Annotated in this window: 50 protein-coding genes (1 of these 50 running past the window's edge); 19 read left to right on the plus strand and 31 right to left on the minus strand. The window is 63.8% G+C overall.

Annotated elements, in window-relative coordinates; genetic code table 11:
* Positions 1–284: 284 nt before the first annotated feature.
* Positions 285–2,078, minus strand: coding sequence for a chloride channel protein (locus FJ548_RS23670; protein ID WP_140779098.1), 1,794 nt, complete (start codon positions 2,076–2,078; stop codon positions 285–287).
* Between the two features lie 156 nt (positions 2,079–2,234).
* On the opposite strand from FJ548_RS23670, the gene FJ548_RS23675 reads away from it, so the two are divergent.
* On the plus strand, positions 2,235–2,672 hold the full coding sequence (locus FJ548_RS23675) for a MarR family winged helix-turn-helix transcriptional regulator (protein WP_140779099.1): 438 nt from the start codon (positions 2,235–2,237) through the stop codon (positions 2,670–2,672).
* Between the two features lie 162 nt (positions 2,673–2,834).
* On the opposite strand, the gene FJ548_RS23680 is transcribed toward FJ548_RS23675, so the two are convergent.
* A complete protein-coding gene (locus FJ548_RS23680; RefSeq protein ID WP_140607944.1) occupies positions 2,835–3,434 on the minus strand; it encodes an NADPH-dependent F420 reductase in 600 nt (199 codons plus the stop codon).
* A gap of 108 nt (positions 3,435–3,542) precedes the next feature.
* On the opposite strand from FJ548_RS23680, the gene FJ548_RS30560 reads away from it, so the two are divergent.
* From FJ548_RS30560 to FJ548_RS23700, 4 genes are all read left to right on the plus strand, one after another.
* Positions 3,543–3,686 (plus strand): LysR family transcriptional regulator, encoded by a 144-nt coding sequence (locus tag FJ548_RS30560; RefSeq protein WP_246671443.1) that lies wholly within the window; start codon positions 3,543–3,545, stop codon positions 3,684–3,686.
* 492 nt (positions 3,687–4,178) lie between these two features.
* Complete coding sequence (locus tag FJ548_RS23690; RefSeq protein ID WP_140607946.1) at positions 4,179–4,835, plus strand: hydrolase; 657 nt, start codon at positions 4,179–4,181, stop codon at positions 4,833–4,835.
* Between the two features lie 318 nt (positions 4,836–5,153).
* Entirely contained in the window at positions 5,154–5,978 is an 825-nt protein-coding gene (locus FJ548_RS23695; RefSeq protein WP_140779100.1) for a zinc-binding alcohol dehydrogenase family protein, read from the plus strand.
* 23 nt (positions 5,979–6,001) lie between these two features.
* Positions 6,002–6,451 (plus strand): ester cyclase, encoded by a 450-nt coding sequence (locus tag FJ548_RS23700; RefSeq protein ID WP_140779101.1) that lies wholly within the window; start codon positions 6,002–6,004, stop codon positions 6,449–6,451.
* A gap of 103 nt (positions 6,452–6,554) precedes the next feature.
* Here FJ548_RS23700 and FJ548_RS23705 read toward each other — a convergent pair whose 3' ends face one another.
* The 4 genes from FJ548_RS23705 to FJ548_RS23720 all read right to left on the minus strand — a co-directional run bounded on the left by FJ548_RS23705 (position 6,555) and on the right by FJ548_RS23720 (position 13,374).
* Positions 6,555–10,523, minus strand: coding sequence for an AsmA-like C-terminal region-containing protein (locus FJ548_RS23705; RefSeq protein ID WP_140779102.1), 3,969 nt, complete (start codon positions 10,521–10,523; stop codon positions 6,555–6,557).
* 261 nt (positions 10,524–10,784) lie between these two features.
* The gene (locus tag FJ548_RS23710) at positions 10,785–11,306 is read right to left on the minus strand and encodes a hypothetical protein (RefSeq protein ID WP_140695552.1); all 522 of its coding nucleotides are present in this window, start codon (positions 11,304–11,306) and stop codon (positions 10,785–10,787) included.
* A gap of 112 nt (positions 11,307–11,418) precedes the next feature.
* A complete protein-coding gene (locus FJ548_RS23715; RefSeq protein ID WP_140779103.1) occupies positions 11,419–11,955 on the minus strand; it encodes a hypothetical protein in 537 nt (178 codons plus the stop codon).
* Positions 11,956–13,374: an FAD-linked oxidase C-terminal domain-containing protein gene (locus FJ548_RS23720; protein WP_140779104.1), complete on the minus strand. Its 1,419-nt coding sequence runs from the start codon at positions 13,372–13,374 to the stop codon at positions 11,956–11,958.
* A 102-nt stretch (positions 13,375–13,476) separates the two neighbouring features.
* Between FJ548_RS23720 and FJ548_RS23725 the strand changes: the two genes are divergently transcribed.
* Positions 13,477–13,956 carry a thioesterase family protein gene (locus FJ548_RS23725; RefSeq protein ID WP_140765245.1) on the plus strand — a complete coding sequence of 160 codons (480 nt, stop codon included), beginning with the start codon at positions 13,477–13,479 and terminating at the stop codon, positions 13,954–13,956.
* Positions 13,957–14,219: 263 nt separating this feature from the next.
* On the plus strand, positions 14,220–14,417 hold the full coding sequence (locus FJ548_RS23730) for a hypothetical protein (protein WP_013894716.1): 198 nt from the start codon (positions 14,220–14,222) through the stop codon (positions 14,415–14,417).
* A 77-nt stretch (positions 14,418–14,494) separates the two neighbouring features.
* Here the strand turns inward: FJ548_RS23730 and FJ548_RS23735 are convergent, their stop codons facing one another.
* The gene (locus tag FJ548_RS23735) at positions 14,495–14,974 is read right to left on the minus strand and encodes an Lrp/AsnC family transcriptional regulator (protein ID WP_140765243.1); all 480 of its coding nucleotides are present in this window, start codon (positions 14,972–14,974) and stop codon (positions 14,495–14,497) included.
* Positions 14,975–15,063: 89 nt separating this feature from the next.
* Here FJ548_RS23735 and FJ548_RS23740 point away from each other — a divergent pair, with 89 nt between their 5' ends.
* On the plus strand, positions 15,064–15,975 hold the full coding sequence (locus FJ548_RS23740) for a DMT family transporter (RefSeq protein WP_140765241.1): 912 nt from the start codon (positions 15,064–15,066) through the stop codon (positions 15,973–15,975).
* A 25-nt stretch (positions 15,976–16,000) separates the two neighbouring features.
* Here the strand turns inward: FJ548_RS23740 and FJ548_RS23745 are convergent, their stop codons facing one another.
* Positions 16,001–16,897, minus strand: coding sequence for a dienelactone hydrolase family protein (locus FJ548_RS23745; protein ID WP_140779105.1), 897 nt, complete (start codon positions 16,895–16,897; stop codon positions 16,001–16,003).
* A gap of 253 nt (positions 16,898–17,150) precedes the next feature.
* On the opposite strand from FJ548_RS23745, the gene FJ548_RS30000 reads away from it, so the two are divergent.
* The gene (locus tag FJ548_RS30000; RefSeq protein WP_181168886.1) at positions 17,151–17,306 is read left to right on the plus strand and encodes a hypothetical protein; all 156 of its coding nucleotides are present in this window, start codon (positions 17,151–17,153) and stop codon (positions 17,304–17,306) included.
* Positions 17,307–17,315: 9 nt separating this feature from the next.
* Positions 17,316–17,750 carry a hypothetical protein gene (locus FJ548_RS23750; protein ID WP_140607970.1) on the plus strand — a complete coding sequence of 145 codons (435 nt, stop codon included), beginning with the start codon at positions 17,316–17,318 and terminating at the stop codon, positions 17,748–17,750.
* Between the two features lie 154 nt (positions 17,751–17,904).
* Here the strand turns inward: FJ548_RS23750 and FJ548_RS23755 are convergent, their stop codons facing one another.
* Positions 17,905–20,220: a glucose/quinate/shikimate family membrane-bound PQQ-dependent dehydrogenase gene (locus tag FJ548_RS23755; RefSeq protein ID WP_140779106.1), complete on the minus strand. Its 2,316-nt coding sequence runs from the start codon at positions 20,218–20,220 to the stop codon at positions 17,905–17,907.
* Here FJ548_RS23755 and FJ548_RS30565 point away from each other — a divergent pair.
* Positions 20,207–20,587: a hypothetical protein gene (locus FJ548_RS30565; RefSeq protein WP_246678749.1), complete on the plus strand. Its 381-nt coding sequence runs from the start codon at positions 20,207–20,209 to the stop codon at positions 20,585–20,587. The two genes, FJ548_RS23755 and FJ548_RS30565, sit on opposite strands and share 14 nt — an antisense overlap.
* Before the next feature lie 80 nt (positions 20,588–20,667).
* The gene (locus tag FJ548_RS23765) at positions 20,668–23,349 is read left to right on the plus strand and encodes a UvrD-helicase domain-containing protein (RefSeq protein WP_140779107.1); all 2,682 of its coding nucleotides are present in this window, start codon (positions 20,668–20,670) and stop codon (positions 23,347–23,349) included.
* 30 nt (positions 23,350–23,379) lie between these two features.
* Here the strand turns inward: FJ548_RS23765 and FJ548_RS23770 are convergent, their stop codons facing one another.
* The 4 genes from FJ548_RS23770 to FJ548_RS23785 form a co-directional block, all read right to left on the minus strand.
* A complete protein-coding gene (locus FJ548_RS23770; protein WP_140779108.1) occupies positions 23,380–23,694 on the minus strand; it encodes a hypothetical protein in 315 nt (104 codons plus the stop codon).
* 54 nt (positions 23,695–23,748) lie between these two features.
* On the minus strand, positions 23,749–24,504 hold the full coding sequence (locus FJ548_RS23775) for a DUF4239 domain-containing protein (RefSeq protein WP_140779109.1): 756 nt from the start codon (positions 24,502–24,504) through the stop codon (positions 23,749–23,751).
* A gap of 101 nt (positions 24,505–24,605) precedes the next feature.
* Positions 24,606–26,159, minus strand: a complete 1,554-nt coding sequence (locus FJ548_RS23780; RefSeq protein WP_140779110.1) for a trimethylamine methyltransferase family protein — start codon at positions 26,157–26,159, stop codon at positions 24,606–24,608.
* 12 nt (positions 26,160–26,171) lie between these two features.
* The gene (locus FJ548_RS23785) at positions 26,172–28,583 is read right to left on the minus strand and encodes an FAD-dependent oxidoreductase (protein ID WP_140779111.1); all 2,412 of its coding nucleotides are present in this window, start codon (positions 28,581–28,583) and stop codon (positions 26,172–26,174) included.
* A gap of 282 nt (positions 28,584–28,865) precedes the next feature.
* Here FJ548_RS23785 and FJ548_RS23790 point away from each other — a divergent pair, with 282 nt between their 5' ends.
* On the plus strand, positions 28,866–30,353 hold the full coding sequence (locus FJ548_RS23790) for an esterase-like activity of phytase family protein (RefSeq protein ID WP_140779112.1): 1,488 nt from the start codon (positions 28,866–28,868) through the stop codon (positions 30,351–30,353).
* A 360-nt stretch (positions 30,354–30,713) separates the two neighbouring features.
* Positions 30,714–32,174 carry an MATE family efflux transporter gene (locus tag FJ548_RS23800; RefSeq protein ID WP_246678748.1) on the plus strand — a complete coding sequence of 487 codons (1,461 nt, stop codon included), beginning with the start codon at positions 30,714–30,716 and terminating at the stop codon, positions 32,172–32,174.
* A 16-nt stretch (positions 32,175–32,190) separates the two neighbouring features.
* On the opposite strand, the gene FJ548_RS23805 is transcribed toward FJ548_RS23800, so the two are convergent.
* Positions 32,191–33,399, minus strand: coding sequence for an MFS transporter (locus FJ548_RS23805; RefSeq protein WP_140779114.1), 1,209 nt, complete (start codon positions 33,397–33,399; stop codon positions 32,191–32,193).
* 418 nt (positions 33,400–33,817) lie between these two features.
* Here FJ548_RS23805 and FJ548_RS23810 point away from each other — a divergent pair, with 418 nt between their 5' ends.
* Positions 33,818–34,393, plus strand: coding sequence for a TMEM175 family protein (locus FJ548_RS23810; protein WP_140607992.1), 576 nt, complete (start codon positions 33,818–33,820; stop codon positions 34,391–34,393).
* A gap of 136 nt (positions 34,394–34,529) precedes the next feature.
* On the opposite strand, the gene FJ548_RS23815 is transcribed toward FJ548_RS23810, so the two are convergent.
* Complete coding sequence (locus FJ548_RS23815; protein WP_140779115.1) at positions 34,530–34,811, minus strand: hypothetical protein; 282 nt, start codon at positions 34,809–34,811, stop codon at positions 34,530–34,532.
* Between the two features lie 226 nt (positions 34,812–35,037).
* Between FJ548_RS23815 and FJ548_RS23820 the strand changes: the two genes are divergently transcribed.
* A complete protein-coding gene (locus FJ548_RS23820; RefSeq protein ID WP_140779116.1) occupies positions 35,038–35,904 on the plus strand; it encodes an SDR family NAD(P)-dependent oxidoreductase in 867 nt (288 codons plus the stop codon).
* 10 nt (positions 35,905–35,914) lie between these two features.
* On the opposite strand, the gene FJ548_RS23825 is transcribed toward FJ548_RS23820, so the two are convergent.
* From FJ548_RS23825 to FJ548_RS23835, 3 genes are all read right to left on the minus strand, one after another.
* Positions 35,915–36,340 carry a low affinity iron permease family protein gene (locus tag FJ548_RS23825; protein ID WP_140607998.1) on the minus strand — a complete coding sequence of 142 codons (426 nt, stop codon included), beginning with the start codon at positions 36,338–36,340 and terminating at the stop codon, positions 35,915–35,917.
* Positions 36,341–36,650: 310 nt separating this feature from the next.
* Complete coding sequence (locus FJ548_RS23830) at positions 36,651–37,292, minus strand: DapH/DapD/GlmU-related protein (RefSeq protein ID WP_140608000.1); 642 nt, start codon at positions 37,290–37,292, stop codon at positions 36,651–36,653.
* An 86-nt stretch (positions 37,293–37,378) separates the two neighbouring features.
* Positions 37,379–37,882: a CreA family protein gene (locus FJ548_RS23835; RefSeq protein ID WP_140608002.1), complete on the minus strand. Its 504-nt coding sequence runs from the start codon at positions 37,880–37,882 to the stop codon at positions 37,379–37,381.
* Positions 37,883–38,068: 186 nt separating this feature from the next.
* Here FJ548_RS23835 and FJ548_RS23840 point away from each other — a divergent pair, with 186 nt between their 5' ends.
* The 3 genes from FJ548_RS23840 to FJ548_RS23850 all read left to right on the plus strand — a co-directional run bounded on the left by FJ548_RS23840 (position 38,069) and on the right by FJ548_RS23850 (position 41,693).
* On the plus strand, positions 38,069–38,647 hold the full coding sequence (locus FJ548_RS23840; RefSeq protein ID WP_140608004.1) for an SCO family protein: 579 nt from the start codon (positions 38,069–38,071) through the stop codon (positions 38,645–38,647).
* A gap of 87 nt (positions 38,648–38,734) precedes the next feature.
* Positions 38,735–39,607 carry a 50S ribosomal protein L11 methyltransferase gene (locus FJ548_RS23845; protein ID WP_140765216.1) on the plus strand — a complete coding sequence of 291 codons (873 nt, stop codon included), beginning with the start codon at positions 38,735–38,737 and terminating at the stop codon, positions 39,605–39,607.
* Between the two features lie 241 nt (positions 39,608–39,848).
* Positions 39,849–41,693, plus strand: a complete 1,845-nt coding sequence (locus tag FJ548_RS23850; RefSeq protein WP_140779117.1) for an aminopeptidase P family protein — start codon at positions 39,849–39,851, stop codon at positions 41,691–41,693.
* Between the two features lie 229 nt (positions 41,694–41,922).
* Here FJ548_RS23850 and FJ548_RS23855 read toward each other — a convergent pair whose 3' ends face one another.
* The 13 genes from FJ548_RS23855 to murC all read right to left on the minus strand — a co-directional run.
* Positions 41,923–42,219 (minus strand): AzlD family protein, encoded by a 297-nt coding sequence (locus FJ548_RS23855; RefSeq protein ID WP_140695589.1) that lies wholly within the window; start codon positions 42,217–42,219, stop codon positions 41,923–41,925.
* The gene (locus FJ548_RS23860) at positions 42,216–42,944 is read right to left on the minus strand and encodes an AzlC family ABC transporter permease (protein ID WP_140608012.1); all 729 of its coding nucleotides are present in this window, start codon (positions 42,942–42,944) and stop codon (positions 42,216–42,218) included. The genes FJ548_RS23855 and FJ548_RS23860 overlap by 4 nt, the downstream gene beginning before the upstream one ends.
* 166 nt (positions 42,945–43,110) lie before the next feature.
* On the minus strand, positions 43,111–43,803 hold the full coding sequence (locus FJ548_RS23865; protein ID WP_140779118.1) for a TIGR02453 family protein: 693 nt from the start codon (positions 43,801–43,803) through the stop codon (positions 43,111–43,113).
* Positions 43,803–46,007, minus strand: coding sequence for an NAD-dependent DNA ligase LigA (ligA, locus tag FJ548_RS23870; RefSeq protein WP_140779119.1), 2,205 nt, complete (start codon positions 46,005–46,007; stop codon positions 43,803–43,805). Before ligA ends, FJ548_RS23865 begins: the two co-directional genes overlap by 1 nt.
* A 112-nt stretch (positions 46,008–46,119) precedes the next feature.
* The gene (recN, locus tag FJ548_RS23875) at positions 46,120–47,793 is read right to left on the minus strand and encodes a DNA repair protein RecN (RefSeq protein WP_140695597.1); all 1,674 of its coding nucleotides are present in this window, start codon (positions 47,791–47,793) and stop codon (positions 46,120–46,122) included.
* A 227-nt stretch (positions 47,794–48,020) separates the two neighbouring features.
* Positions 48,021–48,890, minus strand: coding sequence for an outer membrane protein assembly factor BamD (locus FJ548_RS23885; RefSeq protein ID WP_140608020.1), 870 nt, complete (start codon positions 48,888–48,890; stop codon positions 48,021–48,023).
* A gap of 262 nt (positions 48,891–49,152) precedes the next feature.
* Positions 49,153–50,103: a UDP-3-O-acyl-N-acetylglucosamine deacetylase gene (lpxC, locus tag FJ548_RS23890; protein WP_140608022.1), complete on the minus strand. Its 951-nt coding sequence runs from the start codon at positions 50,101–50,103 to the stop codon at positions 49,153–49,155.
* A 279-nt stretch (positions 50,104–50,382) separates the two neighbouring features.
* Positions 50,383–52,071, minus strand: coding sequence for a cell division protein FtsZ (gene ftsZ, locus FJ548_RS23895; RefSeq protein ID WP_140608024.1), 1,689 nt, complete (start codon positions 52,069–52,071; stop codon positions 50,383–50,385).
* Between the two features lie 66 nt (positions 52,072–52,137).
* Positions 52,138–53,445: a cell division protein FtsA gene (ftsA, locus tag FJ548_RS23900; RefSeq protein ID WP_140608026.1), complete on the minus strand. Its 1,308-nt coding sequence runs from the start codon at positions 53,443–53,445 to the stop codon at positions 52,138–52,140.
* Entirely contained in the window at positions 53,442–54,383 is a 942-nt protein-coding gene (locus FJ548_RS23905; RefSeq protein ID WP_140608028.1) for a cell division protein FtsQ/DivIB, read from the minus strand. The genes ftsA and FJ548_RS23905 overlap by 4 nt, the downstream gene beginning before the upstream one ends.
* On the minus strand, positions 54,371–55,297 hold the full coding sequence (locus tag FJ548_RS23910) for a D-alanine--D-alanine ligase (protein WP_140608030.1): 927 nt from the start codon (positions 55,295–55,297) through the stop codon (positions 54,371–54,373). The genes FJ548_RS23905 and FJ548_RS23910 overlap by 13 nt, the downstream gene beginning before the upstream one ends.
* A gap of 325 nt (positions 55,298–55,622) precedes the next feature.
* Complete coding sequence (gene murB, locus FJ548_RS23915; protein ID WP_140608032.1) at positions 55,623–56,588, minus strand: UDP-N-acetylmuramate dehydrogenase; 966 nt, start codon at positions 56,586–56,588, stop codon at positions 55,623–55,625.
* Positions 56,585–56,798, minus strand: the final stretch of a protein-coding gene (murC, locus tag FJ548_RS23920; protein ID WP_140608034.1) for a UDP-N-acetylmuramate--L-alanine ligase. 1,187 nt of this gene lie beyond the right edge of the window; only the last 214 of its 1,401 coding nucleotides appear in the window; the start codon falls outside the window, past its right edge — the gene reads right to left on this strand; the stop codon is at positions 56,585–56,587. The genes murB and murC overlap by 4 nt, the downstream gene beginning before the upstream one ends.

Raw genomic sequence — 56,798 nt, forward strand, 5'->3', positions numbered from 1 at the left:
GTAGAGCTCGGGGGTATGCGGCAACTCAAGGAAATTGAGTTCCACCAGCCGTTCCCTGCTCAAACGCTCCAGCGACGAGCCGTGGCGCGGATGATGCATGAGGATGCGCCGCGGCGGCACGTTATATTCGGAAAAATCGTCACCGGTCGTATCCAAGGCAGCACCCCTTCGGGCACGCATGTTAAGTCCGATATCCTCACAAAACGTTAGACGTTCCAACCGCCATGGGCGGCCGTCAGCAGCCGACTGCTGGCGACCGGCATCGGATCGGCAATCGGGCTTCGTCAAGCAACGCCTTGTTGTTTCCCGCGGCGGGTGCCGAAGCCGAGCAAGGTCGAGCGGTCGCGTTCTTCGGCCTGTTTCCGAGACCGTACGCGCATCAGATCCTTCCAGCCGACATAGCCGACCAGCTGCAGGCTTTCGGGATTGACCACCGGCAGATGGGACACGTTGGCCATCAGCAGCTTGTCGGAGAGGCCTTCCAGATATTCGTCGGGATAGGCGAGCGTCACCTTGCTTCCGGCGAGCAAGTCGCCGAGCGTCGTCGTCCTGTGCTTGCCGGCACGGCGCCAGCGCAAAATTGCCGGCGGATCGATGAGGCCGAGCACCTGCCTGTTCTCGTCGACCACAGGAAAGCTCGGATGCCGCGTTTCCGGTGCGGTCAGGAAAGCCGCCGCGCCATGCAGCGTCATGGTCGCCGGCACGCTCTCGACCTGCGAGGTCATCACCTCGCGCACCCTGGTCAGCGCGAAGGGATCGACACGATATTCACGAACCAGATGATGTCCTCTTCTGGCGATCTTCTCGGTCAGGATCGAACGTTTCATCAGCAGCACCGTCACGGCGTGCGCCGCCGCACAGGCCGTGATCAGCGGCACCAGCACATGCGTGTTGCCGGTCAACTCGACGGCGAAGAAAGTCGCCGTCAGCGGCGCGCGCATCGTGCCGCCCATCGTGGCGGCCATGGCCAGCAGCGTCCAGAAACCCGGATCGGCCGGAGGCAGAATTCCGGCAAGTACCGCTCCCATCGCCCCGCCCATGATCAGAAGCGGCGCGAGCACGCCTCCGGATGTTCCCGAACCGAGCGCCACCGACCAGATGATGGCCTTGACCACGAGCAGGAGCAGTGCCGCGGTGGCGAGCGTGCGGCCATCGAGCATGTCGGCGATATTGTCGTAGCCGACACCAAGCGCCTGCGGTTCGATCAGCCCGCCGATGCCGACCACCAAGCCGCCGAGCATTGGCCACCACATCCAGTGGATGGGCAGCTTCTGGAAGCCGTCCTCGCAGGCATAAACCAACCGCGTCAAAAGCCCCGATAACAAGCCGGCGCAGATGCCGACCAGAACCCAGCCGCCAAGCCCAAGGAACGAGACCGCCATGCCGCCCTGGAACAGGAAAATCGGCCCAGGCAGATGCAGCAGAGTGCGCTCGACCTCGGCGATGATCACGGCAACCGCCACCGGAATGAAGCTGCGCGGCGTCCATTCGAACAGAAGCAGCTCCACCGCGAGCATGATCGCGGCGATCGGCGTGCCGAACACGGTGGTCATGCCCGCCGCCGCCCCCGCCACCAGCAATGTCTTGCGCTCATTGTCGCTGACCGGCAGCATCTGCGCGATCAATGAGCCGATGGCGCCGCCGGTCATGATGATCGGCCCCTCGGCGCCGAACGGCCCGCCGGAGCCAATCGAGATCGCCGACGACAGCGGCTTCAAGATCGCCACCTTGGCATCGAGCTTTGAACGTCCGAGCAGGATCGCCTCGATGGCCTCGGGAATGCCATGGCCTCGGATCTTCTCGCTGCCATAGCGCGCCATCAGGCTGATGATCAGCGCACCGATGACCGGGACGATGACGGCGGCAAGCCCAAGCGGCGTGTCCTGCAGCTTCAGCTCGGCGAGTGAGAACTGGCCGAAATAGGCGATATTGGTGGCGAGCCGGATCAGCTTCAGCAGCGCGATGCCGGCAAACAGCCCCGCCGTGGCGACCACAACGGCTATTGCCGCGATGAACAGCACTCGTGCATCGGTGGTGAAATCCCTGAGATGACCGGGGTTGGGTTGATGGGTCTTCATCGTGGTTTGCTTCCTGGCGGCGGGCCGTGTCTGGGATATGCGGCACCGTCGAAACGGCCAGCCGGATTGTCGGCTGGCTATGTATCGTAACACGACATAATTATTCAAGCCGGTTTCGCCTGAAATCCGTTTGAGCTTTCGCCGGAAAACGAACAAATGTCTGGCATGACGCAGCCCGCAAAACCTCGCCCCGCCATCAAACAGACCGACTACCAGCGGCTGTCCGAGTTTCGCTATCTGATCCGCCGCTTTCTCGAATTCAGCCAGCTGCAGGCGGAAGACGCCGGCCTGACACCGCGCCAGCATCAGGCGCTGCTGGCGATCAAGGGATATCCGGGCGGCGGACCGGTGACGGTCGGCGATCTGGCGGAGCGCCTGCGCATCCGCCACCACAGCGCCGTCGAACTGGTCAACCGCCTTAGCGAGGCGGGACTGGTCGTGCGGGATCAGGACACGGACGACAATCGCCGTGTGCTGCTGCGGCTGACGGAGCGCGCCGACGATTGCCTGGCCGAGCTGTCGGCGGCGCATCTCGACGAGCTCTCGCGCATCGAACCCGTGCTGAGGCGCCTGCTCGATCGGGACCGCGAGTGACGTCTCGGGTCTTGGGTGGAACGATACTGATTATTTCCCGGCGCCCGAATCCTGTGGCTTCGCCGCAGCGTCTTGGACGCAGGACAGCCAAAGCAGCGATGCCGTGAAATCAACGGCTGTCCCGTTGCTGCCCCAGCGGCGCTGTCTCGGTGCATGGCAAGATCAGGCCAGCTTGATCAGGTCCTGAGCCACCAGCGTGCCGCCAAACTGCTGCAGATGGCTGGCCTGCCGCAGCGTGCCGAGGTCAAGCGCCGCATAGCCGAGTCGCTCGATGAGAGCGGCAACCTGGGACCTCGCGCTGCCATCATCACCGGACAACACCACAACGCGCCGCCCGCCCGCCTGCGCTGGCGGCGCTTCCAGTTTTGCCGCCGGGACCGTATTGAAGGCCTTCACGACACGGGCGCCGGGAAAAGCCTCCGCGACGATTTCGGTTGAGAGGCGGCCGCCCAGATCGGCGGGCTTGAACGCTGGAAAATCGACCGCGTTGCTCGCGTCGATCACCAGACGGTTGTTCCAATCGGCACCCGCGCTCCCGGCGAACGCCTGAATGGCACCAAACGGAATCGCCAGGATCACCACATCGGCGTGGACCACGTCACCGGTGGTGGCAGGCTTGATGTTGGGACCGAGTGCGCGTGCCATGTCGGTGAGCGACGACGGTCCCCGGCTGTTGGCCACCATCACATCGATGCCTTGGCGCGCGAATTGCGTGGCGATGGCATGGCCGATGGCACCAGATCCGATTATCGCATAGGTCATTTGCCAGGTCCTCTGAAGTCGGTGGATTCGTCTGTCGCGAATGGTAGCGCCCCTGACCAAGGGTACGAAACTTGTAAAATTTCGAGTCTTCTATTCGAGAAAATCGTCATGTCTGATCCCGGCACGCCAACGTCTGATCAATTGCGAGTGTTTCTGACCGTGATCGACGTTGGAAGTTTCGCGCGCGCGGCGCGCCAGCTCAACCGAGCCACTTCGGTTATCAGCTACACGATCACCAATCTGGAAGCGTAGCTTGGCGTCACGCTTTCGAACGAGATTCCACCAGCCGGCCCGGCTCACTGACGACGGGAAAGCGCTGCTTTCGGAAGCGCGCAATGTCGCCCGAGCAGCAGACGTCGAATTGAGCAAATGGGAATAGCGAGCGAATGCATGTCACCCAAAAGTGACTTCGGTTTTGGCAACACGACAGGCATAAGACAAAGACCAGAGACGGGTCGCCTGAATCCGTTGAGACGCGACGCGCTTGGAGCGCCGGTGACTCCAGTCGGCGCGTAGCGCCGGCCTCGCCACAAGACAGTCAATTTGGTTCGATGATCCACACGCCTCGTAACGGCTTGTCGATGGCGTCGAACGTCACGCTCGACCGTATCTGACTGTTCGCCTGATGCAACTGCGGTCAAATCTGATCCCGTAGGAACCAGCTATTCGATCACTTGAATTGAAGATTGAACCACCATGCGGATGGGCGCAGACCCGTCTGCGAAAATGACAAAAGGAAATTACATGGCCGCTGCAGTATTCCCCAAGGTTGGTCTCGAGGCGATGTTGACGCCCGAGAATTGCGTCCTTGTGCTTATCGACCATCAGGCCTTCCAGGTTGCGGGTGTTCGAAACATCGACCCGCAAATCATGATCAACAACACGGTTGCTCTCGCAAAGGTGGCCAAAGCGTTCAATGTGCCGACACTTCTGACGACGGTGATCAAGGATCGCGGTGGAGAGCTTCTCAAGGCGATCCAGGACGTGTTTCCCGATCAGGTTCCGATCGACCGGACCACTATCAACACCTGGGAGGACAAGGCCTGCGTCGACTGGGTGAAGAAGACCGGTCGGAAGAAGGTCGTCATCGCTGGCCTCTGGACCGAAATATGCCTCGCTTTCCCGGTCATCCAGGCGCTTGGCGAAGGCTGGGAAGTCTATTTCGTAACCGACGCTTCCGGCGGCGTCAGCACGGAAGCCCATGATCGCGGCGTTCAACGGATGATCCAGGCCGGCGGCGTGCCGCTGACCTGGATAGTGTTCGCATCGGAACTCCAGCGCGATTGGGCGCGGGAATCCACCGTTCCGGCGCTGGCGCAGGTCCTCCTGGACCATGGTGGAGCGACCGGCACCAGTCTGGCGTGGGAATGGCAACTCCTCGGCTCGCACGGCGGAGCCTGACGGCACGGCGAAGCCCGCTGCCAGGCTGCCGCGGGTTTCGCCTTCCGGACCTCATGGTTACTGCCGCACGACCTCCCTTCGGCTTGTAGCGATCGGCGGGTTAGAAGTTCGGCTTTCGATCGCTCTTCAATCCGCGTCGGGGCGTAACCCGGTGAAGGTTCTCATGTCTGGAGACTGGCGATGACGACGATGCGCGCCGTTCGGCCTTTGGTCCGCCCTCGGTCCTGGACGTTCAGACCATCGCAAAGCCCGTCCCGCAAGCTGGTGAGGCGTTGGTGAAGATGGCTGCTTCGGCGATCAATCCCAGCGACGTGAAGTTTGTCTCCGGCGTGTTCAAATCCGACGCTGCCACGCACGCCTGGCCGCGACTATGCCGGGACGGTCGTCGCAGCTTCGAGCCGTTGGGCAGGCAAGTCCGTATGGGGCAACGGCGCCGGTTTCGGCATCAACCGCGACGGCTCCCATGCCCAATTCGTTGCCATACCGGAAGATTGGCTTTCGGAGATGCCGGCGAACCTGTCGATGGAACAGGCCGCCACCGTCGGCGTCCCCTTTGTCACGGCATGGTCCGCGCTTGTGGTGGCGGGAGATATCCGGGCCGGCGAAACGGTGCTCATCACCGGCGCGTCCGGCGCCGTCGGCCGCGCCGCGATCCAGATTGCGCACTGGAAGAAGGCTCGCGTGATCGGCGCCGACATCAACATGAACCGGGATTCTGAAGCGGATATCTTCATCAACACGAAAACCAAGGACCTGCCCACCATGGCGGCGGCGCTGACCGAGAACAAAGGCGTGAATCTTGTGCTGGACGCTGTCGGCGGGCCGGTCTTCGAGCCGGCGATGAAGTCGATGGGTCTGGACGGCCGCCAGGTGGCGATCACAAGCGTCGGTTCGCGCCGCGTCGAATTCGATCTGATGGATTTCTATCACAACCGTCAACGTTTGATCGGCGTTGATACCGCCAAGCTCACAGGCGTCGAAATCGCGGTGATCATGAACGCGCTTCGCCCGGGTTTCGAGAGCGGTGCGTTGCGACCGTCGCCGCTCAAGACCTGGCCGCTCGATGATGCCGTGAAGGCCTATGAGGCAGTCGCCGCCGGCGATGCCTCGGCAAAACATATCCTGCATCCGCAAGACGCCTAGACCGTTGCAAGAAGGATCCGCTGATGTCCAACTCCGAAGCCAACAAAGCCATCGTGCATCGCTATTTCGAGATGTTCAATTCCGGCGACCTCAGCCAGCTCGCCGACATTGTCTCGGAGGACTATGGCGACAAGCTCGAGGGGCAGACCTCGGGAATCGAAGTCGTCCGGAGCTACCTCAAGGGGCTGAAGGCCAGCTTCCCGGACTTCACCTGGACCATTGAGCAGATTATCGGCGAAGGCGATCGGGTGGCGGTGATCAACCGTGTCAGCGGCACCCAGGTGAATGATTTCGGGGACATCAAGGCGACCGGGAACCGCGTCGATTTCGCCGCCTTTCAGTTCTACCGGATCGCCGATGGCAAACTCGCGGAGCACTGGGAAGTCGCTGACTTCGCCAAGTTCCAGGAACAGCTCACCGCCAAGCCCGCGGCGACCGCCTTCAAGTCCTTCCAGAACACCCTGAAGGACTGATCGCCAACGGCGCCCAGACGCGTCGCATCGTTGAATCCCGGTTGTCGGCGGCGCTGATCTTTCGGCGGGAGCGGGAAGTCGGCAGCCCTACTGCCCTACTGCCCTACTGCAGCGACTTCAGCAGATTGTCGATCGTGAACGGATTGGCCTTTGGCTTGGCCGGAGGGTTGTCGTTGGCCTCGGGCAACGGCGCACGCTGGACTTTGGACGCCTGTTCCGCGGCCTTGCGCTCGGCTTCTTGCCTGGCCTTTTCCTGCGCTGCGATGCGCATCGCCTCTTCCGCGTTCTGGCGTTCCTGCTCAGCCTGCGCCTTGGCGGCCTCGTCCGCCGCTTGCTGTTCCGCGGCGGCTTGCGCTTCTGCGTCGGCCTTTGCCTTGGCGTCGGCATCAGCCTTGGCTTTCGCTTCCGCGTCGGCTTTCGCCTTCGCATCCGCTTCAGCCTGGGCCTGCGCGTCAGCCTCCGCTTTCGCCTTGGCGTCCGCCTCGGCTTTCAGGCGGGCCGCTTCCTCCTGCTGGCGCAGTTCCTCGGCGGCCTTGTCGCGCGCGTCCTGCAGCGCCGCGTAGTAACGCACCTCGCGCCGCAGGCGCTGCTTCTCCAGCAGCGCCGCCTGCATCGCTTCGACGCGCTGCTGCTCCTTTTCCAGAGCGCGCTGGGTCAGGAACTGTGCCAGCGGCTCGCTGTCGAACTGCCGCGTCACGGCGCCGAACGGACCCTCGGCGGTAAAATTCATGACCGGCTCGGAGCCGACCAGCGCCTCGTCGCCGGGCCGATAGGTGATCGCGCCCTTGGCGGAAACCGTGCTGGCGTTGAAATCGGCGGTGACGTCGGCCGACAGGGTCGCCGCCGGATTCTCGAGACTGATCGGCGGCGCCCTCAGCGTGCCGCCGGCAACCGTGAAGGCGATGTCGGCGTCCTTGGCGGCAAAGCTGCCATCGGCGGCAATGTCAGGCGCAAAGGCGGCGGTCTTGGCCGCGTCGATATCGCGCCCGATCGCATCCGCCTTGGCAAGGAACGCGCTGAACGCATCGGGATTGACGCCGGCGATCTGCAGCCTCCTCAGCGTCGCCGTGCCGGAACCCGACAGGGCGGCGACCATCGCATCCACCGACTTGCCGCTGGTCGACAGCGTCGCCGAGAAATCGCCATTGCCGCTGATGCCGGCGTCCGGCAACACGCTTGCCAGATCGGCGCCCGCCAGCTTCATCTGGCCGGTGAAAAGCCCGGTGCCGTCATTGTTCTTCAACTCGAACAGGCCGGTCAGCGCGCCGCCCAGGTATTTCGCCTTGAGGTCGGAGACACGGATGCCTTCCTTGTCGAGCTTGAGCGAAAAGGCGGCGCCATAGGCGGTGGCTAACGGGCCGGCTGCCAATGCCGCCGTCGTCAGGTCGAGGTCGGCGCTGAACGGCAGGCTGGATTTCTGGCTGAACGGCGCGGCCGGCCACACGGTGCCCTTGTCGCTCGCGGTTTTGTCGGCCCCATTCTTATGGGCAAGGAAAGCGGAATCGCCGAACAGCGCCACCGCCAACGGATCGAGGTCGAGTTCGTCGAGCACCAGCGCGCCGGCCAGATGCGGCGCGCCGTCCTTGATATCGATATTGACGTCGCCGGAGACCGCTGCTTCGTTGATGGCGCCATTGACATTGTCGAGCACCAACAGGCCGTTGCCATAATCGCCCTGCGCCGCAAGCGACGTCGACATGCCAGCCCCCATGCCCGGCAGACCGATGCCTGTGGTCATCAGCCAGGGTTCGATGTCGGCGGCATCAAGGCTGATCTTGCCCTTTGCCGTGGGTCCCTGCGGGGTCGCCGCGACAGTTCCTTCGAAGCCCGCCTTGAAGTCATTGCCGGCGAGGCTGAAACTCGTCGCCAGGCCGCCGCCAAATGTGCCCTTGGCCTGGATGTCCGTGCTTGCCTCGCCCAACATGCCGAGCGGCAGCGCCGGCAGGCCGTAGAGCGCCAGCAGCGTTGTGGCATCGGGATTTTTGGCGTTGAAGGTCAGCGTCACCGGCGCTTCGAGCAGTTTGTCGGGCGCCCCCTTCCCCGACAGCGAGGCGGAAAAAGCCGAACCACCGGCCTTGCCTTGCCCGCTTACCGCCAGCCCCGTTGTGCCGTCGCCATTGTCGGCGGCACTCGCCACAAGGTCGACGCGGGCGTCCTGGAAAAGTTCGGGATAGGCAGCGGCGCGGCTCGCCAGCCCCTTCAGCACCGCATTGCCCGGATAATGCTGCGCGGCAACGTCGATCAGCGGCTTCAGGTCGACGGCGACAATCGAGGCATCGAGCTTGCCGGTCGGGCTTGCCGCAAAATCCTTGATCCGGCCGGTGGCGCTGATCGAGGCGCCGGCCAGCCCGCCAACCGAGAGCCGGTCGACTTCAAGCAACCCGTCGCGCAGCCTGAGCGCCGTGTCGACCGTGTCGGCGGTCAACCCGCCGGCGCTGACCGGCCCGGCCTTGATCTGAAAATCGAGATCGCGATCGGCAAAGCGGTTGGCGCCCTTGTCGCTGACGAAGATCGAGGCGAAGGCCGCCAGCCCATCGACATCGAGCTCACCGCCTTCGAGCCGCATCAGCACCGAAGGCCTGGCATCGTCTGGCTGGCTGGAATCGATGCGTCCGGAAAACTTCGCCTTGCCCAGGATCAGCTCGAGATCGCTGAAGGCCTGGCGCTTCTCCGAGAGATCGACCTTGGCCTTGAAGCCGGCGGCCGGCAGACGGCGGATCGCCTCGTCGACGTCCCTCGACAGCCAGGCGGCAAAGCCGGAAGGTTGGGCGACGGCCAAGAGGAGTGAACCGGTGAAGCCGAAATGGTCCTCGACGCTGAGCATGCCGTCGGCTTCCAGCGTGGTGCGGCCGGGCAAGGTCGCGGCAAGCGATTTGACCGACCAGCCGCCTTCGACGGGTTCGGCGGAGAGATGGACGTCACGCACGGTCGTGTCGCCGGCCACCACCGCGGGCAGCCTGACCTCGACGGTGCCGGGTATGGTCGGCTTCGGCAGTTCGAGCAGCGCCTGCTCCAGCCCGGCAATGCGCTGGTCCAGCGTCAGGCCGGCGCCGGCCTGGGCGCCCACCGCCTCGTCGAACTGCACCTGCGCGCCGTTGGCCTCGATGGCGAAGCTCGGCCTCTGGCCGAGATCCACCGAAGCCTTGCCGTCGGCGGTGTAAGGGTTGTCGAGCGGACCCGTTTCGAAACGAAATTCGTCGACACCGAGCTTCTGGTGGTCGAGCGAGAATTTGCCGTTCAGCCGGAAGCCGGGATCCGGCTTGCCGGCGCTGACCTTCACCGTCTCGCCGTCGCTGCCGCGCGACTGGGCCGAATTCTTGTCGGCACCATTCTTGTCGGCACTCGAAATTTTGAACTGGCCGGAATAGGCGGCGGCACCATTGACGATGCCGGCATTGCCATCGGTTTCGATCACCAGCGGATAGGCGTCGGGATCGGCCTTCAGCCGGATCCGCATCTGCCCGGAAGGTTCGGCCTTGCCGGTCGATGCCGCGATCTTGGTGCGCAACCCGTCAAGCCGCAAGGTGCCATCCATGCGCCACGGCCCGGCCAGCGACTTGGCCGAAATGGTGGTGTTGATCTCGGAAAAAATATGGCTGCGTCCGCCGGCGGCATGGCGCAATTCGATCTGCCCCTCCGTCACCGTCAGCTTCTCGATCGAGATCTGGCCGGGATTGAAGGGCGTGGACGGGCGCATCGCCCAGTCGACCGTCCCGTCATTGGCAATACCGATTGTCGCTTTCGGGTGCACCAGCCGCATGTCGAAGATCAGCACCTCGCCGCGCAGGAAAGGCGCCAGTTCCGCATCCATCGAAAACGTCTCGATGGTCATGGCCGGCTGGCCATTGGGGCCGCCGGCGACCGCGACGTTGGAGAAGGTCACCGAAGGGAACGGCAACAGTCTTGCCGTGGCGTCGCCCTGCACCGTCACCTTGCGGCCAAGGATGGCGCTTGCCTCGCGCTCGAACTCGGCGCGGTAGCCGGTCCAGTCGACAAAGTACGGCACCACCAGTGCAGCGCACAGCACCAGTACGAAAAAGCCACCGAAGATCACGAACAGACGTGCGAGCATCAGCTCCGAACTGGTTGATTGAAATTCTGCCGCACTCTACCCGCATCCGCGTGTCGATAAAGAGGCAATTCACCCAGTGTTGCGTCGCGTCGGACGATCTGAAAACAAATCCGGGACAAAGCAGGGATTTTTGGACGTCTCCATCTCGCAGGGCAGCACGACATTTTTTGGCGCCTGATGCTGGGGTTTTGTCCAGAGCAAGCAGAGGCAAATCCCGCTGCACGCTAAGGTGGCGGGCCGACAGTCACAATTGAAAAAACCTCAGCGTGCGTCGCGCTTCGCCTGCGCCACCTTGCCCGCCTTGCGCTGGCGGCCAAGTTCCGCCGGCCGCACCAGCTTCGGCGTCCGCTCGTTGGCCACGACCCGCATGCCCTTGTGAGCCGTCCGCGAATTGTGAGCGGGACCGTCCGCCGACGCATCCTGCTTCATCGCCAGCGCGTTGCGTGCATTTCCGACCAGCGAAACGCGAGCCGCCAGTTGGCGCCGGCGTTCGGCCTCGCCATTCAGGCGCCGCATGGCCATCGCCAGCACCGCCAGCTTCACCTGGGAACCACCATCGGCCTTCGAGGCGGCCGCGCCTTTGGGCGCGCCCTTGCCGCGTATTTCCCGCCGACGGCGGTGAGCTTCGGTCTGCGCCTTGTCGCGCCGCTCCCGCAGCAGCTTGACCAGGCCGGAAAGGTCGGCGTCGGAAAGATCCTGCACCGCCGGATGGTGCGATTTCTCCACCAGTTCCTTTTCATCGGCGCTCAGCGCGCGGGCTTCTTCCTTGCGTGAAATGGCCATGACAGTCCTCCTCAGCCGGCAGACCCGTGTTTCAGGGTTGCCAAAGGAAGCCTCGACCTGAATGGCGGCGCCGTCAAGGCACGGCAAATCGGAACAATCGTGCCGCCAAAACCTATCGAGAAAGCGGACCGGCTTCGACATGATGTGGGATAGGATTTACGGCGGCCTCCATCAACGCGGCGAGGACCGCACCTTCATGAAGGCTGGTCGAGAAACTCGCGGCGACGAACTCAAATGTGGAATCGTGGAACGTTAGGATGAAATGCCGATAGCCGGAGAACAGCTCCGGCGCATGGGACGAGTGAACCCGATTTGCCCTTTCAAGAGATTCGATCCAGGACGAATTGACGACTTCGAACGCGGAATAGGGCTGCAAACCCAATACATGCAACCGATGCCCACTGATCGTTTCGTCGTTCGGCGGTCCAAATTGCAACGCCAGATAGGGATCTGCCGCCAGTATAACGACGGTCTGGTTGCCGGTTGCAGCAGAAACCGATCGCGGGTTTGTGCCATCGAATGACGGGCCCGGGATGTTGGCCAGGTAGGCTATGAGCAGCCTGCCTTCATCCGCAAATACATGAGGCAGCGGCGCGCCGGCGCTCGACGGCGGCATCGCGATCGGCCGCAAAGTCTCGGCTTTCGACATCTAATGATCGTCGCCAGGCAATATCTTGCCCGGATTCATGATGTTTTGCGGGTCGAGCGCTTGCTTGATCGTGCGCATGATGTCGACACCATGGCCGAGTTCGTGGCGCAGGAAGCCGATCTTGCCCTGGCCGATGCCGTGCTCGCCGGTGCAGGTGCCGTCCATGGCGATCGCCCGCATGTTGAGCCGCGCGACGAATTTTTCCGACAACGCGATCTCCTGGGGATCGTTGACATCCATCAGCACCAACACGTGAAAATTGCCGTCGCCGGCATGGCCGACGATCGGCGCGATCAATCCCATTTCGGCGATGTCGGCTTCGGTCTCGGTGACGCATTCGGCAAAACGCGAGATCGGCACGCAGACGTCGGTGGAAAGCCCCTTGGCGCCCGGGCGCAGCGTCAACGACGACCAGTAGGCGTCATGCCTTGCCTTCCACAGTTTGGAGCGTTCCTCGGCGACGCTGGTCCACAGGAACGGGCCGCCGCCATTCTCTTCGGCGATCATGCCGAAAGTCTCGGCCTGTTCGGCGACGCCGGCATCGCTGCCATGGAACTCGACGAACAGGCAAGGGCTCTCGGGATAATCGAGCTTGGAATAATTCTTCATCGCCCGCATCTGCAGCGCGTTGACCAGTTCGATACGTGCCACGGGAATGCCCATCTGGATGGTCGCGATGACCGCGTTGCAGGCTGCCTCGACGCTCGGAAACGGGCAGACACCGCCGGAGATCGCCTGCGGAATGCCTTGCAGCTTGAGCGTCAGCGAGGTGATGATGCCGAGCGTGCCTTCCGAGCCGACCAGCAGCCGCGTCAGATCGTAGCCGGCCGAGCTCTTCTTCGCCCGCTTGCCGGTCGTCACCGTCTCACCGTCTGCCATCACCGCCGTCAGCGACAGCACGTTTTCGCGCATCGTGCCGTAGCGCACCGCATTGGTGCCGGAGGCCCGCGTCGCCGCCATGCCGCCCAGCGAGGCATTGGCGCCCGGATCGATCGGGAAGAACAGCCCGGTGTCGCGCAGATGCCGGTTCAGATCCTCACGCGTCACGCCAGGCTCGACCGTGCAGTCGAGATCCGGCGGATTGACCGCAAGGATGCGGTTCATGCGTGACGTATCGACCGATATGCCGCCACCGGGCGCGTTGGTATGGCCTTCCAGCGACGAGCCGACGCCGAAGGCAATCACCGGCACGCGGTGCGCGGCGCAAGCGCGCACGATCTCCTGCACCTCGGCCGTGGTCTCCGGGAGAGCGACACCGTCCGGCGCTTGCGTCGGAATATAGGTGGTGGTGTGCGCATGCTGCGAGCGGATAGCCTGGCCGGTCTGGAAGCGCTCGCCCAGCCGTTGCTTGAGGATGCCAAGCACCGCCGCGATGCCTTCCTCGTTGCGCTCGACCGGATTGAGGTCGCTCAGAGCCATGAATTCCTCCGCTAATGGACCAGTGCCCACGCTTGTCATGCGATTATGGATGCGTAGTCTCACCAGCCCCGCTGTGTCCAGCGCCAGAACAAGGAAGTTTCGATGCCCATCCCCGCCCCCTTCGTCTCCAGGCCCATGGATATCGAGAAGGATTGGATCGACTACAACGGCCATCTCAACATGGCGTATTACAACGTGCTGTTCGACCGCTGTTCGGACGAGGCCTTCGAGGCGATGGGCATGGGCCTGGATTACGTGAAAGAGCGGCGACTCACTATCTACACGGCCGAAGTCCATGTCTGCTACGTGCAGGAACTGCATCTGGACCACAAGGTCAGAGTCTCCTTCCAGCTCATCGACCATGACGAGAAGCGGCTCAGGGCCTACCAGGAAATCCGCCATGTGGACGGCTGGCTCGCCGCCACGTCCGAGACCCTGTCGCTGCATGTCGACATGGCGGGGCCGAAGGTGGCACCCTTCCCCGCCGATGTGCTGGCCAGGATCGAAGCCATGCGCGCCGCCCATTCGGCCCTGCCCATGCCCGAGCGCGCGGGCCGCTCGATCGGCATCAAGCGCAAGTAGGGCGAGGGCGATATCCGTCCAACTCCCGAACGGCGAGGCGACCCGGGTCTGACTTCAAAGCCACACCCGAAACTCAAAATCGCCGAACCTCTGATGTCCGCTGGCACCGGTGCTTGAAGCGGCTCCGGACCCACGTTAACCTTACCGAGGTTTTAACGGGAACAAGCCAATTGAGACGTTGAACGACTCAGCAGAGCGGTCGAAAACGATCCGCATCGAGTTGCGATACGGGCGGCGGGGCAAAGCCGGTTCGAGGGACGTGCATGAAAACCGACATCAAGGTCGAGGTGGACAGGCTGGCCGCTGATCCGCGCATAACGGATTATGATTTCTGGCGTTCGCTCAAGAACGTCGACAACGAAATCTTCCACATCGCGAATAACAACGAGCCGATTCCGTTCGACATGATCCGCTGGCGCAGCATTTTAAAGCGCGCCCGCCTGAAGCGCGGCCACGCCTGACGCCGGCGAGCCGGCCCGAGGCTGATGCCGTTCGTCACAGCCGCCCCGCGGAAACATCCGATAACCGTCGCGCCATTTCACGGCGATCGCCGGATCGCCGCCAGAGGCGAACGCGCGGTCACCGGCGACGACTGGATGATGGCCGTGTTCGTCATCGCATAGGGGATGATGCGGTCGATCACCCGTTCGAGTTCGGCGACCGAGCCGACATGCGCCAGGGCGATGAAGCAGTCCTCGCCGGTCACCCGGTCGCATTGCGCGATTTCGGGCAGTTCGCGAATGATCTCGGCCACGACGGACAATTGTCCCGGCACCGGCCGGATGCGCAGCCACGCCGACAGCTTCAGCCCAAGGGCCGCGGGATTGATCCTCACCGAATAGCCTTCGATCACGCCGTTCTCCTGCAGCCGCTTGATGCGCTCGGCGACGCTGGGCGCCGACAGACCGACCGAGCGCGCAAGCTCCGCCGTGCTGGCGCGTGCGTCCTTTTCCAAGAGGCGCAGGATCTTCATGTCCGCCGCATCAAGGTCGATATTTTCAATCCGAAGGCGCTTCATTGAAATCTCCTTGCTTCCAGTGATGAAAACGGCCAGATAATCGACCATTCTCCATATAAACTGGGAAAACCGCCTGCGATACTGATCCGATGGACGATCAAGCGCAAGCTTCAGCCGCCAGCCCTGCCCTCGGTCGCCACCTGCCCGGCAGCCTGGCGGCAAAACTGCCGCCGCATGTCTGGTTCGGTGTCAGCGCCGTCTTCCACTATCTCGGACCGGCCTTCGCCGTGCTGCTTTTCCCGCATGTCGGCGTGCTCGGCATGGCATGGCTGCGCATCGCCAGCGCGGCGCTGATTTTTGCGCCGCTGACGCGCCCATGGCGGAGCTTCGCCCGCGCCGATCGCCCAACCCGCCTGCTGTTGCTGGCCTTCGGCACCTGCCTGGCGGTGATGAACTGTTCGTTCTACCTGGCGCTTGACCGACTGCCGATCTCGCTGGTGGCGGCGATCGAATTCGTCGGCACCATCGGCGTCGCGCTGGTCGGCCTCAGAAGCGCTCGCAACCTGGCCGCCCTGGCCGTGGCCGTCAGCGGCACCTTGCTGCTGATCGACGTCAAATGGTCCAGCGATCCTGTCGGGCTGTTCTGGGCCTTCTTCAACGGCGCGCTCTTTGTCGGCTACATCGTTCTTGGCCACCGCGTCGCCCGCGCCGGTGCGGGCGACGGCATAGCGGGCCTCGGCGCCGCCATGACGGTCGCCTTCGTCGTCGTGCTGCCGATCGGCCTCGGAGACGCGCTGCCCGCCTTCTTCTCACCGCTGCTTCTCATTGCAGCCATTGGTGTCGGCATCTGTTCTTCGGTCATTCCCTACATCTGCGATCAGCTTGCCATGTCACGGCTGCCGCGCTCGAGCTTTGCGCTGATGCTATCGCTGCTGCCGGTCACGGCAACGCTGATCGGCGTCATCGTGCTGCGCCAGGTTCCCGGCCTCAGGGATTGCCTCGGCATCGCGCTGGTGGTGGCCGGCGTTGCGTTCCACAAGCCGGCCCCATCAGCCAGGTGACCCGGCCGGCTGCGTGACACTCGCGCTATGCCAGTTTCTGCTTGAGGAAAGCGACAGTCCTGCCCCAGGCGAGATCGGCCGCCTTCTTGTCGTAGCGGGCCGCCGACGTGTCATTGTTGAAGGCATGGTTGGCGCCTTCATAGACATAGACCGTGTACTCGACATGGGCGGCGTCGAGCTCTTTCTTGAAGGCATCGATGCCGGCGTTGGTGCGTTTGTCGAGCCCGGCATAGTGCTGCAGCAACGCGGCCTTGATCTTCGAGACATCGGCGGCCTTTGGCTGCATGCCGTAGTAAGCGACGCTGGCGGCGAGATCGGGCGCGTTGACGGCCAGCATGTTCGCGATACCGCCACCCCAGCAGAATCCGATGACGCCAACCTTGCCATTGCCGTCCTTGTCGGCCTTGAGGAAGGCGACGGTCGCCACGCCGTCGGCCACGGTCTGCGCGGAGTCCAGTTGGGTGAACATGTCGCGCGCCTCGTCCTCGTCGGCGGGTGTGCCGCCGAGCGGTGACAGGAAATCCGGCGCAAGCGCCACGAACCCCTCCAACGCCACGCGCCGGGCGACGTCGCGTATATGCGCGTTGAGCCCCCTGTTTTCATGGATGATGATGACGGTGCCGAGCTTGCCGGTCTGGTTTGCCGGTTTGACCAGATAGCCCTTCATTTCGCCGCCGCTGCCGGGATAGGTGATGTCCTCGCCTTTCACGCGGGGGTCGTTGTCGGCAACGATTGCCGCCTGGGCGGAATTGGCAGCCAGAAGCGGCGCGATCGCGGCCGCCGCCGCGCCCGATCCGGCAAGCCTCGTCAGTTGTTCCATGAAGCGCCGGCGATCGAGCGTCAGATGCGTATATTCGTCATAGGCGTCGATCATCGCCTGGGTAATGACGGGTTTTCCGGTGTTTGCGGATGTCGTCGTCATGGACGCACTCCTCGATCTCGATGCCTCGACTGCCTTGCGGTTGGCAAGATAGGGGCGAGCCTCACATCGTCCAGTCACGGCTCGGTGACACTCCGGTTGCGCGGCCATGGGCGAGCGGCGGGACGATCATCACATTTTGGTCATCGGCGACAAATCTTGATGGCGCTGCCACAATAGTGGGGGAAACTGAGGAACCGGCCGCCCCATGGGGCGGCCACGGTCCTGAATGGTCCGATCTGAAAGGAACACGCCGATGACCATGACCTCGCCGATTCTGGCAACCGCCTTCATGGTTGCCGCAGCCGCCATCCTGGCGATGCGCGCGACCGTTGTCGCCACGAGCCGGAGCTCCATGGTCAAGGTTCGCAGCCGCCAGCGCCATCCGGCAAACACCAAAACCCAAGGATGAGGTGAGATCATGAACGTCCAGGATATCGTCAACACCGTTTCTCAAAAGGCAGGCCTCGATCAGGCGACGACAGAGAAAGTCGTCGGCACCATCCTCTCGGTGCTGGAGCACGAGGCCGATGGCACCAGCGCCTCCTCGTTTTTCGCCAAGATCCCCGGCGCCGATGATCTTGCCCACCAATATGACGTCATGGCCGCCGCCCCAGCCGGCGGTGGCGGCTTCCTGTCCTCACTGCAGGGCGCGCTTGGCGGCGTTCTCGGCGAAAAAGCGGGCGCGCTGGTCAACGGCCTCGCCGCGCTCAAGGCATCCGGCCTCGACATGGCGCAGATCCAGAAGGCGGGCGCCACGCTGGTCCAGCAGGCCGAAGCCGCCGCCGGCCCCGATTTGACCAACGAGGTGCTCGGCTCGGTGCCGAGCCTGAAGAGCCATCTGGGGCTTGGCTAAGGCGTTCGACTCGGAAGGCTTTGCGCCGCCCTCATCCGGCTGCCGCCACCTTCTCCCAGTGGAGTGACTGGGGAGAAGGTGCAATTTCAGCCCTGGCGCAATCCCTGCACAACAATTCCGGCAGAACTTGATCGATCACTCGTCCAGCATTGCCTTACTTCGGCAGCGCGTAAGCCATCACATAGTCCCCGGGCTTGGTGCCGACCGAGCCATGGCCGCCGGCGACGATGACCACGAACTGGCGTCCGTCGGCGACCGTATAAGTCATCGGCGTCGACTGCCCGCCGGCCGGCAACCGCGCCCGCCAGAGCTGCTTGCCGGACGTCAGGTCGTAGGCGCGCAGATAGTCGTCGACCGCGGCACCCAGGAAGGCGACGCCACCAGCGGTGATCATCGGCCCGCCGATACCGGGCACGCCGACCCTCAAGGGCAGCGGCAGCGGCGTCATGTCGTAGACCGTGCCGTTGCGGTGCTTATAGGCGATCGCGCCGGTCCTCAGATCGACGCCGGCGACATAGCCCCAGGGCGGCGCCTGGCAGGGAATGCCGAGCGGCGACAGGAACGGTCCCATAACCACCGCGTAGGGAGCGCCCTCATTGCGGTTCAGGCCCTGCTCGCTGCCCTTCGCGTCGCCCGGCGGCGGCACGTCGGCGCGAGGAATAAGTCTGGATGTGAACGCCAGGTAGGTCGGCATGCCGAATATCACCTGCCGCACCGGGTCCACGGCGACCCCGCCCCAGTTGAAGACACCGAAATTGCCGGGATAGATCAGCGATCCCTGTAGGGAGGGCGGCGTGTAGCGGCCTTCATAGCGCAATTTGTGGAAGGCAATCCGGCACGCCAGCTGATCGAACATGGTGATGCCCCACATATCGGCATCGGTCAGCGGCGGCGGGTTGAAGGAGAGGCCCGATGCCGGCTGCGTCGGCGATGTGTGGTCGCCTTCGATGGCGCCACCGGGCGCCGGCATTTCCTTGACCGGTATCATCGGTTCGCCGGTACGCCGGTCGAGCACATAGAGGTCGCCCTGCTTGGTCGGCCCGACCAGCGCCGGCACCACTGTCCCGTCGCCCTTGGTGATGTCGATCAGGCTCGGCTGCGCCGGCACGTCCATATCCCAGAGGTCGTGGTGCACGGTCTGCCGCACCCATTTCAACTGCCCGGTGTTGAGGTCGAGCGCGGTGATAGAGGAGGAGAATTTCTCGACATTGGCGCTGCGCCCGGCGCCGAGCTGGTCGGGAGTCTGGTTGCCGAGCGGCACATAGAGCAGGCCGAGCTTCTCGTCGGCGCTCGGCGTCGACCACATATTGGGCGAGTTGGCGGTGTAGGTCTGGCCGGCCGGCAGCGGCGTGGTCTGATCCGGATTGCCGGAATCCCAGTTCCACAGCAATTTGCCGGTGCTCGCATCATAGGCGCGGATGACGCCGGACGGCTCCTGCGTCGAATAATTGTCGTTGACCGCGCCGCCGACGATGATCTTGCCGCCCGCGATCAGCGGTGCCGAGGTCGAATAGTAATAACCCGACTTTGGGTAAGGCATGCCGGTCAAGAGGTTGAGCGTGCCGCCCTCGGCGAAGGCCGGACAAACCTGCCCATTGGCGGCGTCGAGCGCGATCAGCCGCGCATCCGACGTCGGCAGGTAGACACGGCTTGCGCAAGGCTGGCCGACGGCCCCGGCGGCATCGGCATAGTAGGACACGCCGCGACATGTCTGGTGCTGGCGATCCTTGTCGAGCTTGATCTTGGGGTCGTAGCGCCATTTCTCCTTGCCGGTCGCCGCATCGATGGCGATGGCGAAATTGTGCGGCGTGCAGATGTAGAGCGTGTCGCCGATCTTAAGCGGCGTCACCTGATAGGTGGTCTCGCCGACATCGTCCGGCCCCTTCACATCGCCGGTGCGGTAGGTCCAGGCCGGCTGCAGATTGGCGACATTGTCCGGTGTGATCTGATCGAGCGGCGAGTAACGCTGGCCGAACTGCGTGCGGCCATAGAAGTGCCACTCGCCGGCCGGCACGTCGCCGCCAAGATTGGCATTGGGGATCACCTTGTCGGTGTCGAGCGCGCCGCCGATGTCCTTCGGGTCCGCGGTCATCGAATAGCCGGCCACCGCCAACGATGCCAGCACGGCCAGGATCAGCGGCGCGCGCCCGTCAGGCCCGGCAAGGCCGCGCCTCGCCCAGGGCGTCAAAAGCCACAGCGCCACCAGCACGATGATGCCGCCGCGCGGGCCGAGTTCCCACCAGTCGAAGCCGGTTTCCCAGACCGCCCAGGCCAAAGTGCAGAGCACGATCGCCGCGTAAAGCCACAGGGAGGTGGACCGGCGTCGATAGAGTAGCCAGGCGGTGATCAGGAAGGCGAGGCCTGCAATGATGTAATACCAACTGCCGCCCAGCGAAGCCAACCAGATGCCGCCCGCGCCGAGCGCCAGGCCGATGAGGAAGAGGATGAGGGAGGTGATGGAGACAGCCAAGATGATACTCCTTCGACTGTTGCACGCCAGCGAGGCGGCCATGGGCAACGTCCCTGCCCTTTGTTCAGCTTTCCCTCACCCGCTCCGCCTGTCAAGCTGGCCCACACGCCAAGGTGGCAATCCATCTTGCCATAAGCAGGCCGGTAACATTCGCGAGAAAGCCGAAAAGCGGATCATGGAAAATACTGCTTTCGCGTGTCGCGACTTGTCGCTTGATGATCTCGGCCTTTACGAAGCTTTCCTGGCCTCACCTGCCGGTAGCCACTATTACGACCAGATGCAGGTCGCTCTGGGCGCGGCGATAACCGACGAGGCGCGTGCGGTAGAGCAGCGATTTTTCGTCGCTCTCGGCTACCGCAAGGCCTGAGCGGCCTTCTCGGCACTTTACCGGGAACAAAACGTAGACAGTTCTGGTCTTTCGCCACCGAATCACTACATTCGGGGGAGATGTCCGGCTTTTCCGAAGACATGCCCTTTTTCGACGAACCCAATGCGCGGCCCTCGGCCCCGTCGGGTATTGCCGCGCGCGCCATGGCCGCCCGCGGCGCCCATAACAACGCGCCCGACTATCTCAGGGGGTTGAACCCCGAGCAGAGGCTGGCGGTGGAAACCACCGAGGGCCCGGTTCTGGTGCTGGCCGGCGCCGGTACCGGCAAGACGCGCGTCCTGACCACCCGCATCGCCCACATCCTCGCCACCGGCAAGGCCTTCCCGTCGCAGATCCTGGCCGTGACCTTCACCAACAAGGCCGCGCGCGAGATGAAGCAGCGCATCGGCATCCTGATCGGCGAAGGCAATGTCGAGGGCATGCCCTGGCTCGGCACCTTCCATTCGATCGGCGTGAAGCTGCTGCGCCGCCACGCCGAACTCGCGGGGCTGCGTTCCGACTTCACCATCCTCGACACCGACGACGTCGTGCGGCTGATCAAGCAACTGATCCAGGCCGAAGGCCTGGACGACAAGCGCTGGCCGGCCAAGCAGTTCGCCCAGATGATCGACGGCTGGAAGAACAAGGGGCAAGGTCCGGCCGATATCGCCGAGGGCGACGCGCGCAGCTTCGCCAATGGCAAGGGCCGCGAACTCTACAAGGCCTATCAGGAGCGGCTGCGGACGCTGAATGCCTGCGATTTCGGCGACCTGCTCTGCCACCCGATACGCATCTTCCGCGCCAATCCGGACGTGCTGAAGGAATACCACAAGCGCTTCAAATACATCCTCGTCGACGAATACCAGGACACCAACACAGCCCAGTACATGTGGCTGCGGCTGTTGGCGCAAAGGCCGCAGGTTTCGCGCGCATCGCCGACAAGCGATCTCCAATCGGCCGAAGGACGCAAGCCCGACCGGGCGTCCGAGCCGTTGCGAGGCCCGCGCGGAGGGCCCGCGCCGGCAGGCGCGGAACAGCCCGTGAGCGATAACAAAGTCAACATCTGCTGCGTCGGAGACGACGACCAGTCCATCTACGGCTGGCGCGGCGCCGAGGTCGACAACATCCTGCGCTTCGACAAGGACTTTCCCGGCGCCACCATCATCCGGCTGGAGCGCAACTATCGTTCCACCGCGCATATCCTCGGCGCCGCCTCCCACCTCATCGCCCACAATGAAGGCCGCTTCGGCAAGACGCTGTTCACCGACCGTGACGATCCCGAGGACGGCAAGGTCAATGTGCACGCGGCCTGGGATTCCGAGGAGGAAGCCCGCGCCATCGGCGAGACCATCGAGGCCTACCAGCGTCAGAAGCACAATCTCAACGACATGGCGATCCTGGTCCGCGCCTCCTTCCAGATGCGCGCCTTCGAAGACCGCTTCATCACGCTCGGTCTCAATTACCGCGTCATCGGCGGCCCGCGCTTCTACGAGCGCATGGAAATCCGCGACGCGCTGGCCTTCTTCCGCGTCGTTGCCAATGGTACCGACGACCTTGCCTTCGAGCGTATCGTCAACGTCCCCAAGCGGGGACTCGGCGAGGCCACCATCCGCCAGATCCACGACACGGCGCGCGCGCTGCGCGTCCCGATGCTGGAGGCTGCGGCGACTTTGGCCGAAAGCGACGAGCTGAAGCCGAAGCCCCGGGCCGCCTTGCGCGAGGTCGCGGCCAATTTCGAACGCTGGCAGAAGGCGCTGGAAACCAAGCCGCATACCGAACTTGCCGAGACCATTCTCGAAGAGAGCGGCTACACCGACATGTGGAAGAACGACCGTTCGGTCGAGGCGCCCGGCCGGTTGGAGAACCTCAAGGAACTGATCCGCTCGATGGAGGAGTACGAGTCGCTGCGCTCCTTCCTCGAACATGTCGCGCTGGTCATGGATGCCGAGCAGAATGCCGACCAGGACGCCGTCAGCATCATGACGCTGCATTCGGCCAAGGGCCTCGAATTCGAGACCGTCTTCCTGCCCGGCTGGGAGGAAGGCCTCTTTCCCCATCAACGCGCGCTCGACGAGGGCGGCCGCTCCGGGCTGGAGGAAGAGCGGCGGCTGGCCTATGTCGGCCTGACACGGGCCAAGAAGAACCTGCACCTCTGGTTCGTCTCCAACCGCCTCATCCATGGCCTGTGGCAATCGACCATCCCGTCGCGCTTCCTTGAGGAACTGCCGGAAGCCCATGTCGAGATCGCCGAAGCCGGCAACTCCTATGGCGGCTACGGCAATCCCTATGGCGGCGGTTCCTTCGCGTCGGGCCGTGGCGGCAAAGGGGCAGGAAGGCAGAATCCCTACGGCGCCTCACGCTTCGACAATATCGGCGGCAATGCCGGCGGCACGGAAAAATCCGGTGCCTTCTCCAACACCTATTCGACGCCGGGCTGGCAGCGCGCGCAGGCCAACCGCACCGAGGCGACCGACCGCAACTGGGGCACGCGCTCCGGCCATCAGGTCGAACGCATCGGCTATGGCGAGACCGATTCCGGCTACGGCGCCGGGCGCACGAGCGTAAAAGGCCGCACCATCGACGGCGAACTGGTCGCCAAATCCGTCGCCGACAAGCCGTCGCCCTTCAGCGTCGGCGACCGTGTCTTCCACCAGAAATTCGGCAACGGCAACATTTCGGCCATCGAAGGCAACAAGCTGACCATCGACTTCGACAAGGCCGGCCAGAAACGCGTGCTGGACGGGTTTGTCGCGGCGGTGTGAGTTCTGCCGGCCCCGTCTGGCCGCAGCCCCTCAATCCACCTTCTTCTCGCCCCGCTCGCCGGCCTTCACGATATCGCCCGTCGTGAACAGGATTTCCTTCAGTTCCGCCCGCCAGTCCAGCTTCTGGCGCAGCAGGAATTCGAGATCCATGCCGAAATGCTTGAATTCCTCGCTCTGCGCGTTCTGCATGATCGCCTTGGCTTGAGGGTCTTTTTCCACCGACATGCGCTGTTCGTACCAGCTGATCGCTTCCGCCTCCTCGATCAGCGAGGTGATCATGCGGGCAAAGGTCCGCACTTGCTGCGACAGTTCTTCAGGCGGTTCGTGATACTGGTCGAAACCCATGTCGTCCTCCGTGGTTAGTCCCAGTGAATGCCCGGGAACGGCGCCGGTTCCGCATCATCGTTGCAATTCGGCCAGCGCCCTCTCCAGCGGTGCCGTCGATATTTGGATCGGGCCGGAAAATGCCAGATCCATGTCGAAGATCAGGTAGATCGCCCCGGCAATCATGGCTGCCGACACCACGTAGGTGCCGATGGTGATCGCGTTTCGCGGTGCCCTGAAGCCGAAGCCGGCGAAGATCAGCACCAGCCAGGCAACCAGCATCACAATCAGCGCCACGGGGATCGTACTCTCCGACTGCTCGATCAGAACCCAACGTAGTTCCGTCACCTTCTGCAGATGCTGGCGGGCATCTTGCAGCAAGGCGCTATGCGCGTCATCCGCCGGTATCAGCGCACTCAGCCTATTGCCAATCTCAATGAGCAGGTGCTCCGATAGCCGGTTGGCGTCGATTGGCGTTTCATGGGTCGGCGAGTCCTGACCCGTCACGCGCTGCACATAGATGCCAAAAGGCTGGCGCACCACGTCGGTCTCAGGCCCGTATTGGCGGAGCGACCGGTCGAGAAGGATCATTTCGGTCGCATAGGCGTGCACGTTGCGGTCGATCGATTCGTAGGTGTTCCTGGCCGAGTTGATCATCAGTCCGAGCATCAGCGACGTCATGACCCCGAACAGATTGGCGGTGAGCCGAACCACGGTGTTTGTGTCGTCGTCGCGATGTTTGGCCGGCAATGTCGGCCAGATCGCCATGCTGGCGAACGCCGCCGCCACAAGGCATAGGAAGATCACCAATGCGATCAACGCTTCGCGCATCCGCTCATTTCTGCACGGCATGCGCCAATTGCCAATGGCAAGACACTGGTCACACAGCGAAAGTTGCGACTCCGTCAGGCGTTTCTCGTATCTCTGGTGTCTTACGACACCGGTGCTGCTCCGCCTTCCTCGGTGCGCCGCGCGATGAACTCGTCAAGCGCGCCCGACGTGGCCAGCGCCGTCGCCGGCGGCTCGAAATCGGCGAGGATGCGTTTCCATATGCCTGTGGCGCGTTCGGTGGCGGTCTTTGATCCGCTTTGTGTCCAGTTGCCGAAGTTCGACCAGTCGGCCACCAGCGGCTCGTAGAAGGCGGTGCGGTAGCGCGCCATGGTATGGCCAGCCGAGAAGAAATGGCCCCCCGGCTGAACCTCGGCAATCGCCTCGAAGCCGATGGAGTCGCTGTCGCCGGGCGTCGCAGCGCAAAGTTCGGCGATCGTCTGCAGGGCTTCGACATCGGTGACCAGCTTCTCCAGCGAGACGCTCAAGCCTCCCTCCAGCCAGCCGGCCGCGTGGATGCAGACGGTGGCGCCGGCCAGCACCGAGCCCCACAAGGCGAACTGCGTCTCATGCGCCGCCTGCGCGTCCGAGATGTTGGCGGCACTGCCGCCGCCGGACCGCCAGGGAAGTCCGGTGAAACGGGCCAGCTGGCCAGCGCCGAGCGTCGCCTTGATGTGCTCGGGCGTGCCGAAGGCCGGCGCTCCGGACTTCATGTCGACATTGGAGGAGAAGGAGCCATAGACCACCGGCGCGCCGGGCCGCACGATCTGCGCCAGCGTCAGGCCGGCCAGGGCTTCGGCATGCTGCAGCGCCAGCGCGCCGGCCACCGTGATCGGCGCCATCGCCCCCGCCAGGCAGAACGGCGTGATGATCGAGACCTGGCCCGCCCTGGCGAAATCGATGATGCCTTGCGCCATCGGTATGTCGAGCTGGCGCGGCGAGTTGGTGTTGATGACGGTGTAGCACCAGGCATTCGACTGAAATTCGTCCCGCGACAGGCCGCGCGCCAGTCTGACCATCTCGAAACTGTCGTCGACCTGCGGCGTGCCGCGCGCGAAGACGAAGGGGAACTTGTCGGACAGCGTCAGCTGCGCGCGGTTGACGGCATAGTGACGGAAACGGTTGTCGACGTCCTGCGGCTCGACGCAGGGGCCCAGCATGTGCAGCACATCGAAATGCTGCACCATCTTGATGAACTCCTCGAAGGCCTCGAGCGTGCCGGGCCGCCGGCCCCGTACGAGGTCGGTGACGTTGGGCGCGCCGGAGCCGGCCAGGAACGTCATCGAACCCAGTTCGAGGGACAGGTCGCGGGCACGCGCGCCGGCATGGGCATGGATCGATCGCGGCGCGGAGGCCAGCGCCGCCGCCACCATGTCGCGCCCGATGCGCACCATGTCGGTGTCCGAATCGACCAGAGCGCCGGCGCGAGCGAAATAGTCGCGCGCCTGCGGCAGCAGCACCTTGATGCCGAGCTCTTCCAGCACCCGCAGCGCTGTGTCGTGGATCGCCGCGACCTGGTCATCCGAAAAGATCGGCTGCGGCAGAAACGGGTTCTTCAGCGACCGGTAATTCGGCCGGCGGCTGCTCTCGCTGCCGGCCTCGCCTGTCCGTCCACGCCGGCGTTCGCGCCTGCTGTCTCGTGCCGCGTCATCGACCATCGAAAATCCTCCTCATTGCCGCATCGCCTTGCCCGAGGGATCATAGGGCGAGGCCGCGATGACCCGCGCCGGCCGCTCGACGCCGACAATGTGCACCGAAAGCGTCGTCCCCTCCTCGGCAAAATCGTCGTCAACCAACGCCAGCGCGACGCTCTTGCCGATCGTGTAGCCAAAGCCGCCCGAGGTGACGAAGCCGACGCGGCGGCCGTCGCGCCACACCGGCTCGAAGCCGCTGGCGTCGGCATCGACGGCGTCGATCTCCAGCGTCACGATCCGCTGCGAGGTGCCCGCCTCGCGCTCCCTCAGCGCTGCGTCGCGGCCGACGAAATCGCCCTTGTCGAAAGCGATGAAGCGGTCGAGTCCGGTCTGCCCTGGCGTGTAGCCTTGCGTGAATTCGCGTGACCAGATGCCGAAGCTTTTCTCCAGCCGCAATGCATTGAGCGCGTAGTAGCCGATCTCCACCAGACCAAGGTCCTCGCCGGCGGCCAGCAGCGTCTGGCGCAGCGTGGCGTGCATGGCCACGGGGCAGCTGATCTCGAAGCCGAGTTCGCCAGCAATGGAAAGGCGAGCAACCCGTGCACGCACCATGCCGATGTCGAACGCGCCGCAGGCCATGAACGGCAGCGCTGCCGCCGACACATCCTGATGCGTGGTGCGTTCCAGGATCTTGCGCGCATTCGGCCCCGTCAGCAGGAAGCCGCTCATGGCGTCCGAAATGTCAGCGACCGTAACATCCTCTCGCGCCTGGCTCTCGAACCAGCGCATGTGGAATTCGCGCAGGTAGTAAGAGCCCATCAGCCAATAGTCGCCGCCGCCCCAATTGATCACGGTGAGGTCGCCCTTCAAGCGCCCGTCCGGCCCGAGCATCGGCGCCAGCCGCGCCTGCCCGGCCTTTGGCAACCTGCACGCCAGCAGCCGGTCGAGCCACGCCTCGGCGCCCGGCCCGCACACCGTATAGCGTGAGTAGGCCGAGATATCGATGAGACCCGCCGCACGCCGCACCTGCAGCGCCTCGTCGCCGACAATGTCGAAGGCGTTGGAGCGTTTGAGCGTGGTGTTCTCGCGAAACCCCATCGGCGCGAAATAGGCCGGGATTTCCAGCCCCCATGAGGCCGTCCATTCGCAGCCCGCGGCAGCCATCCCGTCATAGGCGCCGGGGCGCTTCAAGGGCCGGCCCGCAGGCAGCCGCTCGTTGGGAAAGGTCATGACGAAACGGCGCGAATAGAACTGGCGCGTCGTCTGCTTGAGATATTCGCGGTTGGCTGCGAAGGCGCCGTAGCGGGCAATGTCCATGCCGAAAATGTCGGCCTGCGGCTCGCCGAAGATCATCCACTCGGCCAGCGATTTGCCGACGCCACCGCCCTGGCTGAAGCCGGCCATGACGCCGCAGGCGACCCAGTAATTCTTCAAGCCGCGCACCGGTCCGACGATCGGATTGCCGTCCGGCGTGAAGGTAAAGGCGCCATTGACCCACTTGCGGATGCCGGCCGTTGCAAGGCACGGGAAGCGCTCATGCGCCTTGGCGAGTTCCGGACTGATACGGTCTATGTCTTCCGGGATCAGTTCGATGCCGTAGTCCCATGGCGCGCCATCCATGTTCCAGTGCTTCGGATTCTGCTCGTAAACGCCGAGCAGCACGCCCTTGCGCTCCTGGCGCAGGTAGGAGAAGCCGCCGAGGTCGACGGCGATGCCGATTTCCCTGTCGAGCGCCGAGATCTCGGGAATATCCTCGGTGACGAAATAATGGTGCTCCATCGGCGTCACCGGCAGGTCGACACCGGCCATGCGGCCGAGCTGCTTTGCCCACAAGCCGCCGGCGTTGACGACGTGCTCGGCGACGATCGTGCCCTGCTCGGTGACGACGTCCCAATGCCCATCGGCGCGAGACTTCAGCTCGACCACACGGTTGCGCAGGATGACGTCGGCACCGCGCTTCCTGGCGGCGCCCGCATAGGCATGCGTCGTGCCATAGGGATCGAGATGGCCCTCGTTGGAATCGTGCAGGCCGCCGAGCACGCCGGCGATATCGACGATCGGGCAGATCTCCCTGATCTCTTCCGGCGTCACCAGCCGCGCGGTTTCGATGCCCACAGACTGGAACACCGCCCAGGCCGACTTCAGCCACTCCCAGCGGGCGGGATCGCTGGCGATGTTGACGCCGCCGGTCATGTGCAGGCCGATTTCCTGGCCGGATTCGGCTTCGATCTCGCGGTAGAGGTTGATGGTGTAATCCTGCAGCGCCGCGACGTTGGGATCGGCGTTGAGCGCATGGAAACCGGCCGCGGCGTGCCAGGTAGAGCCCGCGGTCAGCTCGGCACGCTCGATCAGCGCCACATCCGGCCAGCCGAACCGCGTCAAATGGTAGAGCACCGAAGCGCCGACCACCCCACCTCCGATGACCACTGCGCGATAATGCGGCTTCAAGGCCTTCCCTCCCGATCTGTCCGAAGCCGGCACCATATACGCACTGGACATAAGTGTCTAGTGCGCTGAATGCGCCCGATGCCGATCAAGCCTCTCGCGCTGTCCCGCCTTTCATCGATGCATGAAACGCCGGCAGGGATGCGCCGCCCGCTGTCACGCCAGCATCATGTTCACCCCTTAGATCGCTTCCGGGGAGGCGCGCGCGGCATCATCGATGTGGCACCTCTTTCCGTTTTCGTCGTTCAGCCGCTCCGGCATGCTTCGTCTCAAAGAGGATTGTCCATGAATCACCCGCACCGAACCGCGTCGCTCGCCGTCGCGCTGGCCTTGTTCACCGCCCTCACGCCGGCGCTCGCCGATACCACCGCAACCGTCGGCGGCACCAGCTTCGTCAACAAGGGCCTGGTCGGCGTCGGCCGCATTCCGGCCGCGCAGCGCGACAAGTTCGGCGAGACGTTCGGCTCGGGCTCGGGCATGGCGATCGACACATCAGGCTGGACGCGTGACGCGGCCGGCTACAAGGGTTCGCTCTGGTTGCTGCCGGATCGCGGCTACAACGTTGCCGGCACGACCGACTACCGTGCGCGTGTCAACACTGTCGGCATCGAGTTCTCACCTATCGCGCCGGGCGCGGCACCCGCCGCTGGCCAGGAGCAGACCGCCGTCAAGGCAACGCTTGCCGACACGATGCTGCTCACCGACGACAAGAGCGCCGATACCACCGGCCTCGATCCGCTGTCGGATGTGCGCCCGGCCGCCGGCGACATGCCGATGCTGCCTGTCGCTACCAACGGCAAGCTCGCCCTCGACAACGAGGCGATCGTGCGGCTTCCCGACGGCTCGATGTTCATCTCCGACGAATATGGCCCGAACATCTACCGCTTCTCGGCGCAAGGCCGCCTGATGTCCGCGACTCAGCCGCCCGCCGCCCTCGTGCCGATGCGCAAGGGCGCGCCGAATTTCTCCTCGGACAATCCAGGTCCGGGCGCTGCCGATCCTGATCCGAAGGATCCCGAGACCGGCCGCCAGAACAATCAGGGCCTGGAGGGCATGGCGATGACGCCGGACGGCAAGTTCCTGATCGCGGTGCTGCAGTCGGCGCCCCGGCAGGATGGTGGCGATTCCCCTTCGACGCGGCAGAACACACGGGCACTGGTCTATGACGCCTCCGACCAGGGCCGCCTCAAGCTCGCCCACGAATATGTCGTGCCGCTGCCGGTGTTCAAGGATGCCAAGGGCAAGACCAAGGTCGCCGCGCAAAGCGAGATCGTGGCATTGTCGGACACGGCGTTCCTGATGCTGGCCCGCGACAGCGGCAACGGCCAGGGGCTGGCAAAAGGTGACGCCTCGCTCTACCGCCAGATCAATGTCGTCGATGTCTCCGCTGCGACCGATATCGCCGGCGGCGGCTTCGATGCCGCCGACAAGCCGGTGGCGCCCAAGGGCGTGCTCGATCCGTCGGTGACACCGGCCAAGCTGACGCCGTTCATCGACATCAACGACGCTGCCGAGCTCGGCCGTTTCGGCCTGCACAATGGCGGGGCGAAGGACCACAACGAGCTTTCCGAGAAATGGGAAGCAATGTCGCTTGCCAGCGTGCTCGATCCGAAGCTGCCCGACGACTATTTCCTGTTCGTCGCCAATGACAACGACTTCCTGACCCAGGACGGCTTCCAGGTCGGCGCATCCTACAAGGCCGACGATGGCGCCGATGTCGACACCATGTTCCTGATCTATCAGGTCACAATTCCGGGTCTCGCAAAGAAGTAATGCCGCATGCGGGCGGGCGCGCCGAGCGCGTCCGCCCGCAGATCGTAAAGACCCGACTCAACATCTCCGCCTCGCTTGGCGGCACGGGCTCGACCACGCCGGCTATGGAATCCAATCCGACGTGCCGTGCGGTCGCGCGTGTCGTTTGCGGCGCGGACGCGGGCCGGGCGGCAAGCCGTCCTGGACTTGCCAGTTCCAGCCGACGCTGTATCTGTTCAGGCGGCAGTGTCCAGACCGGCCATCTCTTCACCGGCTGGACCACGGCCTGGACGCTTCACATCGACCTGTCCGGTTCAATCTGCAATCATCGCAACCGGGTTCAAACAGGTCTTCACCGAGTTGCCAGCCATGGACGAAAAAATGCCCTCACGCCGGCGCACCGGCGACCTGACCAGCGGCCCGATCCCGCGGACGCTCCTGCTGTTCGCCTTGCCGGTGCTCGGCGCCAACGTGCTGCAATCCCTCAATGGGTCGATCAACGCCGTCTGGGTCGGCCGCTTTCTCGGTGAATCGGCGCTGACCGCCACGTCAAACGCCAACCTCGTCCTGTTCCTGATCCTTGGCACCGTGTTCGGCATCGGCATGGCGGCCACCATCCTGGTGGCGCAGTCGGTCGGCGCGCGTGACCTGCCCGAGGCGCGCCGCATCGTCGGCACAAGCGCCACGTTCTTCTTCCTCATATCGGTGGTCTTCGCGGTATGCGGCTGGATCTGGGTCGACGCCATTTTGCGCACGCTCGGCACTCCCGCCGACGCACTTCCGCTGGCGCGTTCCTATCTGCGCATCATCTTCATCGCCGTGCCGATGATGAACCTTCTGTCCTTCGTCATGACCGTGCTGCGTGGGGCCGGCGATTCGCGCACGCCCTTCATCTTCATGGCGCTGGCGGTCGTTCTCGACATTGTGCTCAATCCCCTGCTCATCCGCGGTATCGGCCCGTTTCCCGAACTCGGCATCGCCGGATCGGCGACCTCGACGCTGATCGGCCAGACGGTGAGCGTGATCGCCATCCTTGTCGTGCTCTACGCCCGCAAGCATCCGCTGCGGCTGGCCGGCGCCAACCTCGCCCTGCTGCGGCCCGACCCCACCCTATTGCGCATCGTCGTCTTCAAGGGCGTGCCGATGGGCTTGCAGATGATCGTCATCTCGGCGGCCGCGCTGACCGTGATGGGCATCGTCAATTCATACGGGTCGCAGGTCGCCGCGGCGTATGGCATCGCCGCGCAGCTGTGGACTTACATCCAGATGCCGGCGCTCGCCATCGGCGCCGCGGTCTCCTCCATGGCGGCGCAGAATGTCGGCGCCGGCCGCTGGGACCGGATCGGCCGCGTCGCTGCCTCCGGCGTCGGCTTCAACCTCGTCCTGACCGGCGCCCTGGTCGCGCTGCTTTGGGTTTTCGACCGCTCGATCCTCAGCCTGTTCCTGAGCAGCGACAGCGCCGCGATCGACATTGCCGCCCACATCAACAATGTCGCGTCCTGGTCGTTCATCCTGTTCGGCGTCACCATCGTTTTGTTCGCGACGGTGCGCGCCACCGGTGCCGTGATGCCGCCATTGGTCATCCTGGTGATCTCGGTGTTGGTCGTGCGCACCGGCTTTGCCTATTTCATGCGCGGTGTGATCGGCGAGGAGGCGCTGTGGTGGAGTTTCCCGGCGGGTTCGATCACCTCGTTGGTTCTGGCCGCGGCCTACTACCGCTTTGGTGGCTGGCGCACAGTCCATATGATCGAGAACAGGCCCGCAGCGGGCGAGCCGCCGGATACCGGGCTTGGTGTGCCGCGCCAGCGCGCGCATCTTTCTCCGGGAGCGCCGAACGGCTGAGGCCGGGCGCCGCGTCTTACCGGCTGTGCTTCACCCCGAAGGCCAGCGCCACCAGCGCAAAAACGATGATGATGCCGGCGAAGGCAAGGCTCGCGGCGATGGAACCGGCGTAGGTAGAGACGATGCCGATGCCGATGACAGGCAAGGCGTTGCCGACAAAGCAGCAGATGAAAAAGCTGGAGACGACTTTCGCCCGGCGATCCTTCGGCGCGATCTCGTTCACCACCTGCAGGCCGCCCCGGTAGCCAAGCGCCGCCACGACGCCGCAGCAGGCGGTGGCCACGATCATCAGCGCCATCGAGGCCGATATCTCTGCCGCGACCACAAGCAGGACGCTCGGGATCATCAAGCCCAGCGCGGCCAGCATGGCCCTGTTGCTCTGCACGCGCATCAGCACCACGATGCTGGCCGCCGCGACGATCGCCAGTTCGAAGAACAGCGCACCGGCAACAGCGTGGTTGGCCTCATGAAGCTGCTGCGCCAGGATGCTTGGCGCCACTGCAGCGTAGAAGCCGACCAACGCCATGGCACCAAAGCCGGTAACCGCCGGCGCAACAAAGCGCGGGCGGATCTCCTGCGGCACGGAGAATTGCGGCCGTATGGAAATGCGCCTGAGGCTGCCTGGCTTCGCCACGGTTTCGCGGGTGCGCCAGACCAGGATCGTCACCACTGCAAGCGCCAAGAGATAGGTGACGAAGACGAGGCGCAAGGGCCAGGGCTCATATTGAGCCAACAGTCCCGAGACAAGCGCGCCAAAGCCGAGGCCGAGGAAATTGGTGCTGGTGGCGATCACGCTGGCGCGCGACCTGTCGGCACGGGAGAGAAGTTCAGCAATCCAGGCGGTTCCCGACCCCGCGCCGATGCCGATGCCGAGCCCGCTCAGGATGCGCGCTATATCAAGCGAAAGAACGTTCTCGGAGAACAGGAAAACGATCGCGCTGACGATGGCAACGATCATCGCCGCGAGAGCCGCGGGCCGGCGCCCGACAACATCCGACACGCCGCCGAACAGCAGCAAGGCTCCGAGGTTACCCACGACATAGACCGCGTAGATCAACGTCAGCGTGATCTGTGAAAAGCCGAATTGCTGCTTGTAGAGGATATAGAGCGGCGTCAGCACCGTGCTGCCGGCAAACAGCACGGCGATCATCGCGGCGACGGTCGGGATGGCAAGAGCGTCGCCGCGAGCTGCCTCTTGCTTATGCGCCAAATCGGGAAAGCCCATGCCAACCTCGTTCCGGTTTGGGGGATCGCGACCCTAACGCGTTTTCTTCCGCGGCGTTCCGGCCGGTTGGCGGGCTCCTGACACAACGGGCCGGGAAGCCTGGAGAGGAAAGCACGAACCGAAAAGGACGGACCGGAGCCATTGACCCCGGTCCAATCACGAAGCGGATTTGTGCCGTATATCCGGTGCAACCAGGTCCATTTGCAGGCAAAGCTGGGCGCGATCTTCGGCGCGAGGAAGGCAAGAGCCGGGAGCAGAAAGGTCAACAAGCAGCCAATGCCTGTCAGCACCATCGGCGGCCTGGCGCGAAAGTTCCCCTGCCATAGTTGAGGATTTGTCGCATGCCGTTTATCGAACCGGCCAGATGAGCTAACAATTTGCTGTCTTTCGACAATTCCTTTTAGGCAGGGCGGTGATCATGGGCAAAGGCAGGGTCGAGGCATTCACCGACGGCGTGGTGGCCATCATCATCACCATCATGGTGCTGGACCTGAAGGTGCCGGAAGGCGAGGATTTCTCCACCTTGGTGCCGCAACTGCCGATCTTCCTCTGCTACGTGCTCTCCTTCGTCAATGTCGGCATCTACTGGAACAACCTGCATAACATGTTCCACACCGTGCAGCGCGTCGATGGTGGCGTGCTGTGGGCAAACCTGCATCTGCTGTTCTGGTTATCCCTGATGCCGGTAACGACGGCTTTCATGGGCGAGAACCATTTCGCCACGGTTCCGGTCGCGGTTTACGGTTTCGACCTTGCAATGTGCGCCGCCGCTTACGGCATCCTGGTCATTACCCTGCATCGGCTGCACGGGCCGGACACCGCCTTCGCCAAGGCGATCGGCCGGGACCGCAAGGGAAGGCTTTCCCTCGCCGTCTACCTCGCGGCGATCGCGCTTACCTTCCTCAACCGGTGGATCGGTGTGGCGCTCTACGTCGCTATCGCCCTGGTGTGGCTTGTACCGGACACGCGTTTTTCGCGCGTTCTCGAAAAATAACACGCAGGCTCATCGCTCGGCGCGATGCCGGACGGAAAACCGCTTCGCACTTTCCTGGAATTGCTCTCGGGTTCGGCGCAATTCCGGGCGGAAAACCGCTTCGCACTTTTCCTGCAATTGCTTAGCCGCGAATTGCTTAGCCGCGCATCTCTTTCAGTTTTTCCGCCACCGCGGCGGCCAGATCGGCATAGCGCTCCTCCAACAGTTCCGCGGCCTTGATGATCGAGAAATCATGGCCGAACTTTTCCAGCGCCATGCGCAGTTTCTCGACGAAATCGGCCTGCTTTTCCAGCGCTGAAAACAACGTCTTCACCTGGGCTTCGGTGATGTCGGGGTTGGCCAGCATCTGCGGTACCTCGCGCCCCATCTGTTCGCCGGTGGCGGTCTGCTCCTTCAGAATTGCGACCCAGTCCGTCAATCGAAAATCTCCATTTGCCGGGGCAGCATGCGCAGCCTCGGCCGGCATGGTCAACCCGAACCCATCTCTCCCGTCGGGGAACGCGCCGCGGTTTGGGGGCAAGGACATGCATGAAAACACCACTTTCAGTGTGCGCCACGGGGCCTTGAGCGCCGCTGCCCGAAGGGCTTGCGCAAGCCCGTCGCGGCGCTAAGTTCGGCGCTATCGAAGAAGGAAGCCATCGCCGATGATCCCCGACACCGAGATTCAGACCGCCCTGCCCGCCCTTGAGCCAGGCAGGACCGCTATCATCACCGGCGCCGCCAGCGGAATTGGTCTCGCGGCCGCCAAGCGGCTGGCGCTGATGAGAATGAAGATCGTGCTCGCCGACATTGGCGGCGCGCGCCTTGACGATGCTTCCCGGGCCATCTCCGCGATCGCCGGCAATGACGCTGTGCTTGCGGTCGCCGCCGACGTTTCGAACGCCGATGAGGTCGATCGTCTAGCCGACCGGGCATTCGGCGCCTTCGGCGACATCTCGCTGCTGATGAACAATGCCGGTGTCGGCGACAACCCCGGAAAGCCCTGGGAAAACCGCGACGCCTGGAAACGGCTGCTCGATATCAATTTCTGGGGCGTCGTGCATGGCGTCGAAGCGTTCGCCCCGCGCATGCTGGCCTCAGGCAGGCCGGGCCTCATCGTCAACACAGGCTCCAAGCAAGGCATCACCACACCACCCGGCAACCTCGCCTACAATGTCTCCAAGGCCGGGGTTAAGACATTCACCGAAGGCCTGGCGCATGCGCTGCGTAACGAGCCCGGTGCCCGTCTGTCGGCCCATCTGCTCATCCCCGGCTTCACCTATACCGGCCTCACCATAGGGGCGACGGAAAAGCCCGCCGGCGCCTGGACAGGCGAACAGGTCGTTGATTTCATGCTGGAATCGCTGGTCCGGGGCGACTTCTACATCCTGTGTCCCGACAACGAGACGGCGCGGCCGCTGGACGAGAAGCGCATGGCATGGGCGGCCGGAGACATCATCGAAAACCGCCCCGCTTTGTCACGCTGGCATCCAAACTACAAGGACGCGTTCGCGGCCTTCATGAAAGACTAAGCTCGAGTCTTTAGGCCGCGCGCTTTTTCGGAGTTCGTTTTTGCGCCACGGCCTTCTTTGCGGCCATGGCGGCGATCTTCTCATCGTGCCGGCGCGCCGCCTGCTCGCACTTGTCGCGGATTTCCTCGACCTCGGATTCCGTCAGGTGCTCGATGCCGATGAAGCGGTTGCGGCCCTCGCTGACCCGGATCAGTTCATCGAGTTTGGCCTGGATCGCCGCGCCGTCCCGATTCTGGGTGTTTTGGATGAGAAACACCATCAGGAAGGTGACGATGGTCGTGCCGGTGTTGATCACCAACTGCCAGGTGTCCGAGAAATTGAACAACGGCCCACTCGCCGCCCAGATGACTACGACCAGGCAGCAGACGGCAAATGTCGGTGACAGGCCGGTTATGTGGGCGACCCGGTTGGCGATCCTGGTGAAGAGCTTTTCCATCTGTGGAGGTCCCTCAATGGCTGCCGCGATGAGAAACAACCGGCGACCGTTCGGGTTCCCGCAGACAATAAATACAACCGCTGCAATTGAATGCACGCAATGCGCGCATACGGTGAAAAACACACCTTACCGGTTCAATGTCATGGTAACCGTGCAGGCAAAAGTCCCTGTTCCGTCCGCTTCACGGCGGTTTACCTCCAGCCCCTTCCGCCGCGCCACCCCCGCATTGCGGAAGGGGTTTCAGTCCGTGGCGCGGAGCGTGATTTCCCGAAAGCGCCGACCGGCATACAAACAGACGATCACTTCAGGCTCAAACGGCATCGTTTTCCCAGCGATCGAGGAAGGCCTCGATCGGCATTGCCTGGATGTCGGGAACCGCCTTGGCGAGTTTCTCGACCGGCCAGTCCCACCAGGCGAGAGCTTCGATCCGCGCCGCGATTTCAGGAGCGAAGCGCGGCCTGAGCGGCTTCGCCGGCACGCCGGCCACGATCGTGTAGGACGGCACGTCGTGAGTCACCACCGCATTGGCGCCGATGACGGCCCCATTGCCGATGGTGATATCAGGCATGACCACCGCTCCATGGCCGATCCAGACATCGTGGCCGATGGCCACGGCCTTCGCCTGCCGCCGCTCGCGAAATGCGGCATCGACGCCCAACCAGCGAAAATACTCGTTTGGCCGATAGCTGACCTTGTGCTGGGTCAGCCGTTCGATCGGATGCTCCAGCGCATTGATGCGGCTGTTGGCGGCGATCGAGCAGAATTTGCCGATGCTCGTGTAGATCGCCTCCGCATGGCGCTCGAAATAGGAAAAATCCCCCACGCTCACCTCGCGCAGCACCACCCGCTCGCCGATCGAGGTATAGCGGCCAAGCTTGCACGCCTTCAGCTCCGCGGTCGGGTGGATGCGCGGCTCGGGATCTTTCAGGACGAGGTTTTCGGAACGGTCCATGGGCGCGGCTTTACGTCAGAGCAATTGTTCCCGCAAGCGGGACCAATTATCCGTCAAGCCGGTTCCGGGAAAGAGTTCCGATCAGCCTATTTCGGCTTGCCCTTGGTCCACACCACGTTCTGGCCGTAGAGCGGCACCGTCGTGACCGACATCTTCGCGGAGCCGTTCTGCACCTGGCGCGAGTGCGACAGATAGATCAAGGTCTCGTTGGTCTTGTCGTAGATGCGGTTCACCACCTGCTTCTTCCAGATCAGGCTGAGGCCTTGTTTGAACACCTCCTCGCCGCTCTCGCCCATATCGATATCGCCGATGGTGATCGGGCCGGTCTGGCGGCACGAGATCGAGGAATCGCTGGGATCCTCGAACCAGTTGCCCTTGTGCAGCCTATCGACGATGCTTCGGTCGAAATAGGCGACATGGCAGGTCACCCCATCAACCTTGGGGTCCTTGATCGCGTCAATCATAATGTCATTGCCGACCCAGTCGACGCCAACCTTGCCGACTTCCTCGGCAATGGCGCCGCCAGCACCAAGGACAAGGCATGCGGCCAGAGCGCCGCCGATCAGTTTTGGCCCAATCGGTCTTTGCAAGGAAGCCTCCTGCGGTTCGAGTAGCCGGTCTCAGGTGGGGCGAGGTGGGCTGCTTTGCAAGCAGCAACCTCAACACCATATGCGGTTGCGGCAACGCGGCACTTTGCCTGGGCAAGGTCGAACCGCTAAGACTGTCGCACCGGCGCACTGAGCCGGCGCGATGATTTCTGCAGGCGGACTTTTCTGATGATGCGTTCTATCCTGATCGGCATTCTCGTCCTGATGGCGGCCGGCATAGGTTGGCTGACCTTCGACTGGTATCGCGGCCACTATGGCGGCGAACCGTTCGGAGCCCCGTTCACCCTGGTCGACCAGAAAGGCGCGCCGATCACCGAGGCCGCCTTCAGGGGACAGCCGAGCGTCGTCTTCTTCGGCTTCACCCACTGCCCCGAGGTCTGCCCGACCACGCTGTTCGAACTCTCCGGCTGGCTGAAGACGCTCGGCGACGACGGCAAGAACTTGCACGCATATTTCGTCTCGATCGATCCGGCGCGCGACACGCCGCAGGTGATGAACGCCTATGTCAGCAATTTCTCCGACCGTATCACCGGTATCACCGGTGACCCGGACAAGGTCCATGCCATGGCCAAGTCCTTCGGCATCTACTGGAAGAAGGTCGACACCGGCGACGGCGACTACACGATGGACCACACGGCCTCGGTGCTGCTGTTGAATGGCAAGGGAGACTTCGCCGGAACCATCGCCTATGGGGAAAGTGCCGACACCGCCGTTGAGAAGCTGAAGCGTCTTGCCGCCAAGGGCTAGGCTTGATCCCGAAGCGAAGGACCGCGTAAGCGAAAAGCGGAACCCGTTTTCGGACAAGATCAAGCTCAAAGAAGAAACCCAGTCTACATGACTCAGACGCGACTCCATTTCACCACCGGGAAGATCGAGGCTGAACGCATTTTCGCGGCGCTCGAAATGGCCTTCGAGGACGAAGGCCTGCCGATCGCCGTGCTGGAGGTCGACGAAGACCAGGACATCCACGAAGTCTCGCTCTACGCCGACGGCGACGTCGACGCGGTCGAGGCGCGGGTGAAGGACGTTCTGGCCGGCCTCACTCTGTCAAAACCGGTCGAGCGCGAAAAGCTGCCCGACATCGATTGGGTGGCGCGTTCGCTGGAAGGCCTGAAGCCGGTGCGCGCCGGCCGTTTCTTCGTCCACGGCGCGCATGACCGCAGGAAACGCCGCAGCGGCGAACTCGCCATCGAGATCGAGGCAGGCCTTGCCTTCGGCACCGGCCATCACGGCACAACCGCGGGATGCCTCGAAATGCTGGAGAAAGTGGTGCGGCGCGAGCACCCGCGCAACGCGCTCGACCTTGGCACGGGCAGCGCGGTGCTGGCGATCGCCGTCGCCAAGCTGGCGCATATTTCGGTGCTCGCCACCGACATCGATCCGGTGGCGGTGAAGGTCGCCGCCGCCAATGCGCGGCTGAACCACGTCAAGGGGCTCGTCGAAACGGTGACCGCACCGGGCTTTCACCACCCGATCTTCGGCAAGCGTGCACCCTTCGATCTCATCGTCGCCAACATATTGGCACGGCCGCTGATGCGGCTGGCGCCGCAAATGGCCGGGCACATCGCGCTCGGCGGCTCGATCGTGCTGTCAGGCATTCTCGATCGCCAGCGCGACGCCGTCATCTCGGCCTATGTCGGCCAGAACTTCCGCCACGTGCGCACCCTGCACCGCGAAGGCTGGGTGACGATCCACCTCAAGCATTGAGGCCGGCAGGATAGTTGGCCTGCCGTCGACGCCCCAGCGGCCTCACGTCCAACAGCACCATCCGTGCGATCGCGAGCATGGTTGGAAAGCGTGTTTCAGCGGCATCGACCTTCGTGCTGCCACTGGACCAAGCCCGATCGGTTGTCAGCCTGGCGACGCTGTAGCAGTTTGCGCCAGCCGGAAATCGATTCCGATTTCCAGGTCCATAGGCTACGGTCGAACTGACATCAGGAGGCCCATCATGTTCCAGACCTTCGATTCCGCGGGCGATCCGGCGGTCGGCAAGCCGCGCGTGACGCTGCTGCGCCAATGGCTGGCGGCCAATGGCCTGGACGGCTTCATCGTTCCACGCGCCGACGAGCATCAGGGCGAATATGTCGCCGACCGTTCGGCGCGGCTAAAATGGCTGACCGGCTTCAGCGGCTCGGCCGGCGTCGCCATCGTCCTGCGCGACCGCGCCTTCGTCTTTATCGACGGGCGCTACACGCTGCAGGTGCGCAACGAGGTGGACCTCGACATCTTTTCGATCGAAAGCCTCGTCGACAATCCGCCCGCCGTCTGGCTCCGGGACAATATCGGCAAGGGCGCGCGGCTGGGCTTCGATCCATGGCTGCACACGATCAGCGAGGTCAAGGCGCTGCAGGCCTCGGCCGACAAGACGGGCGCCGTGCTGGTGCCACTCGACAGGAACCCGATCGACATCATCTGGAACGACCAGCCCGCCGCGCCTGTGACCCCGGTCGAGCTTCACCCGATCGGCTTTGCCGGCGAGCTCGCCAAGGACAAGCTGGCGCGGCTGGCAACAGCAATCGGCAAGGAGGGCGCCACCCATGCGGTGCTGACCGACCCCTCCTCCATCGCCTGGGCCTTCAATATCCGTGGCGGTGACGTGCCGCACACGCCGCTGGCGCTCGGCTTCGCCGTCCTTGCCGCCGATGGATCGCACCAGCTGTTCATGGACAAGCGCAAATTCTCGCGCCAGGTCGCGGCCTATCTCACGCAGCTCGCTGATCCGCATGAGCCCGGCGAATTCGAAGCGGCGATCGTGGCCCTCGCCAAGGGCGGCGCCAAGATCGCGCTCGACCCGGTGCTCGCGGCCGACAGGCTGCGCATGCTGGTCGAGGACAATGGCGGCACGGTGATCGCCGCGCCCGACCCGGCCCGCATCCCGCGCGCCACCAAGAACCAGGCCGAGATCAACGGCTCGCGCGCCGCCCATCGTCGCGACGGTGCCGCGGTGGCCAAGCTCTTGTGCTGGCTGGAGCGCCAGAAACCCGGCTCCCTCGACGAGATCGCCGTTGTCACCAGGCTGGAAGAGACGCGCCGGCAGACCGGCGAGGAGACCCAGATGCCGCTGCGCGACGTCTCCTTCGACACCATTTCCGGCGCCGGCCCCAACGGCGCCATCATGCATTACCGCGTGTCACGCGCCACCAACCGCAGGCTTGAGGCCGGCGAGCTGTTCCTGCTCGATTCCGGCGCGCAATATCAGGACGGCACCACCGACATCACCCGCACCGTGCCGATCGGCCAGCCAACCGAGGAGATGCGCGAACGCTTCACCCTGGTGCTGAAAGGCATGATCGGCATTTCGACGCTGCGCTTTCCCGCCGGCACGCGTGGCTCGGAAATCGACGCCGTCGCGCGCATGGCGCTGTGGAAGCACGGCTGCGACTTCGCCCATGGCACCGGCCATGGCGTCGGCTCGTATCTGGCCGTGCATGAGGGTCCGCAGCGCATTGCGCGCACCGGCACCGAAAAGCTGCTCGAGGGCATGATGCTGTCCAACGAGCCCGGTTACTACAAGGAAGGCTCCTACGGCATCCGCATCGAGAACCTGATCCTGGTGACGCCGGCCGAACAGATCGAGGGCGGCGACATTGCCATGCATGGCTTCGAGACGCTGACGCTGGCGCCGATCGATGTCAGGCTGGTGCGGTCGGACCTGCTGACGCGCGAGGAACTGCACTGGCTGGACACCTACCACGCCCGCGTGCTGGCGGAGATCGGACCGATGCTCGACGGCGAAACGCTGGCCTGGCTGCAAAAGGCGACCGCGCCGCTGCCGTATGACGCCAAGATTTGAGGCGGCCGATATTCAGCTTGGAAGGCTGGCGCTGCCCCTCATCCGCCTGCCGGCACCTTCTCCCCGTATAGTGACGGGGAGAAGGGAGCTGTCGCAACCTTCGCCGCAGCGAGGAAAACTGGCGAAATCGTCGATGACAGCGTCTTTTCCCCGTCCCTATACGTGGAGAAATTGCCGGCAGGGCAATGAGGGGGCGGCGCCTACGTCGGAGCATCGCGAGGCAGAGCTCTTATCCGATGAACTGCCGCGCCAGGATCAGCACCGCGGCACCCGCCAGAAACATCGCCATCAGCCCGCCACGCAGCGAAACCGTCGCCGTGACGACCAGCGCCGCCCATTCCGCCGGTCCGGCGTTCAACAGCTCCGGCGCCACCAGCGTCGTCAGCACCGCCGCCGGCACCGCATTGAGGCCGGCTTCCACGCGCGGATGAATGTTTTCGAAGCGGGAGATGACCAGATGCCCGCCGATGCGCGTGAGATAGGTCGCGATTGCGCCGGCGATGATGATCCAGAATGTCGTGCTCATGGCCGCTCTCCCACGCCGCTATGGTGCGGTGGCAGGATGACGGCGAGCAGCACGCCGGCGACGGCGCCGATCGAGACGTGCCAGGGTGAGCCGACCGTCTTGTAGGCGATGATCGAGGCGCAGCCGCTGGCGACGACCACCGGCAGCCATAGCGGCCGCTTGCGAAAACCCATCACGAGGCCAAGAAAATAGATCGGCAGCAGGAAATCGATGCCCAGCGCATGCGTGTCGGGAATGAGCTTGCCGAACACCGCCCCAAGCGCGCTTTCGGTGATCCAGAACAGATAGACCGGCAGGCCGAGCCCCAGATACCAGGCAAAGCCGACGGTCTGCCCCGATTGCGCCCGCGCTTCGGCAACCGCGTATTGCGGATCGGTGAGGATGAAATAGCCGAGCGCCTGCTGGATGACAGGCCAGTGCGCGATGCGCCGGCCGATCCCGGCGGAATAGAGCACGTGGCGGAAGTTGACGGCGAAGATCGAAAGCACGATCAGCCATGGCGCGACATGCTGGCCGAACAGCTGGATGCCCACCATCTGGCTGGCGCCGCCGAACACCAATGCGCTCATCAGGAAGGCTTCGAAAACCGAGAAGCCCTGGTCGACGGCAAGCGCCCCGAACAGCACGGCAAAGGGCGCCGACGCCACCACGACCGGCATGGACAGCCGCACGCCCTGCCAGAACTCGCTCTTGCCGCCGCTTTCGGAAATAGCGTCCGTCGCCATCGATCACTCCTGATGCATGTCGCCCAAAGTGCGTGGCGGTTTTGGGACAACGGCATGCACAATAAAGGGAGTGGCGGTATGTAGGTGGCATGCCCCGCCTTGTCACACGAATTCGCTTGAGCCGAACGATCAGCGGAAATGATCGCCGGATCGCGGTGTCGACTCTTCAATCGTCCGCGATTTTACCCTCGATCGCCCTGCCCCAGTCGAGCAGCGGCTTGGCCCGCAAAGTGAAATCGACGAGTTCCTCGACCAGTTCCGGTCCATGGATACCAGCAGGATCGATGACGTGGCGAACAACAAAATGCCGGTTGCGGATGGCGGCAACGAGATCCTTTTCCACGACATGTTCGAAGCCACGCGGCGTGCGTTTCATGCCGCCTTCGGCATCGAGCTCGAGGCCATTCTTGTTCAACGCCTTCACCATGGCGCGAAACCTTTCGGGCCACGTCTCGATGGCGCGCCGCATCGACAACAGCAGCGCCGCTTCCGGCTGCCACCAGGCGACACCGGCAAAGCAACCCTCCAGCCCGATATGGACGTAGAACACGCCTTGCTCCATCTTGCTGCCGTCGGGCGACAGGATCGCCGACAGATGCCTGTTGTAGGGGCGTTTGTCCTTGGCGAAGCGGACGTCGCGGTTGATACGGAACAGCGATTTCTTGCGATCACCACGCAGACCGAGCCCGGCTGCCAGGAAACGCTGCGTCAGCGTTTCGACGAGATCGCCCAGGGGATCGCGCAATTCCTTTTCGAACAGCTCGCGGTTCTCCAGGAACCACTCCCGGCTCTGGTGGAAATCGAGCGCCTTCAGGAATGGGATGGCCTTTGGACCGAACCCTTTGAATTCGCCCGACATCACGCCTTGCCGACCCGCTGCAGCCAGGTGTCTTCGTCGATGACTTCGACACCGAGTTCACTGGCAAGCTTGAGCTTGGAGCCGGCACCCGGTCCCGCCACCACCAGATCGGTCTTGGCCGAGACCGAACCAGCCACCTTGGCGCCAAGCCGTTCGGCCATCGCCTTGGCTTCGGAGCGCGTCATCTTCTCCAACGAACCGGTGAAGACGATCGTCTTGCCGGCGACCTCGCTGTCGGCCGAAATCGTGACGATATACGGTTTCGGCTTGACCTGCTCGAGCAGCTTGTCGAGCACGTCGTCATTGCGCTCATTGCCGAAGAAATTGCGCAGCGCATCGATCACCGTGTCGCCGATGCCGTTGATCGATGGGAAGACTGTGTGCGGGTCCTCCGCCGCCGCCGTCTCCTTGCCAACGCGGATCAACTCCTCGATCGTCGAGAATGTCCGGGCAAGCACTGCCGCCGTCGTCTCGCCGATGTGGCGGATGCCGAGCGCAAAAATGAAACGATCGAGTTCCGGTTCGCGGCGCGCGTCTATGGCCGCGAACAGCTTGTCGAGACCTTCATAATTGCGGTCCTCGACGCCGCGCACATTCTTGCGCGTCTTGCCGGACGCGGCCTCGCGCTGCCTGGCCTGCTCCTCGCGCCGCTCGGCCAGCGCCCTGGTGACGGCCGGACGGCGATCCCGGAGCGTGAAGATATCGGCGGCTGTCTTGACCAGTCCAGAATTGAAGAACAGGTCGATGTTTTCAGCGCCCAGGCCTTCTATGTCCATGGCGCCGCGCGACACGAAGTGCCGCAGCCCTTCCACGGCCTGCGCCGGGCAGATCAGTTCGCCGGTGCAGCGGCGGCGCGAATCCTCCTTGCCGGTCTTCTCGTTGATTTCGCGCGTCGCCGGCGAGCCGCAAACCGGACAAGTATGCGGAAACTCGTAAGGCACCGCATCGGCCGGGCGCTTGTCGATGACGACGCTGACGATCTGTGGGATCACATCCCCTGCCCGCTGGATGACCACCGTGTCACCGATGCGTACGTCGATGCCGTCGCGGATCGGCAGGCCATTGCTGTCCAGGCCCTTGATATAATCCTCATTGTGCAGCGTCACATTCTCGACCACGACGCCGCCGACGGTGACGGGTGCCAGCCGCGCCACTGGCGCCAGCGTGCCGGTGCGGCCGACCTGGATGTCGATCTTCTCCACCGTCGTCATCGCCTGTTCGGCCGGGAATTTGTGCGCGACGGCCCAGCGCGGCTCACCGGTGACGAAACCCCAGCGGCGCTGCAAATCGAGTTGGTCGACCTTGTAGACGACGCCGTCAATGTCATAGCCCAACGACGAGCGCTGCTCCTCGATCCGGTGATAATGCGCGACCAGTTCCTCGACCGACTTCGCCCGCACCATCAGCGGACTGATCTTGAACCCCCAATCGGCGAATTTCTGGACCGAATCATACTGGGTCGGGGCTGGATCTTCCGTGGTGTAGCCCCATGCATAGGCGAAGAATTTGAGGTTGCGGCTGGCGGTGACGGAAGGATCCTTCTGGCGCAGCGAGCCGGCGGCCGTGTTGCGCGGATTGACATAATCCTGGCCGCCCGCCGCGGCCGAGCGTGCCTTCAGCGCCTCGAATTCGGCATAGGTCATATAGACCTCGCCGCGGATCTCGATGATTTCAGGCCAGCCCGACCCTTTCAACCGCGCTGGAATGTCGGCGATGGTCCTGAGGTTGGCGGTGATGTCCTCGCCCACGGCACCGTCGCCGCGCGTCGCGCCCTGTACGAAGACGCCCTTTTCGTAGCGCAGCGAAGCCGACAGCCCGTCGATCTTCGGCTCGGCGGTGAAGGCGATATCGAGGTCCTTGTCGCGGTCGAAGAACCGCCGGCCGCGCACGATGAAATCGGCGACGTCCTCGTCGGTGTAGGCCTTGGCGAGGCTGAGCATCGGCACGGCGTGGCGCACCTTGGCGAAGCCCTCCGCCGGCGGCGCGCCGACCCTGCGCGATGGAGAATCCTCGCGTACCAGACCGGGAAAACGCTCCTCGATGGCGAGGTTGCGTCGCGTCAGGGCGTCATATTCCGCATCCGTGATGACAGGCGCATCCTCGGTATGGTAGCGCCGGTCGTGCTCGGCGATCTCCGCCGCAAGGCGCTTCAGCTCGGCTTCCGCCTCGCTTTCATCAAGCGAATCGACTGGTTTTTCCGACATGGAAAGCTTCCTTGGACAATGGCACGTCACAATAAATCAGGATTTCGGGAAAATCATTCCTGAACAGCAGGATGGAGCCATATCCTGACTCGATCCATGACACCGGAGATTCTCATGCCGCGTTGGTGTTTTCGCGCAGCAGCCGCTCGGCGGCCGCGCGCGCCTCGTCGGTGATGGTGGCACCGGCCAGCATACGCGCGATCTCTTCCTGCCGCGCCGTCCGGTCCATCTCGGCGATGCCGGTCGCCACGCGGTCGGTGCTGCCCGATTTGGAGATCAGGAAATGCGTCGCCGCGCGCGCCGCCACCTGCGGCGCGTGGGTGACCGACAGCACCTGCACGCGCTTCGACAGGCGCGCCAGCCTCTGGCCGATCGCGTCGGCCACGGCGCCACCAACGCCGGTGTCGATTTCGTCGAAAACCAGCGTCGGCGCCGAGCCGCGGTCGGCCAGCGCCACCTTCAGCGCCAACAGGAAGCGGGAGAGCTCGCCGCCGGAGGCGACCTTCATCATCGGCCCGGGCCGCGTGCCGGGATTAGTGCGCACCCAGAACTCGATCTGGTCGATGCCCTCTTCCATGCGGCTCTCGGCCTCACTCTTCATCTCGACGATGAAGGCGGCGCGTTCGAGCTTCAGCGCTGGCAGTTCGGCCATCACCGCCTTGGTCAGCCCGACGGCCGCCGCATGGCGAAGCGAAGAAAGCTGCGCGGCGGCAATGTCATAGGCCTCGCGTGCGGCGGCGGCCTGCTTCTCCAGCCCGTGCAGCCGCTCCTCGCCGGCATCGAGATCGGCAAGATCGGCAACCATCGTGTCGCGCAATTGCGCCAGGTCGTCGACAGCGACGCTATGCTTGCGCGAGGCGGCGCGCAGCGAGAACAGTCGCTCCTCGGCTTTCTCCAGTCTTTGCGGGTCATATTCGGTGGCGCGGAGCGCGGCCTCGACCCCCGACTGTGCCGCGTCAAGCGACAGCATGGCTTCGTCCAGCGACTTGACCACGTCTTCGAGCAGGCCGGGTGCTTCCGTCGCTTTGCGCTGCAGCCGTCTCAGCAGGCTGGCGAGCTGCGGCAGGGGTGAGGACGGGCCTGACAGCACATCCTGCGCATCATGGATTTCGGAAGCGATCTTCTCGGCGCGCATCATATGGGCGCGCAGGTCGGCAAGTTCCGTCTCCTCGCCGGGCTGCGGATCGAGCCTGGTCAGTTCCGCGACCGCGGCGCGCAGATAGTCGGCCTCGCGCGCCGCTGCCGCCACCTTGGCGCGGTGGCGCGAAAGCTCCTGCTCGCCGGCGCGCCAGTGCCGCCAGGCCTCGCCGGTCGAGCGAACGACGCCGAGATGGCCGCCGAAAGCGTCGAGCACGTCACGGTGTGCGCCGGGATCGACCAGGGCGCGCTCATCGTGCTGGCCGTGGATCTCGACCAGCGCGCGGCCGACATCGCGCATCAGCGTCACGCTGGATGGCTGATCGTTGACGAACACGCGCGTGCGGCCGTCCGCCGTTTGCACACGGCGCAATATGACGTCGCCATCATCCTCTATGGCGTTTTCGGCAAGCAGCGCGCGAACCGGATGGTTGCGCGGCACATCGAAGACGGCGATGACCTGGCCCTGTGCCGCGCCATGACGCACCAGCGAGGCGTCGCCGCGCGCGCCGAGCGCCAGCGACAAGGCATCGAGCAGGATGGATTTGCCGGCGCCGGTTTCGCCCGTCAGCACGGAAAGGCCCGGCTGGAAGTCGATATCCAGCTTCTCGATCAGGACGATATCGCGGATCGACAGTCTGGAAAGCATCAGAACCCGGACCTATTGCATGCCGCCCAAAAGTGGACCCGGTTTTGGGATAACGACATGCACGAAAGCAAAAGACTTAAAGCGCGTCGCATGGATCCGTGCAAGCACGACGCGCTTCAACGCGGCACGCGACCGATTGGAGTCGCAGCGCCGCACTATCTTTTTGTTTGCGCATCGGATCAATCCGAAAAAGCGCGCTATGCACGCTTCGGTCCGAGGTACAGCGGTCAGGCGCCGGTGATCAGCTTCCCGGCCTTGGATATCCACGACCCGGCATTCTCGCGCGGCGCCAGCCCATTGCTCTGCAGGAGCTTGTAGGAATCCTTATACCATGGGCTGTCAGGGTAGTTGGTGCCGAGCACCGCGGCGGCGGTCTGGGCCTCCGAGGTCAGCCCCATTGCGTAGTAGCTTTCGGTGAGGCGGGCCAGCGCTTCTTCCACATGACGCGTGTTGGAATAGTTCTCCACCACGGTGCGGAAGCGCTTGACGGCGGCGATGTATTCGCGGCGCTCCAGATAGTAGCGGCCGATCTGCATTTCCTTGCCGGCGAGCTGGTCGTTGGCAAAGCGGATCTTCTGCTTGGCGTCCTCGACATACTCGGAGTTCGGCCAGCGCGTCACCAGATCCTGCATCGTCTGCACGGTCTGGCGCGCTTCCTTCTGATCCTGCGTCACATCCTTGATCTGGCGATAGTAGCTCAGGCCGATGATGTACTGCGCATAGGGGGCGTCATCGGTGGAAGGATAAAGCGCCAGATAGCGTTTAGCTGACGAGATCGCTTCATCGTAACTGCCCTTGCGATAATCGGCGAACGCGCCCATCACCATCGATTTGCGGGCCCATTCCGAATAGGGATGCTGGCGGTCGACGGCGTCGAACTTCTTGCTCGCCTCGTCCAGCCGCCCGGCATTCAGATTGGCGAGGCCTTGATTGTAGAGAACGTCCCCAGGCTCGGTATGGTCGACATAGGTCGAAAGGTCGATATCTTTCTCCGACGACATGCAAGCCGACAGAAAGAGCGATGGAACAACCACCGAAAGCGCCAGGAAAACAGACCACTGCGGCGCTTTCGATTGACCGACTCGCTTGAAGAACATGATTGGATTGCGCCCTTTCGGCGTTATTTCAATGCCCGTTGCATGCAGTTCTCCCAAAACTGGTCCCCACTTTTGAGCGACATGCACTAATCGACGGCAGCAGCCATAGACCATAACCGCCTTGCCGGGCAACGCTATGTCTAGCCAATCGCACATTTTTGTGGCGGTCGGTCGGAGCCTCGGCATCCCTGCGATTTCACCAGCCGATGGTGCATTCCTGCAACACCGGCCATCTCCAAGCGAATCGAAAAAACTAAGGGATTCAGATCATCCAGGGCGCATAGAGCGGCGCATTGACGGCGCTCATCTCGGCCGCGCGGCCACGCTCGCGGCGTGTCGTCTCGACGATCTCGAAAGCCGTGCGGTCCGACAGCAGGCGCCGCAGCGCCGCGGCGTTCAGCCTGTGGCCGCCGCGATAGGAGCGGAAACAGCCGATGAAGCGGGCGCCGCCCAGCGCCAGGTCGCCCATGGCGTCCAGCGTCTTGTGGCGCACGAATTCGTTGGGGTAGCGCAGGCCGCCCATGTTGATGACGCGGTTGTCGTCACCAATCACCAGAGAATTCTCCAGCGACGATCCCAGCGCGTAGCCGGCGGCCCACAGCCGCTCGACATCCTTCATGAAGCCGAAGGTGCGGGCCCGCGCGATGTCACGGCGGAAGATGTCGGCATTGATGTCGGAAGCAAAGAGCTGACGCCCGATCGCGGGACTTTCGAAATCGATCTCGACCTCGAAGCGGGTGCCGTCATAGGGTCTGAACTCCGCCCAGGAAGCACCGTTCTCGATGCGGACCGGCTTGACGACCCTGATGTAGCGCCGCTTGACCGGCAATTTTTCGATGCCCGCCTGGTCGATGGCTTCCACGAAGGCCATGGCGCTGCCGTCGAGAATGGGAACTTCGTGGCCATCGATCTCAATGACGACATTGTCGATGCCGACCCCGAACAGCGCGGCCATGATGTGCTCTACAGTGGCGATGTGCTCGCCCGAAGGATCGCCGAGCATGGTGCAAAGGTCCGTGGCACCGATCTCGGAAAACAGGGCACGGAACTCGCGGCCCTGCCCTTCCTCATTGATAAGCTGGAACACGATGCCGGTGTCGGCATCCGCGGGCAGGAAACTGATGGAAACTTCTTTGCCGCTGTGAACGCCGGTGCCTGTAAGCGACGCGCGCGTCTTCACTGTCGTCTGATAGTCGTGCAAGACAATCCCCATAAGCCCGAAATGCCTAGGTCCGCTTCTCCAGCCCGAGGGCGCGGCTCTTGTGAAATCGGCAGGCAGGGCCACTTCCCCGAAATCCCGGCAGACCGACTATGGTAGGCGGCGAAGATAATGTCCCGGCAAGGAGACTCCAAATCACGGTTTCTTACTCTCTGTAACCGCGAACTGGAACATGTACGGTACCATAAGCTTTTGATTTTTCAGAACTTTAAACGTTAACAGGCAAGCAATTCCTTGCCTGCCTGTTAACACTTGTTACAGTCCGTTAACTACTCAGTTGGCCTGGCGGCGCAGGAAGGCGGGAATCTCCAGCTGATCGTCGTCCTGAGTCGCCCTGGTCTGTGGCGTCAGGCGGCCCTGCTCATCCAGCTGGCCACGGCGCGGCGCGTAGAGCTGCGCGTCCTGGCTGGCGAGGCGGCGCACTTCGGGCGCGGCCTGGCGCAGCTTCGGCTCGCGCGGTTGCGCCGGCTGCAGCCGTGCGGGCTCCTCCTCGCGGCGGGTCAGCCCATTGGTCAGACGCTTCAGCAGGCCCATAGGCCCGCTATTCTCATGGTGGTCTGCCGGACGGCTCTTGGCTTCGACCTCGGCCTTCACGACCGGCGGAAAGTCCTCGACGCGCGGCATGCGCTGCGGGGCCATTGCGACCGGCTGCTGGACCTCACGCAGCATTTCGCGCGGCTGCGGAGCCGGTTGCATCATCTGCTGGACGACCGGCTGCACCATCGGCTGCGGCTGCGCGGGCGGCGCCTGGAAGATCTTGCTCTGCGGGCGAAAATCGTCCGCATGGGCAACCTGTGCCGGGCGCGGCTGAGCCATGGCCGCGGCGTTTGCTTCGGCCAACTGGATCGCTTCCGCGACCGGATCGACGGCGCGCGGCTCGTAAGCGGCCTGCTGGACCGGCGCCGGGCGGCTTTCCACGGCGGCAACAGCCGGCCGGGCGGCCGGCTTCTGCGGCGCGGCGCGGATCGAGATCGGCGCGGCGGCGATTTCAGCGGCCGATTTGTCGATGCCGGTGGCGACCACCGAGACGCGGATGACGCCTTCGAGTTCCTCGTCGAAGGTGGCGCCCAGGATGATGTTGGCGTCCTGGTCGACCTCCTCGCGGATGCGGGTTGCCGCTTCGTCGACTTCGAACAGGGTGAGGTCGCGGCCGCCGGTGATCGAGATCAGCAGGCCCTTGGCGCCCTTCATCGAGGTCTCGTCGAGCAGCGGATTGGCGATTGCCGCTTCCGCCGCTGCCATTGCGCGGCCCTCGCCCGAAGCCTCTCCGGTGCCCATCATCGCCTTGCCCATTTCGCGCATGACCGAGCGCACGTCGGCGAAGTCGAGGTTGATCAGGCCTTCCTTGACCATCAGGTCGGTGATGCAGGCGACGCCGGAATAGAGCACCTGGTCGGCCATGGCGAAGGCATCGGCGAAGGTGGTCTTGTCATTGGCCAGCCGGAACAGATTCTGGTTGGGGATGACGATCAGCGTGTCGACGCATTTCTGCAGCTCTTCGATGCCCATGTCGGCCGTCTTCATGCGGCGCTGACCTTCGAAGTGGAACGGCTTGGTCACGACGCCAACGGTGAGGATGCCCTTCTCGCGCGCGGCCCGCGCCACGACAGGAGCGGCACCGGTACCGGTACCACCGCCCATGCCGGCGGTGACGAAGCACATATGGGTGTTGGACAGGTGATCGATGATCTCGTCGATGCATTCTTCCGCCGCCGCGCGGCCGACTTCCGGCTGCGAACCCGCGCCGAGACCTTCGGTGACATGCGCGCCGAGCTGGATCAGCCGGTCGGCCTTCGACATGGTCAGCGCCTGGGCGTCGGTGTTGGCGACGACGAACTCGACACCGCGCAGCCCGGCAGTGATCATGTTGTTGACGGCGTTGCCGCCGCCGCCGCCGACACCGAACACGGTGATGCGTGGCTTAAGCTCGGTGATGTCCGGCTTCTGCAGATTGATGGTCATTGTCTCCGTCCTTTGCCTTTCACGCCGCTTCGCCGCCGCGGCCGCCTATGGGGCTGCCCCCGTCAATTAGAAACTGTCTCTCAACCACTGACTCATGCGATGCAGTTTTCCACCCGTTCCGGTCATCCTGAGACCGGAAATGCCTTTCGCCGGATGGCTCTCGAAACTCGCCATCTGCGGATAGATCAGAAGCCCGACGGCGGCCGAGAAAGCCGGCCCCTTCGCCGCCTCGGGCAGGCCCGCCACGCCGAGCGGGCGGCCGATGCGCACATTGCGTCCCAGGATACGGCGTGCCGCCTCCGGCAGGCCGGCCAGCTGACTGGCGCCGCCGGTGAGCACGACGCGCTTGCCGACCGCGTTGCCGTAGCCCGACTTGTTCAGCCGGTCGCGCAGGAGTTCGAGCGTCTCGTCGATGCGGGCCCGCACGATACGCGTCATCACCGAACGCGGGATCTGCAGCGGCACGTCGCCATCGTCGCCGATCGGCTGGATCGAAACCAGGTCGCGGTCATCGGCACTGCCCGGCAGCGCCGAACCGTGCATCACCTTGAGCCGCTCGGCGGCATCGAGCGAGGTCGAAAGTCCTTTGGCCATATCGAGCGTGACATGGTTGCCGCCGATGGCGATCGCGTCGCCGTGGATGAACCTGCCTTCCGAAAACACCGAGATCGTGGTCGTGCCGCCACCCATATCGATGCAGGCGGCACCCAGTTCCAGCTCATCATCGACAAGCGCCGCCAGCCCGCTGGCATAGGGCGTCGCCACCATGCGCTCGACCGACAGATGCGAGCGGTTGATGGAGAGCTCCAGGTTGCGCATCGGGGCTGCGTCACCCGTCAGCACATGCATGTCGACGCCAAGCGTGTCGCCGACCATGCCGCGCGGATCGCGAACGCCGCGCTCGGCGTCCAGCGAGAAGCCGACCGGCAGCGAATGGATCACCTCGCGCTCGGCCTTGAGCGCCTGCTTGGCGCCGGCGCCGAGCACGCGCTTGATGTCGGCTTCGTCGGCCTCATGGCCGCCGAGGTTGATGGTCGCCGAAAAGGCTTCGCTCTTCAGCCGGCCGGCGGTCATGTTGACGATCAGCGAATCGACCGTCAGCCCGGCCATCCGCTCGGCGGCGTCTACGGACAAGCGGATCGCATGCTCGGCGCGGTCGAGATCGACCACCACACCCGACTTCACGCCCTGCGATTTCTGATGGCCGATGCCGATGACCTGGATCCGGTGCGAGCGGCCGCGCAACAGCTTGCCGTCATCGTTCGGCTTGAGCTTCGCCACCATGCAGCAGACCTTGTTCGAGCCGACATCCAGCACCGTCAAGGTGCCGGACCGGCGCGACGAGGCATCGCCAGAACCGCCAAGCCAGCTCATATCTTCGTCTCCGGCTTGCGCTTGAGCGTTTTCGGTTTCTCGTTGAGCGCCGCCTCGCGCTGCGTCGCCGCCTCGGGCGTCAACTGCACGACCAGCCGGTCCGTGAGGCGCATGTCGACGGCGGCGATGTCGCGCGACAAAAGCCCGTTGTCATGGTCCATCTTCACGAGTTCCGCGAGTGCCTGGTCCTCGCCATCCTCCGGCAACTTGACGGTGATGCCGTTGTCCAGCTTCAGGTCCCAGCGCCGCTCACCGACACGGATGTAGCCCTTTATGCGGCTGGCGAGATCGGGATATTGCTCGACCTTGGCCAGGAAATCAGGCGCCTTGGCGGGCGCGCCAGTGCCGATCAGCAGCGGCAACAGCACCTGCTTGCCGCCTGAGAAGGGCGCGATGACGGCACCATTCTTCTCGATGACCGAAAGATCACTGCCCTGCTGCCAGAGCGCGAAGGCCTCGCGCTCCTCGACGCGCACTTCCAGCGTGTGCGGATAGACCTTGCGCACCGCGGCGACCTCGATCCAGGGCAGGCCGGAGATGCGCTCGCGCGCGGCCTCCGCGTCGAAGCCGATCAGCGACGTCCAGCCGTCAAGCTCGAGCCTGTCGAGAATGTCGATTTCCGAGGTCTGATGGTTGCCGACCACCTTGACCTGATCGACGGCAAAGCCGGTGCGGGCAGTGATGCTCTGGATGATACCGTCGGCATGACCGCCAAGATAGGCACCGTAGGCGCCGCTCGACGCGAGCAGCACGGCCGACATGATCGCGGAGGAGAAACGCGGCGCCTGGAATTCGCCATCACCAAGGCGGGCGAGCATGCGCACCGGGCGGCGAAGCATGCGTGGCAGCACGAAATGGCCCGATGACAACGGCAGGCCGAACAGCGACGGCACCGCCGCGCCCTTCCCCCTACCCTGTCCCCATTTCAACGCAGACACGAAGCGTCCTCCACCATCCAACTCAACAGTTCACCAAACGAATGCCCGGCCTGGGCGGCGATTTCAGGCACCAGAGATGTCGGCGTCATGCCCGGCTGGGTGTTGACCTCGAGCCATACAACTTCGCCATTTTCGGAGTGACGATCGTCATAACGGAAGTCCGACCGGGAAACGCCCCGACAGCCGACAGCTTGGTGAGCCTTGAGCGCCAGTGTCTGTATTTTTTGGTAAATATTCGGTGAAACTTTTGCGGGGCATTCGTGTTTTGATCCGCCGGCAACATATTTTGAATCGTAGTCGTAGAAGGAATGGCCCGTCGGGATGATCTCGCAGACGCCGAGCGCCACATCACCCATGACGGCGCAGGTCAGTTCGCGCCCATGGATGTAGCGCTCGACCATGACGGTATCGCCATATTTCCACTCGGACGATCCGACGATCTGCGGTGGATGCGACTGCCCTTCAGACACGATGACGACGCCGAAGCTCGATCCTTCATTGACCGGCTTGATCACGTAGGGCGGCTTCATCGGATGTTTGTTCTGGATGGCGAAGCGATTGGCAACCTTCGATTCGGCGACGGGAACGCCGACTGATTTGACGATCTTCTTCGCCTGCTCCTTGTTCATGGCGAGCGCCGAGGCGAGCACGCCGGAATGGGTGTAGGGAATACCGAGATATTCGAGGATACCCTGGATCGTGCCATCCTCGCCGAATGGACCATGCAACGCGTTGAAGGCGACATCCGGCCGAAGCTCGGCGAGCACGGAGCCGACGTCGCGCCCGACATCGACGTGGGTGACCTGGTAGCCTTCCTTCTCCAGCGCATCGGCACAGGCCTTTCCGGAGGACAGGGACACGGGCCGCTCGGACGAGAAACCTCCCAGCAGGACGGCCACATGCTTGCTCTTCATTCCCCGTCATCCCCTCTCACGGCGGACCAAAAACCAAAATTTCCGCAACATTGAGTCCGAGTCTCCCGGCAGGTTGCCCCCCAGACGGAAAACGCGGGTAACGCGTCGAACGACTCAAATCAGGAAACGCTTTGGAGCAGAGAATCAGAGAGTTGATTTACTGGCAAGTGCTTATGATTCCGAGAGATTCACTTTCTGAGAAAATGGACGTGAAAACCGTGTCGGTGAGTCCCCGAAGCAACGCTTTTTGCGCACTCTGGGAACGCGTTTGAAGTTCAACCATCACGTGAACTTCACCGGCAACTAAAGCGAATTGAGATTGAGGTCAGAGCAGTTGGCCGAGAAACTCCTGCACGGCATGTCCGGGCCGGAAATTGCCGATGCGCTGGATCTCCCAGTGCAGGCGGATGCCGGAATGTTCGAGCACGCGCGCCCGCACCGTCTCGCCGAGATATTCGAGGTCGTAACCGGTGGCGGTGCCGGTGTTGATCATGAAGTTGCAGTGCATGGGCGACATCTGCGCCCCGCCGATCAGCAGGCCGCGGCAGCCCGCCTTGTCGATCTCCTTCCAGGCCGAGGTGCCTTCGGGATTCTTGAAGGTCGACCCGCCGGTCTTCTCGCGGATCGGCTGCACGGTCTCGCGGTGGTTCTGCACGGCATCCATCGCCGCCTTGATCACCGCCTTGTCCTCGGCAAACCCTTCGAACACGGCCGAGGTGAAGATCAGCCCGGTCGGTGCGGCCGAATGGCGATAGGCATAACCCATGTCGGCATTGCTCAGCGTCTGGACATTGCCCTTGCGGTCGAGCGCGCGCACCTCGACAACCCGCTCGCGCGTCTCGACGCCATTGGCGCCAGCATTCATCCTGAGCGCGCCGCCAATGGCGCCTGGAATGCCGTGGTAGAAATGGAAGCCGCCAATGCCGGCCTCGAGCGCCACGGCGGCCACGCGCTTGTCGGGCGTCGCCGTGCCTGCCCTGATCCTGATCGGTGAAACAAGTTCGGCCTCACCAAACCCCTTAGCGGAAAGCCGGATGACAAAGCCGGGAATGCCGCCATCCCTGACCAGCAGGTTCGAGCCAATGCCGACGATGGTCAGCGGAATTTCCTCGGGAACCGCCCTGAGGAAGGCGGCGAGATCTTCTTCATCCGCCGGCTGGAACAGCGCCTCCGCCAGCCCTCCGGCACGGAACCAGGTGATCTTGTCCATCTCGGCATTCGGCGTGATACGGCCACGCAGGCCGGCAAGCCGGTCGCCAAGTCTGTCGATCAGGGCCTGGCCGTGCGTCATGAGGCGGCAAGCTCCTTGGGCAAGGCATAAGCCCATTGGGTGATATTGCCGGCGCCGAGGAAGACGACGAAATCGCCGGGCTTGGCGAGATCACGGATGATCGGCGCGATATCGGCCGGTCCTTCGATGTAGCGGGCGTCGCGATGGCCGCCGGCGCGGATGCGCGACACCAGCGCATCGGAAGTCACGCCCTCGATCGGCTCTTCGCCG

This window comes from Mesorhizobium sp. B2-4-17 (genome assembly GCF_006441275.1).
GTDB lineage: Bacteria > Pseudomonadota > Alphaproteobacteria > Rhizobiales > Rhizobiaceae > Mesorhizobium.

What these genes read in the sequence shown, in the direction of transcription:
- FJ548_RS23670 (WP_140779098.1), bottom strand. Translation starts at nt 2,078, where the DNA reads ATGAAGACCCATCAACCCAACCCCGGTCATCTCAGGGATTTCACCACC.
- FJ548_RS23675 (WP_140779099.1), top strand. Translation starts at nt 2,235, where the DNA reads ATGTCTGGCATGACGCAGCCCGCAAAACCTCGCCCCGCCATCAAACAG.
- FJ548_RS23680 (WP_140607944.1), bottom strand. Translation starts at nt 3,434, where the DNA reads ATGACCTATGCGATAATCGGATCTGGTGCCATCGGCCATGCCATCGCC.
- FJ548_RS30560 (WP_246671443.1), top strand. Translation starts at nt 3,543, where the DNA reads ATGTCTGATCCCGGCACGCCAACGTCTGATCAATTGCGAGTGTTTCTG.
- FJ548_RS23690 (WP_140607946.1), top strand. Translation starts at nt 4,179, where the DNA reads ATGGCCGCTGCAGTATTCCCCAAGGTTGGTCTCGAGGCGATGTTGACG.
- FJ548_RS23700 (WP_140779101.1), top strand. Translation starts at nt 6,002, where the DNA reads ATGTCCAACTCCGAAGCCAACAAAGCCATCGTGCATCGCTATTTCGAG.
- FJ548_RS23705 (WP_140779102.1), bottom strand. Translation starts at nt 10,523, where the DNA reads ATGCTCGCACGTCTGTTCGTGATCTTCGGTGGCTTTTTCGTACTGGTG.
- FJ548_RS23710 (WP_140695552.1), bottom strand. Translation starts at nt 11,306, where the DNA reads ATGGCCATTTCACGCAAGGAAGAAGCCCGCGCGCTGAGCGCCGATGAA.
- FJ548_RS23715 (WP_140779103.1), bottom strand. Translation starts at nt 11,955, where the DNA reads ATGTCGAAAGCCGAGACTTTGCGGCCGATCGCGATGCCGCCGTCGAGC.
- FJ548_RS23720 (WP_140779104.1), bottom strand. Translation starts at nt 13,374, where the DNA reads ATGGCTCTGAGCGACCTCAATCCGGTCGAGCGCAACGAGGAAGGCATC.
- FJ548_RS23725 (WP_140765245.1), top strand. Translation starts at nt 13,477, where the DNA reads ATGCCCATCCCCGCCCCCTTCGTCTCCAGGCCCATGGATATCGAGAAG.
- FJ548_RS23730 (WP_013894716.1), top strand. Translation starts at nt 14,220, where the DNA reads ATGAAAACCGACATCAAGGTCGAGGTGGACAGGCTGGCCGCTGATCCG.
- FJ548_RS23735 (WP_140765243.1), bottom strand. Translation starts at nt 14,974, where the DNA reads ATGAAGCGCCTTCGGATTGAAAATATCGACCTTGATGCGGCGGACATG.
- FJ548_RS23740 (WP_140765241.1), top strand. Translation starts at nt 15,064, where the DNA reads ATGGACGATCAAGCGCAAGCTTCAGCCGCCAGCCCTGCCCTCGGTCGC.
- FJ548_RS23745 (WP_140779105.1), bottom strand. Translation starts at nt 16,897, where the DNA reads ATGACGACGACATCCGCAAACACCGGAAAACCCGTCATTACCCAGGCG.
- FJ548_RS30000 (WP_181168886.1), top strand. Translation starts at nt 17,151, where the DNA reads ATGACCATGACCTCGCCGATTCTGGCAACCGCCTTCATGGTTGCCGCA.
- FJ548_RS23750 (WP_140607970.1), top strand. Translation starts at nt 17,316, where the DNA reads ATGAACGTCCAGGATATCGTCAACACCGTTTCTCAAAAGGCAGGCCTC.
- FJ548_RS30565 (WP_246678749.1), top strand. Translation starts at nt 20,207, where the DNA reads ATGGAGACAGCCAAGATGATACTCCTTCGACTGTTGCACGCCAGCGAG.
- FJ548_RS23765 (WP_140779107.1), top strand. Translation starts at nt 20,668, where the DNA reads ATGTCCGGCTTTTCCGAAGACATGCCCTTTTTCGACGAACCCAATGCG.
- FJ548_RS23770 (WP_140779108.1), bottom strand. Translation starts at nt 23,694, where the DNA reads ATGGGTTTCGACCAGTATCACGAACCGCCTGAAGAACTGTCGCAGCAA.
- FJ548_RS23775 (WP_140779109.1), bottom strand. Translation starts at nt 24,504, where the DNA reads ATGCGCGAAGCGTTGATCGCATTGGTGATCTTCCTATGCCTTGTGGCG.
- FJ548_RS23780 (WP_140779110.1), bottom strand. Translation starts at nt 26,159, where the DNA reads ATGGTCGATGACGCGGCACGAGACAGCAGGCGCGAACGCCGGCGTGGA.
- FJ548_RS23790 (WP_140779112.1), top strand. Translation starts at nt 28,866, where the DNA reads ATGAATCACCCGCACCGAACCGCGTCGCTCGCCGTCGCGCTGGCCTTG.
- FJ548_RS23800 (WP_246678748.1), top strand. Translation starts at nt 30,714, where the DNA reads ATGCCCTCACGCCGGCGCACCGGCGACCTGACCAGCGGCCCGATCCCG.
- FJ548_RS23805 (WP_140779114.1), bottom strand. Translation starts at nt 33,399, where the DNA reads ATGGGCTTTCCCGATTTGGCGCATAAGCAAGAGGCAGCTCGCGGCGAC.
- FJ548_RS23810 (WP_140607992.1), top strand. Translation starts at nt 33,818, where the DNA reads ATGGGCAAAGGCAGGGTCGAGGCATTCACCGACGGCGTGGTGGCCATC.
- FJ548_RS23820 (WP_140779116.1), top strand. Translation starts at nt 35,038, where the DNA reads ATGATCCCCGACACCGAGATTCAGACCGCCCTGCCCGCCCTTGAGCCA.
- FJ548_RS23825 (WP_140607998.1), bottom strand. Translation starts at nt 36,340, where the DNA reads ATGGAAAAGCTCTTCACCAGGATCGCCAACCGGGTCGCCCACATAACC.
- FJ548_RS23830 (WP_140608000.1), bottom strand. Translation starts at nt 37,292, where the DNA reads ATGGACCGTTCCGAAAACCTCGTCCTGAAAGATCCCGAGCCGCGCATC.
- FJ548_RS23840 (WP_140608004.1), top strand. Translation starts at nt 38,069, where the DNA reads ATGATGCGTTCTATCCTGATCGGCATTCTCGTCCTGATGGCGGCCGGC.
- FJ548_RS23845 (WP_140765216.1), top strand. Translation starts at nt 38,735, where the DNA reads ATGACTCAGACGCGACTCCATTTCACCACCGGGAAGATCGAGGCTGAA.
- FJ548_RS23850 (WP_140779117.1), top strand. Translation starts at nt 39,849, where the DNA reads ATGTTCCAGACCTTCGATTCCGCGGGCGATCCGGCGGTCGGCAAGCCG.
- FJ548_RS23855 (WP_140695589.1), bottom strand. Translation starts at nt 42,219, where the DNA reads ATGAGCACGACATTCTGGATCATCATCGCCGGCGCAATCGCGACCTAT.
- FJ548_RS23860 (WP_140608012.1), bottom strand. Translation starts at nt 42,944, where the DNA reads ATGGCGACGGACGCTATTTCCGAAAGCGGCGGCAAGAGCGAGTTCTGG.
- FJ548_RS23865 (WP_140779118.1), bottom strand. Translation starts at nt 43,803, where the DNA reads ATGTCGGGCGAATTCAAAGGGTTCGGTCCAAAGGCCATCCCATTCCTG.
- ligA (WP_140779119.1), bottom strand. Translation starts at nt 46,007, where the DNA reads ATGTCGGAAAAACCAGTCGATTCGCTTGATGAAAGCGAGGCGGAAGCC.
- recN (WP_140695597.1), bottom strand. Translation starts at nt 47,793, where the DNA reads ATGCTTTCCAGACTGTCGATCCGCGATATCGTCCTGATCGAGAAGCTG.
- FJ548_RS23885 (WP_140608020.1), bottom strand. Translation starts at nt 48,890, where the DNA reads ATGTTCTTCAAGCGAGTCGGTCAATCGAAAGCGCCGCAGTGGTCTGTT.
- lpxC (WP_140608022.1), bottom strand. Translation starts at nt 50,103, where the DNA reads ATGGGGATTGTCTTGCACGACTATCAGACGACAGTGAAGACGCGCGCG.
- ftsZ (WP_140608024.1), bottom strand. Translation starts at nt 52,071, where the DNA reads ATGACCATCAATCTGCAGAAGCCGGACATCACCGAGCTTAAGCCACGC.
- ftsA (WP_140608026.1), bottom strand. Translation starts at nt 53,445, where the DNA reads ATGAGCTGGCTTGGCGGTTCTGGCGATGCCTCGTCGCGCCGGTCCGGC.
- FJ548_RS23910 (WP_140608030.1), bottom strand. Translation starts at nt 55,297, where the DNA reads ATGAAGAGCAAGCATGTGGCCGTCCTGCTGGGAGGTTTCTCGTCCGAG.
- murB (WP_140608032.1), bottom strand. Translation starts at nt 56,588, where the DNA reads ATGACGCACGGCCAGGCCCTGATCGACAGACTTGGCGACCGGCTTGCC.